This is a genomic window from Methylomicrobium agile (assembly GCF_000733855.1).
Classification (GTDB): Bacteria; Pseudomonadota; Gammaproteobacteria; order Methylococcales; family Methylomonadaceae; genus Methylomicrobium; species Methylomicrobium agile.
Genome location: NZ_JPOJ01000001.1, coordinates 343,130 through 398,763, shown reverse-complemented (window position 1 = coordinate 398,763; position 55,634 = coordinate 343,130). Strand labels below are relative to the sequence as shown.

Genomic DNA, 55,634 nt, shown 5'->3' with positions numbered 1-55,634 from the left:
ATTTCGATCACTATCTACGAGTCGGGCGTACGCGCCCTCGGAATCACCGCGCTGGTCGGTTTTCTGATCGGTATCGTGCTGAGCTATCTGTCCGCCCTGCAGCTCAAGCTGTTCGGCGCGGAAATCTACATTATCGACATCCTGGGGCTCAGTATCATTCGCGAACTGGGTCCATTGCTCGCGGCGATCCTGGTCGCGGGACGCTCCGGTTCCGCGATGACCGCGCAGATCGGCATCATGCGGGTCACCGAAGAACTCGATGCGCTGTCCGCGATGGGCATTTCGCATTCGTTGCGGCTGGTGTTGCCGAAGGTCGCGGCCCTGGCGGTCGTGCTGCCGTTGATCGGCGTGTGGACCAGCGGTTCGGCGCTGCTCGGGGGGATGTTTTCGGCGCAGAACACGCTCGACATCGGCTATATGCAGTTCTTTTTGAAGCTGCCCGATGCGGTGCCGTTGTTGAATGTGTTTATCGGCCTGTTGAAAAGCGCGGTGTTCGGCTTTCTGATCGCGCTGGTCGCCTGCCATTTCGGCTTCAAGATCAAGCCGAATACCGAAAGCCTGGGCAATGAAACCACCAATTCGGTTGTCTCTTCGATCACGATCGTGATCATGGTCGATGCGGTGTTCGCGATCCTGTTCATGGGCATCGGGATGCCGATATGAAGGACTCGGCGATCTGTCTCGAACATATCTGGACCCGCTTCGGCGACAAAATTGTGCACAGGGACATCAATCTGAGCCTTGAGCACGGCGAGATCCTCGGACTGGTCGGTGCTTCCGGCAGCGGCAAGACTACGCTGCTGCGCGAAATCATCGGCCTGCAGGCGCCGAGCGAAGGCGAAATCTTCGTAATGGGACAGTCGCTGCATCAAATCGGCCGGCATCTGCAGAGTAACTGCGGGGTACTGTTTCAGAAAGGCGCGTTGTTCAGCGTGCTCAATGTGTTCGACAATATCGCCTTTCCGTTGCGCGAGCTCGGTTTCGACGATGAGGAGATCATCAGGCGGCTGGTGTTCATGAAACTGTCCCGGGTCGGCTTGTCGGTGCGCGACGCCTGGCTGAAGCCGGCGGATTTGTCGGGCGGCATGACCAAGCGGGTGGCGCTCGCGCGTACTCTGATCCTCGAACCGGATTTGTTGCTGTTGGACGAGCCGACCTCCGGCCTCGATCCGATTTCGAGCGAGGATTTCGTCAGTCTTTTGTCCGAATTGCACCGCGATCTGGAGTTTACGGTGGTGATGGTGACGCACGACCTCGACATTCTGCGCGATCTGTGTACCCGGATCGCGGTATTGGCGGACGGCCAACTGGTTGCCTTCGGTCCCCTCGAATCGGTGTTAAGCTGTCCGCATCCGTTCGTCGAGCGTTTTTTTCACAACAACCGCGCCGAGCGGGTTTTTCAAAATCTGGATACGACGCATGGGCAAAAATAAATATGCGCTGATTACCGGCGTCTTCCTGATCGTCCTGACGGCGGCCACCGCCGTGGTTGTGTACTGGATCGGCCATTTCGAGCGCGAACGCAACGTCTACTATGTTTCGACCCGCCAGTCGGTGACCGGCCTGAATCCCGAGTCGACCGTGTTCTACCGCGGCATTGCGGTCGGCAAAGTTCTCGACATCCATTTCGATCCGAACGATTCCGGGGCGATCCTGGTTCCGATCGAGGTCGACAAGGAGATCGTGCTGAGTAAAGGCGTGTTCGCGACCTTGCAGTTAAAAGGCGTGACCGGTCTGACTCAAATTCAGCTCGAAGATCCCGAACACCCCGGCGGGCCGCTGCCGCCGGGAAGCGATCCGGCCGATCGGATACCGCTGCAGCCGTCTTTGGCCGACCGATTGATGAACACCGGCGAGGATATTCTGAAAAAAGCCGAGCATATCATGGTGCGGCTCAGCGTATTTCTGAGCGATGAAAACGAAAAGAACGTCACCGACATCCTGAACAATCTGAAAAGCCTCTCGAATAAGTTGAATCAACTCGAAAAAGGCGTGGACAAGGCGCTGGCCGAGGTGCCGAAGCTCGGGAATCGGGCCGGAAAAACATTGGACAATATCGATCGGCTGGCGAACGACTTGCAGAGCTTGAGCAAGGATGTCAGAGCGTTGGAGCAAAAGGCCGAGAGACTGGCCGAGACCGGGTTCGAAGTGAGCGACCAGGTCACTCAGACTACGCTTCCGAAAGTCAACGAGCTGATGAGCGAGTTGCAGTCGGCAGCGCAGCAGGTGAACAAAATCGCGAATTTGCTCGAAAATAACCCGCAGTCGCTGATTTTTGGCCTCCCCGATCAGGAACCCGCACCGGGCGAGCCGGGCTATAAGGAGCCTCGATGAAAAAATACCGCTTACTTTATGCCGCCGGCGTTCTGTTGCTGGGTTGTTCGGAAACCGTGCGGGTACCGGCGCTGCACGATTTCGGCGTTGGCCCGCTTCCGCCGGCGGCGGCCGGCCCGCAAAATGCCGCGACCGCGGAAATTCGCGTCATTGCGCCGAAATGGCTGAGCGATAACCGGATCCGTTACCGGCTGCTTTACGACCAGCCGACCCGGGTGCGTTTCTATAATCTGGATCAGTGGATTGCGCCTCCGCCGGATCTGCTCAGGCTGCATTTCAGTTCGGGGCGCTTAGGTCCGAACTATTCTCTGGTGATTCGCCTGGTGAATTTCGAGCAGCAATTCGAGGCGCCGGGAAGTGCTTTTGTACTGATGCACTTTTCGGTCGAAGCGTTTGCGGCCGATAGCAAAAAGAAGCTGGGTGCGCGGGAGTTCGTTTTGCGCAGCGGCAAGATCAGTCCCGATGCACAGGGGGCGGTACAAGGCTTTGCCGAGCTGGCGGAGCGCGCAAGGCAACAGGTATTGGACTGGCTGCCGGAATCGGCGGGTTCGCCGTAACGGGAAAATCAACGGGGGAAATGCAAAAAAATACTCCCGGTGCCTACTACGGGCGCCGGGAGACAAACGCTTCGGATTGTGGAGGTTCCGAATTTTTTCACACTTCGAGGAGGTGTATGAAAAAGGCTGAAAATAGAAGCTATGCCGCGCTGAAACTCTTGGCAGGCGAGAGGCCGGCCTCTCGGGGACACTGGCTGTTCGAAAAACCTGGCATGGAGTTTGCTAAAGCAATGGCATTAGTATATTAGTTTTTGCCGAACTATCAAGCGGAATTGAATTAATTCATTGTTTCTTTTATGTTGATAATCAATCAAAACTTCCGATAACTCGCTAATATTGTATTTACAAATATTGACCCCCTTGCTGAGGAAAATTCCTATGATCCGTTTATTATTCGCGTTGTTTGCCGCTGCTGTCGCTGTATCGGGCTTTACATCGACGGCGCTAGCCGACACTTATACTGTCGATCCGCGTCATACCTTTCCGAGCTTTGAAATCGATCACCTCGGTTTTTCGATACAGCGGGGTCGTTTCAATCAGACCGAAGGCAAAATAGCGCTCGCGCCCGCATCGCCTGCCGGCGGCTCGATCGATGTCGCGATCGATGCGGCTTCGATCAGCACAGGCCTCCCGGAACTGGAAAAGCATCTGCGGGGAGAGGATTTCCTCGATGTCGCGCGTTTTCCGAAAATCCTGTTCAAATCGAAACAGTTGATCTTCGACAAGCAGGGACAATTAACCGGCGCAAAGGGAGAACTTACGCTGCACGGCGTGACCAAGCCGGTGCATTTGACCGTGGACCGCTTCCACTGCGGAATGAATCTGATCTCGATGAAAAATGTCTGCGGGGCGAACGCGACCGCGACGATCGAACGCTCCGATTTTGGCGTGGACAAATATGCGCCGGCGTTGGCCGACGAGGTCAAAGTGATCATTCAGATCGAAGCGGTCAGGGATTGAAGCCGTTCGATGCGCAAGAAAATCTCGCAATGAGCCGGTAGTTTAAAAATAGTAAATAGTCTTGTAACAATTGAACTAAAATTATTACAGTTTTAAAGCGTTATCGGAGTTTTTGTGACGGCATTGCTTTGGCTGCAAACCGGCTCTTGCGGGGGGGACACCATGTCGATGCTCTGCGCGGACAGTCCCTCTCTGGAAGACCTTGTCGACGAGTATGGCATCGAAGTACTCTGGCAGCCATCTTTATCCATGGAGCCGATGAAAAAACTGGATGTCTTGATCGAGGCCATTCTGGCGGATCGGCAAGCACTGGATGTTTTATGCATCGAAGGCAGCATCATAACCGGGCCCGACGGCTCAGGCATGTACGATCCCTATCGCGGACGCTCCAAAATGAGCCTGGTCCGGGAGTTGGTCGAGAAAGCCGAATACGTGGTGGCGATGGGCACTTGCGCCGCTTACGGCGGCGTTCATGCCGCGCCGCCCAATCCTACCGATTGCCTCGGCCTGCAATTCGATAAGAAAAATCCCGGTGGACTTTTGCCGATCGAATGGCGGTCGCGCAAGGGACTTCCCGTCATCAATATTTCGGGCTGTCCCGCCCATCCCAATGCAATGACCAAAACGCTGGCCATGCTGGCTTCCGGGCTGCCGGTCGAACTCGACCATTTGAATCGTCCGAAAGCTTTTTTCAATACCATGGTGCACCAGGGCTGCACCCGCATCGAGTATCACGAATACGATGTCGAGGACGCCGAGTTCGGCAATAAGGCCTGCCTGTTTTTCAATTTGGGCTGTCAGGGGCCGATGACGGTGGCGATATGCAATACGGAACTCTGGAACGGCCGCAGCAGCAAGACCCGGGCTGGCGTACCGTGTTTCGGCTGCACTTCCCCCGATTTTCCTCTGGACCACGATTTGTTCCGCACCGAAAAAATCGGCGAGGTACCGGTACACCTGCCGTTGGATGTGGCGCGCTCCAATTATATGGCGTACAAAAGCTTGGCGCACGAAGCGGCGCCTTTGCGGGTATTGAATAAAAAGATGGATCCTTAAGTTATGTCGAGAAAGATCATCCAAATCGACATGAACCGCGTCGAGGGGGACGTGGATTTCCAACTCGAATTGGAGGGTAGCCGGATTGTCGACGCCCGCTGTGTGGGTTCCCTCTACAGAGGATTCGAACAGATCCTCCTGGGCCGTAAACCCATGGATGCTTTGGTCATGACTCCGCGTATCTGCGGTATTTGCGGCACCGCGCAATTGAATGCCGCCGTGCTCGCGCTGGAGCATCTCGCCCGCCTGCCGGTTCCGCCCGCCGCCATGCGCATCCGCAATTTGTGCCTGATGGCCGAGACGGTGCAAAGCGATCTTAGGCAATCCTTTTTGTTTTTCACCGCCGATTTTTGCCATCCTAAATACCGGTCGTTGCCCTTGTATGACAAGGCGCGGGCGGCATTCTTACCGTTTCAGGGAGAGATTTACCGCGGCGCTTTGGAACATTCGAGGCATATCGTCGAGATCATCGCCCTGTTCGGCGGCCAATGGCCGCATTCCTCTTACATGGTGCCGGGCGGCGTGACGACGCCGGCAAGCAGCCGCCACCTCATCGACGGCCTGTCGCTGCTCAACAAGCTGACGCGGTGGTTCGAGAAATCCGTGATCGGGACGCCCCTGGACGATTGGCTGGCGCTGCAATCCGCCGATGAATTTTTCGACTGGCTGGAGGCGGGAGAAGCCCATGCCGACAGCGCCATTGGATTGCTGACCCGGATGAGCCGCGAGATCGGCCTGCACCGGCTGGGTTGCGGAACTCCGCACATGATCAGTTATGGGGCTTACGACGATCCGGAAGATGTGGAAAATTTCTCTCCTTACCGCAAACGCTTGTTTAAAGCCGGTTTCCTGAATGGCGATGCCGGGAGTATCGAACCGTTCGACCAGAACGAAATCACCGAACATGTGCGTTATTCCTGGTTTCTTCCTTATCCGGGCGGGCGCCATCCGTTTCAGGGGCAGACCGTCCCCGATTATCAGCCCCATTCCGATCGTTATACCTGGTGCAAGGCGCCGCGCTATCGGGACAAGGTGGTGCAAACCGGGCCCCTGGCCGATGCGCTGATCGACGGCGAACCCCTGATTCATGCGCTCTATCGGGCCGAAGGCGGCAATGCCTGGCTGCGCCAGTTCGCCCGTCTGCACCGTACGGCGCGGCTGCTCAAGGCAATGTCGCAACTATTGCACGAGTTGGCCGCGCATCCCGGCGAGCCGCATATCCTTCCGCCTGCCGACAAAGAAATTCCCGACGGCGAAGGCTTTGGGTTGGTTACCGCCGCTCGCGGCGCACTGGGGCATTGGCTGCAGGTCAGGGACGGTGTCATTAGCCGCTATCAGGTCATCACGCCGACAGCTTGGAATGCCTCGCCGAAAGACAGCGAAGGACGGCACGGGCATTGGGAAAGCAGTTTGATCGGTTTGACGGTCGAGGATCCGGACGATCCTGTGGAAATCGGCCATATCATTCGCTCCCACGATCCCTGCCTGGTTTGTACCGTGCATCTTCTCGACACCGGCAAGCGCCTCACCGTATGGCCTTAAAATGAACATGTGCCATATTGTTTGCTTCGGTAACGAATTGCACGGGGACGACGGATTCGGCATGCGCGTTTATGAGATGCTTTGCCGTCAGGTATGGCCGAACGATGTGAAGGTGTTCAACGCCGGCGTCGCCGGGCTCAACGCGCTCCGCTTTCTGGAAAATTGCAGCCGGGTGATTTTGGTCGATGCATTGGCCAATTTCGGGAGTCCGGGCCAAATTTATGTATTAAAATCCGAAGATCTGGCTGAAGGAAGGCAGGAGCTGAGCGGTCACGGCCTAGGCATTCCCTACTTACTGGAGGCGCTTAAGGCGATCCGGGAACCTTTGCCGGATATTCGGATTGTGGGGGTTGAAATAGAGGGCGTCAGACCGTTCTTTATCGGTTTATCGGAGAAAACCGAGCGTGCCGTCATTGAAACGGTTCGGTTGATACGGGGCCTCGTTATCGTATGAGTCCTCATAGCCCGAAATTGTCAATTATTCCCGTTCAATCGGCCTCTTTTATCTCTTCGGCCGATCCGCCGCGCTGGACAGGGCGAATCCAGTTGCCGGGCAACCGGCATGTCGTCGATATTCTTATTTTCGAGATTCTCGGGGAGTTCAAGGCCTTTCCCGCTTTCTGCCCCCATCAGGGCATCAATCTGACGCATTGCCCATTGGTCGGCGAAAAAATGCTGGTTTGCCCCGGGCACCAACTGTGCATTGAAGCACTGAATGACACGCACAGCTATCACGTGGAAAAAGTCGAGGGCCGGTTCGTGGTGATCCTGATCGAGGAAGGCCCTGTCGATCAAAACGCCCAGATTTTCGGCGACCAGCATTCCTTGGCGCTGGAACGGATGCGTGAAGAGATCGAACAACTGCGGATGGCCAATTTGAAGCAAGAGAGGCAAATCCTTGTCATCACCCGCAGCATGGATGCCATGCTCAGCGAATCGGAGCTGCAAAAGCTGAACTTCAAGGAAAGGGCCGAGCAGGAGAAAGCGTTTGCACGCTTCGTCAACCGCATTCTGGATACCATGGACGATCTGATGTTCTTTTTTGATAAAAAAGGCCGAATTCGCCGGGTCAATACGGCCGTGGAGCGCGAGTTGGGGTTTACCGAGGCCGATTTAGTGACGAGCTGCATCGATGATTTGCTGCCTGTCGCCGATCGCCAATATCTTGCCGATCGTCTTCCCATACTGCCATGGCCGGTGCATTCGGTCGTGATGGAAACCATTCGGTTGAATGGCTGTTACAGCGGCGAACATGAACTGTTGAGCAAACATCTCGATAATGCCCAAGCCGTCTATTGGCTAAAAAGCAGCGTATTGCACTCGGAACAAGGAAAATTGGAAGGCGCTGTCATCACCGCGCTGAATATCACCGAGCTGAAAGTGCGGGAAATGCGGCTGCGGCTGAGCAGCAAAGTTTTCGACAATTGCAGCGAGGCGATTTTTATCACCGATCCCCAGGGTACTATCCAGGAAGTTAATGACTCATTCTGCGAAATTACCGGCTATGAGCGGGGAGAAGTCCTGGGTAAGAATACTCGCTTGCTGAAATCGAACATGCATGATCAGGCATTTTACAAACAGCTGTGGCACTCTTTATTGAATCACGGATCCTGGAGGGGAGAAATCTGGGATCGCCGAAAAAACGGTGAATTATGTCCGATGCTTGCGAGCATCAATGCCGTTTATGACGATCAGGATCAGCTCATGCATTATGTGGCGGTTTGCTCCGACATCAGCCAGCAAAAACAGACAGAGCAACAGCTTCAGCAACTCGCCTATTACGATGCCCTGACTCAGCTTCCCAACCGGGCCTTATTCAAGGACAGGCTGGAGCATGAAATTCGGGTAGCCCAGCGTAGCCATACCCGTTTGGCGGTTTTTTTTCTCGATCTTGACCATTTCAAAAATGTTAACGATACGCTTGGGCATTGGGTAGGCGATTATCTGCTGAAAATTGTCGCCAGCCGGATACAACGCTGCCTGAGGGAGTCGGATACGATCTCGCGTTTGGGGGGGGATGAGTTCACCATCATTCTTCCCGGCTTGATAGGAATCGCCGATTCGACAGAATTGGCCCAGCGTTTGAACGACGAGGTGCAAAAGCCGATAGAGATTGCCGAACACGCCATACATGTCACAACCAGTATCGGCATTGCCGTTTTTCCCGATGACGGCAATGATTTTCATACTTTAACCAAGCATGCGGATACCGCCATGTACGCTTCCAAAGCCAAAGGCCGCGGACAATTTCAATATTTCGAAGCGGGCATGAATGAAGCGGCTCACCAAAGGCTGCTATTGGAAAATGCGTTGAGGCTGGCGATCGAACAGGAAGATTTTCAACTGCATTACCAGCTTAAAGTGGGAGGCTCCCTTGAACGTATTGCCGGTGCGGAAGCATTAATTCGCTGGAAACGGCCCGGTTTCGGGATGATGCCTCCGGATCGTTTTATTTCTATTGCAGAGGAAACGGGACTGATTATTCCGCTGGGAGCCTGGATACTCAGAATGGCCTGTCTTCAAGCCAAAGCATGGAAAGACAAAATTGCGGAGTTCAGGATCGCTGTCAATCTCTCTCCGCGGCAATTGCTGGATGATGACTTTGTTTCGATTCTGGACCGCATACTGGCGGAAACCGGCACGAGTCCCGAATGGATCGAGCTGGAAGTCACCGAAAGCCTGGTCATGCACGACATCGATAAGGCGTGCGAACGATTATGCCAAATTCGCAGCCGCGGCATTCGTATTGCGATGGACGATTTCGGGACGGGTTATTCGTCTTTGTCCTATTTGCAAAAATTGCCTCTCCAAGTACTCAAAATAGACCGCTCGTTCGTTCAGGCCTATACCGGCGACCCGACTTCGAGCGAGGCGATATTTATCAAGACCATCATCGCTTTAGGGCATAGCCTGAATATGACGGTGGTTGCCGAAGGGGTGGAAAACGAATCCCAATTGGCTGTGCTTAAAGCACACGGCTGCGACGAGTTTCAAGGTTACTATTTCTCGCCCCCGCTTTCGGCGGATGAGTTCGAAAGGCTCTGGCTTGACCCGAATAAACACGCGGTGGATTTCACCGCGTCTTTAAATAACGATTAGGTCTTTGATTTTCATGCCAATCCCTTGGACAAGTTCAACATGCAGGCTGCCGCAATGCGTGCAGGGGATGTAGAGTGATTCCATCTCCGAGCGTTCGCCGCACTGCCGGCAAATCCCCACTCCCTTGATTTCCAAAATCACCAGCTCGGCATTTTCCGCCAGCGAATCTTTCATGACGGTATCGAAACAGAAACGAAGGGCGGCCGTTTCCACGCAGGCTAACCGGCCTATTTCCAAGGTGACTTGGACGACCTTGCTGAATTTGTGTTCCAGCGCTTGTTCTTCGAGCGTTTCCCGTACGCTCCATAGGAGGGACAGTTCGTGCATAACGGGTGCTGTGGCATGCTTCGGCGATTTTAATCGAGCGGGTCAAGGCATGGCGTAAAAACCGGCATGCCTGGCCCAGGCGTTTCGATGTGCCGCTCGGCCGGGATTTCTGCGTATGATTCGGAAAAACGGATGTCAGGCTTTTGGTTTCTGTTTCAGTTCGAACGTCGCCAACTGTTCAGGAGTCGCCTCTTTCTGGTATTTTTCGCGCCATTCCGGATAAGGCATGCCGTAGACGATTCGGCGCGCTTGCTCGTAATCGACCGATTCGCCGCGCTCCCGGGCGGCTGCCGCATACCATTTGGCCAGGCAGTTTCGGCAAAAGTCCGCCAGAATCATCAGCTCGATATTCTGCACTTCGGTGTGTTGTTGAAAATGGTCGAGCAAGCGCCTGAAAACGGCGGCTTCGATTTCTGTCTGAATTTGTTTGTCCATGGTGGTTCCCGCAAAATCCGCTTCCCATTTTATCAGAAGCAAAAGCCGAATGATGTACATTTGACGGAGTCATCATTATAATACCGGCACAATTCCTGATGGACTGAACAGTCCACTTCAACGGAACCTGCAAGTTCCTGCTTCAACAGCACAGGTTGCCGCGGCGGCTTACGCTGTTTTAACAATTTTCCGGCAGCGGATACGACGACTACAAAAAGCCGAAAGCTGAGGGAACCGTTTTACACCGGCGAGAATCCATCCCGAGACCGGGCTTGAATTTTTCGGCAGCGCCCCCATTACAAAGCCATTGGAGGCTTGTCCGGAGATGGACGAATCATCAGAGATTACCCACAATAACAACTATTATATTGCGCCCTCCATCGCATCAGACGCATGAATCCGATACTCGAATTTTTTCCGATCGTTTTATTTTTCATTGCCTATAAATTTTACGATATCTATGTCGCGACCGGCGTCGTGATTGTCGCGACGATTCTCCAGGTTGCCTACAGCTGGTTCAAGACCCGCAAGGTCAGCACGATGCAGTTGATAACCTTAGGCTTAATCCTAGTGATGGGCGGCGCGACGATCATCCTGCAAAACGAGCAATTCATCAAATGGAAACTGTCGATCGTCGAGTGGCTGTTCGGCCTGGTGTTTCTCGGCAGTCAGTTTATCGGCAAAAAGCCGGTGATCGAACGGATGCTGTCGGCCAATTTGACCTTGCCCGATGCGGTCTGGCGGCGCCTGAACACATTGTGGGGGGGCTTCTTTCTCGGCGTCGGTTTCGTCAATGTGTATGTGATGTACCATTACAGCACCGACGATTGGGTCACTTTCAAGACCTTCGTGGTGCCCGGACTGATGGTCGTCTTTCTGCTCGGCCAGGTCGCACTGATTTATAAACATTTGCCGGAAACCGAGGAATAAACCGTGCTGTACGCGATCATCAGCGAAGACGTGGAAAACAGCCTGGCCAAAAGAGCCGTTGCCCGTCCGAAACACTTGCAGAGGCTGCAGGTGCTTCAGGACGCGGGACGGCTCGTGCTGGCCGGTCCGCATCCTGCCGTCGATACCGAAAATCCGGGCGACGCCGGCTTCACTGGCAGCCTCGTTGTCGCCGAATTCCCCGGTCTTGAAGAGGCCCGGCAGTGGGCCGATAGCGATCCCTATATCGAAGCCGGCGTTTACGCCAGGGTTACCGTCAAACCGTTCAAGAAGGTTTTTCCTCAATGACAGCGCAATTGATCAAACGACTGCTCACCGAAGCTCTCCATCCCGAAAAGCTCGAAATCATCGATAACAGCGCCGCCCATGCCGGACACGCGGGCAATCAAGGCGGCGGTCATTATCATGTCACCATCGTTTCGCCGCTGTTCGAAGGCAAGTCGCTGGTGCAGCGGCACCAGCTGGTTTATAAGGCGCTCGGCGATCTGATGAAGCAACAAATTCATGCCTTGGGCATCAATGCTCTTACCCCCTCAGAAGAAACCAAAGGAAATTAATCGATGAATAAAAAAATCATCCCATTGCTCGTTGCAGGCGCCGGACTGGTCGCCGGCTGTCAACCTCAATCCGGCGGCAGCACCGATGCTTCATCGGCGCCGGTTACGGCGATCGTCAAAAAAGAAGACGCGGTCGCTTCCGTCAATGGCAAATACATCGGCAAGGAGCAGCTGGAAAACCTGGAAAAAGAAATTGCGGCGCGCGCGCACGGCGCCACTTTCCCGAAGGAAAAGCTGGTCGAGGAACTGATTCAGCGTGAATTGCTCGTGCAGGATGCGCTGCAAAAACAATTGGACAAATCGCCGGAATATCTGGAACAGCTCGAAGAAGCCAAAAAATCGATCCTGACGCAGACGTCCCTGAAAAACTTCTTCAAGACCAACCCAGTTACCGATGCGGAAATCAAGGCCGAGTACGACAGCAAGATCGTCGCCGAAACCGGCACCGAATACAAGGCGCGCCATATTCTGGTGAAGACCGAAGAAGAAGCGAAAAAGATCATCGCCGAACTCGACAAAGGTGGCGATTTCGCGAAGCTGGCCAATAAGTATTCCATTGACGCGAAAGAGTCGCAAAACGGCGGCGATCTGGGCTGGTTTGTGGCCGATCAAATGGTGAAGCCTTTCTCCGAGGCGGTCGCCAAACTCGAAAAAGGCAAATACACCAAGGCGCCGGTGCAAACCCAGTTCGGCTGGCACGTGATTCTGCGCGAAGACTCGCGTGCGCAGACCCCGCCTCCGCTGGAAGCCGTCAAAGATCAGTTGACGCCTTATCTGCAGCGTCAAAAATTCCAAAAAATGATCGAGGGGATGCGCCAGCAGGCGAAGGTCGAGATTCTGGTGCCGCTGACCGAAGAAAAACCGAAGGCTGAAGCAACTGCACCGGCTCCGGAACAAAAACCGGCGGCTGAAGGTGCTGCAGCGAAAGAAGCGGCGCCTGCGGAAGAAAAAGCGCCGGCAGCCGAAGCCGCTCCTGCACCCGCCGAACCTGTCAAGGAAGAAGCGGCAAAACCTGCAGCCGAACCGGCAAAGGAAGAAGCCAAGCCGGCTGGATCCGTAGTACCGGCTCCAGCGCCCGAAAAGAAATAAGCGGGATTATTTTCCCGATCCGCTCGAAGGACGGGGCTAATGCCCCGTCTTCTTTCCTACTCAGAAAAAGCCCGGTTTTGGCTCCGCCGTGTACCCGGATTTATCCTTCCAGATATTTTTTCAGCTCCGCAGCAACCAAGCTCTCTCTCATGGTCTCATAATGGCGGCGCAGCATCGAATCGGTCGGCCGCGGAGGTAGCGACAGATGCGACTCGATTTTCGACTGCAATGTCGTTATAAAATGCCGTTTGAGCATCGAGTCTTCGGGAGTTTTTGTCTGTTGGCTTTCCTTGGATGACGACTTTGCCGTCTCGGGAGCGGGCGTTTTCTCCGGTTGGGAGGAAATTGCCGACGCCAGGGCCGCCACTGTCGCATCGTAATGGCGCCGAAGCATCGAGTCGGTGGGCCGAACGGGTTCATAGGATTTGACCGTCGCGGCCAAATGCGTCATAAAATGCCGGCGCAGCATCGAATCCTGAGGAAATACATGCGTCGGGTCGGGTTTCGGATAGGGTGAAGGCTTGGTTTCCGTGTTGGCTGCCGGCTCCGGTTCCGCAGGCGGTTCAGGCGGGAGGATCGGCGCCGGTTCATGGATGGGCGGCTCGTCGGCAACGGAGACTGTTTCTTTAACCGCAGGTGCCGGCGCCGGGGGCGCTGCTTCTTCAGGGGCCTTTTGGCGAAGTGCGGGTTCCTGGCTGTGCTGTTCGGCTTGTTTAATGGCTGCGGCCGTCTCCTTGCGGGTTTTCCAGACGACGCTCCAGACGACAAACGGCATGATCGCCGCGATAAAGGCCGAAACGCCTGCGACCCCGGCCAGGACCGGCATTTCTCTGTCGATCAGATACCTCATCCAGAAAACGAACAGCGCAAAAGCGGAGAAGCCGAAAATGAACTGTAAAATCAGGCTGAAAGGCGAGATCAGCCGTTTGTTCCGGGCCGGCTCCGCGTTATGGGCGATTGCGTGTAAAGACTTGCGGTGCTGCCTGCGCGCACGCCGCAAATCGATGATTTCCAGTAACGTAATGATTAGCAGGATCAGCACCCCGGCAACCGTGGCCTGAATTTCTATCGCGATCGAATCTAATACAGCCATAACTCCTCCTCTTTTTATTATTAAAAATCGTCACCTTATTCGGCAATTTCTTGCCAAAAGCCCAGGATAATTCAGTTAGGCGAAATATTTTGCAACGAGAATGAGGTCGCAGGGTTTAATGGCTGAAATTTATCAGAAACCCAAACGATTTTCTAATAAATTCTTTCCGGTTGGCGAATGGTTCGTTCGGTTCCTGAAGCCAGTCCGGATGCGAAATTGGGCCGCCATTCGGCGCATTTTCCCCTTCATGGCCGGGTGGCGGGTGGGCTGGCATCGGATTAAAGCAATTGCCGAGGAGGCGGCAGAAAAATCGCGGACAAAAAAAATGCGGCTCATCGGGCCGCATTAGAGAAGGATATCTAACTCCCGATTCCGCTTGGGAATCATGCATCTCAAGGAGTTGAATATATTCTAACCGGATTTGTCAAGGTGGGAATGTGGCATATTGTCGCATCATTTCCGAGCCTATTCCTTTTCGGCAGGGCCTGAGTTTTCGCCCAGCAGATGGCTCAATTTGGCGAAGTCCTGCAGTGTCAGATTTTCGGCTCTCAGCTTCGGATCGATCGACAGCGCATCCAGATCGCTGTCCGAAAGCAGATTTTTCAACGAATTGCGCAGGGTCTTCCGGCGCTGTGAAAAGGCTTGCGTGACGATCCGGTTCAGCTTGTCGGTGCTGCCGATCCGAACCGGCGGCCGGCGATGCGGCGTCAGACGAACGATCGAGGACATCACCTTAGGCACCGGATCGAAACTTTCCGGCGGCACGTCGAACAGGTGTTCGGTTTCGCAGTAATATCGCATCATCACGCTGAGCCGGCCGTATTGTTTGTTTCCCGGTTCCGCGCACAAGCGGTCGACGACTTCCTTTTGCAGCATGAAATGCATGTCTTCGATGCAGTCTGCGCTGTTCAATAAATGGAACATCAACGGCGTCGAAATATTGTAGGGAAGATTGCCGACGATGCGCAGCCGTTCGCCCTGTTCGGCCAGCGACGAAAAATCGAATTTCAACGCATCGGCGCTATGAATGCCGAGATGCGGTCGGCCTGCGAATTTTTTCTTCAATAAGGCGACGAGATTGCGGTCCAGTTCGATCACATCGAGGCGTGCGCCGGCCTGGAGGAGCGGTTCGGTCAATGCTCCCTGGCCGGGGCCGATCTCGACCCAGTGCTGGCCGGAACGGATGTCGAGACAAGCGATGATATGCCGGATGACCGACGAGTCGTGCAGAAAATTCTGCCCGAAGCGTTTGCGTGCAATATGTGCCATTTATGGTAGATTTCCTTGCGCCATTTGCGCCGCGATGGCCAGCGCGTAAAGCAGGCTGCCGGTCTCGGCCTTGCCGGTGCCGGCCAAATCGAGCGCCGTGCCGTGGTCGACCGAGGTTCGGATGATCGGCAAGCCGAGCGTGATATTGACCGCCTGGCCGAAACCCATGTGCTTCAGGACCGGCAGTCCCTGGTCGTGATACATCGCCAGCACCGCGTCCGCATCGGCAAGGTATTTCGGGGTGAACAGCGTATCGGCGGGCAGAGGGCCTTGCAGATTCATGCCCTGTAGCCTCAGGTTGACCAAGACCGGCTCGATCACTTCGATCTCTTCGGTGCCGAGGTGGCCGTTTTCGCCCGCATGCGGATTCAGTCCGCAGACCAGAATTCTGGGTCTGTCGATGCCGAACCGGGTGCGTAAATCGTGGTCCAGTACGGAAAGAATCTGGCGCAGGCGGCTGCGGGTGATCGCCCGGCTGACTTCGCTCAGCGGTAGATGCGTGGTGACCAGCGCCACGCGCAAGCCGGGCGTCGCCAGCATCATTACCGGTGTGCCGCCGGTAATAGCCGCAATGTATTCGGTATGGCCGGTAAAAGGATGGCCCGCATCGTTGATGATGCCTTTGTGTACCGGGCCTGTCACCATCGCATCGAAAACGCCCTCCATACAGCCTTTGACCGCCTTGTTCAAGGTTTTCAGCACATAGCGGCTATTGGCCGGATTGAGCAGTCCGCACTGGGCGGGCGCGTTCAGATTTACCGGCACGATCGATAATTCACCGTGCCGATGCGGCGAAGGCGGCAAAGTGCCGTCGAAACGGTTCAGCTTGATTTCGATGCCCAAACGCTCTGCGCGTTCGAGCAAGAGTTCCTCGCTGGCGATCACGACCGCTTCGCAAGGCAGATCGTGCCGGGCGATTTGTATGCAAAGATCGGGACCGATGCCGGCCGGTTCTCCCGGTGTCAAGGCAATCCGCGGGATGCGAGTCAGTGACGGCATGGGCATTGAGCTAACGGGCGCCGCAGGCTTCTTGTATGAAAAAGACTGCGCTATGGAACCGGATAAGGGAAAAAACCGGCGGCATCCCCTCTGCCGTCGTCGATAAGCCGATGATTTGCGTCATGCGCCGGTTAACCCTTTAGCCCGTCGATGCGGGGGGTCGCCAGAATTGGGGAATAGACATACACGAACAGCGCGAAGGCGGCCAGCCAGAACAGCATCGACAAATAAACCAGCGTGCCGTACCAGTCGGGCAGAGCGATCGGCAGCAGTACGCGGATCAGGGCCGCAATATTCAGCAAAATGAAGCCGATCGCCATTGCGTTGGAAGCGCGCAGCGCCCGGCCGGTATGGCCCAGGGAAACCCGCGCCATCATGCCGAGCGTCAGCACGCCGATGCCGCCGACCGTAAAGGCATGTAATGACAGAGACGGCTGCACCAAGCCGTACGCCGACAGCGCGGTCAGCCCGAAACCCAGAATGATCCAGCCGTAACCCGCGTACAAGACCCACAGTAAGGGCACATACCAGACGCGCTGCACATACCAGCCCCAGACCCGCACCAAATTGCACAGCGCCGCGAGGCCCGACGCCACCGCCAGCGGCAGGCCGTTGACGCCGGCCAGCAGCAGGCCGTATGCCAGCACCGCGCTGCCGACCGCGCCGTATTCATAAGCGGGGCTGCTGTGAACTTTGACGCCGGGCAGGCCGCGCTCGGTAAAAAACGGAAATACGCGGCCGGCGATCACCAGGATTAACAGTACGATCGTGGCGACCGCCAGTTGAAGGCCCAGCCAGGCCAGGTGCGGAAGCGACGCCAGAATGCCGGCGTGGATCAGACCGTTGGCGCACGCCAATATCAGCAGGATGCCGATAAAGATCAGGTTTCGATATTGTCGGACGGCTACGATGGGCTTGGCGACCTGATAGGCCAGCATGGGCAAGAACGCAAAATCGATGGCTGCGATTACCGCATCGGGCAGCAATCCGGCATAAAACGGCGCAATTCGCCCGTACACCCAGACCAGGCACAAGGTGGCCAGTTGATCTCCTGTCAGGGTCTGTTTGCCGGTCCAGTTTTTGACCGCCGTCAACAGAAAACCGGCAATCACCGCGACCGAATAACCGAGCAGCATTTCGTGCGCATGCCAATTGACATTCCCGAAATAATTGGCTCCGCTCAGTTTGCCGTTATAGATCGCATTCCAAAGCACGATCAACAGCAGCGCCGAAAGGCCTGCCAGGACAAAGAAGGCTCTAAATCCCAAGGCGAAAAGCGGATAATCGAAAAGTTTGGGTGAGGTCATAAATTAAGTGCTCCATCCGGTCCGGTTCGGCTCCATAAACCTTGCTATTATACGCAATTCTGTTTAAAAGGGTTCAGGGATTGACTTCCCGGCGGCGCTTCCGCGGCGGCAAACGGCGGTTTCCCGGCACGGCGGATTCTTTTATAATCGGAAGAATCCAACAACGTTCAAAGGAGGATTTACCCATGGCGGAAACTTTATCCCAAATGATGCCGCTCGGCACCACCGCACCGGATTTTTCATTGCCCGATACGGTGACCGGTGCGGCATTCAGCCTGCAGGACCTGAAAGGTGAAAAAGGCACGATCGTGATGTTCATCTGCAACCATTGCCCTTATGTGCTGCATGTGAAGGCGCAATTGATCGCGATTGCGAAAGAATACAAAGACAAAGGCATCGCGACGATCGCGATCAGTTCGAACGACGTGAAAAATTATCCGGAGGATGAGCCGGACAAGATGAAGGCGATGATGGAAGCATGGGACCGGCCTTTTGCGGCCTATCTATACGACGAAAGCCAGGAAACCGCGAGAGCCTACCAGGCCGCCTGCACCCCCGATATTTATTTGTTCGATGCCGGCTTGGCCTGCGTCTACCGCGGCCGGCTCGACGGCGCCATGCCGAAGAACGAGGTGCCGGTGACCGGGTCGGATTTGCGTGCCGCGCTCGACAATCTGCTGGCGGGCCGGCCGATCGATCCGCAGCAGATTCCGAGCATGGGCTGCAATATCAAATGGAAGACGTAGGGTACGCTGCGTGTACCTTGCCGACTCAACGAAAGGAAAGATCCGAAATCATCAGAAACGGTACGCGCAGCGTACCCTACGCAGTTGAATAAGATGCGCGGCGCGCCTTCTTTTAGAGGAAAGGTCCGGCCTTAATCGATAAAACGCCGGGTCAGGTCGCCGAATGCTTCGATCCGGCGGTCGCGCAGGAACGGCCAGATCTGGCGGATGCGCTTGCTGCGCGCCGGATCGAGCGCGGCGGTCAGGACTTTGACTTCGCTCTCGTCCGCATTGTCCAGAATCTCGCCTTGCGGACCCGCGATGAAACTGTTGCCCCAGAAATTGATCCCGACGCCGGCCTCCTGATCGGGCGCCTGTTCGAAGCCGATCCGGTTGCAGGAAATTACCGGGATGCCATTGGCGACCGCATGCGCGCGCTGGACCGTGATCCAGGCGTTCAGCTGGCGCTGGTGTTCTTCCGGCGTGTCGTTAGGGTCCCAGCCGATCGCGGTCGGGTAAATCAGAATGTCCGCACCGGCCAGCGCCATCAACCGGGCGCCTTCCGGATACCATTGGTCCCAGCAGACCTGGACGCCCAGTTTGCCGATCGAGGTTTCGATCGGCGTGAAACCGAGGTCGCCGGGCGTGAAGTAATACTTTTCGTAAAACCCCGGATCGTCCGGAATATGCATTTTCCGGTATTTGCCGGCGATCCGTCCATCCTTGTCGAACACGACGGCGGTGTTGTGGTACAGGCCGGGCGCTCTTTCTTCGAAAATCGTCGAGACGATCACGATGCCCAGTTTTTTTGCAACCGCGGACAGCGTTTCGGTCGCAGGACCGGGAATCGGCTGGGCCAGCGCGAAATGGTTGTAGTCTTCGTTCTGGCAGAAATAAGGTCCCAGATGCAGCTCGGGCAGGACCACCAGATCGGCCTTGGCTGCGGCGGCTTGGTGAATTTTTTCGATCGAGAAGTCGAGATTGCTTTGCCTGTCCAGATGGCAGGGCTGTTGTACGGCAGTAGCGATGATCGGAGATTTCATAACGGTAAAAGTGGATTCAATCCGGGTATTTTATAACGGATTACATGAAGGTGTGCAGTAGAGGGCTGGAGCCGGATTTTGGTTCCGGCCCTGTTAGGAGACCTTCGACGATAGGCTCCGGGAAGGAGTATTCCTACTTCCCACGCGCAACAGGCGGCAAGGGCTGGGTCAAACATTGCTTATCGAAAAGACCTGCCAGGTTTTTAAAACCTGGCAGGTCTGACATTATCCAATCAGCGCATTTTATCCAAATGTTTGAACAGCAGCACGATGATGGCAGCCGGGATAATTGCGGCGGTGATTTCCCAGTAACCCATCGCGACCAGCACGAGCTGATTAGCGATCAGCAGGACCGTGTAAAACAGGGCCGCCCAACGCTTCAGCAGCCACAGGCCGGCGATGCAGATCAGGCTTAATATGACCGAAAACGAAAAATAGACCGGGTAGATCGCGCCGACCTGTTTGGACATCGGCGAGAAGACCAGGTTGATCATTTGTATCGCATTGATGAGTCCGACCACGCAGATGGCGGTGATGACGGCCGGTTTTTCCGGATTCCAGCGTATCTCGTTCATAAGTATCCTCAAGCGAATTGAAGAGGACTTCATTACTGCGGAGGTATGCTCGCCGCGGTTGCCGAAGCCCCTGTTTGCAAATTGAGCGGGACGATCAGGACGTGCCGCGTAGATCGAGGGCCGCCCGGGCTTCGATAGGGCCCGGCGTGAAATATTTTTTGAACACCGGCATGAAACTGCCGGTGATCGGGATCGAGTAAAAGCAATAAATCGCGGCCGCTTCGCCGGTCGAAACGCCGAAGAGCCATTGCGGCACGAACAGGGTCAGCAGCGCCATCACGCCGTGATAGAGGCCGATCCGCCAATTGTTGGGCCAGACGAAGGCGCTGAGAGCGAGCGCGAACAACGATCCCCAAGTCACCAACAGGCCAAGCGCGCTCTGAATCGCATAGGCGATATGGTAGGTGCCCATGTACAGGCAGGAAATCATGTTGCCGATGAAGTTCGGCTCGACGTTGAACAGCTGGATCTCTTTCGGCAGAAAGCTGAACAGGATGAACGAACCGCTCATCGCCGCGCCTGCGATCGTGGCGCGTTTCAGCGCGCCGGGATCGGTCGAATAGGTGGCCAGCGCCGGCATGATCGCGAAAGACTGCAGGGCGATATGGTAAGTCGACAATTCGCTGAGCAGCTGATTGGTTCCGTAACCGCATTGCCCCGCGACCGGATAGGCGAAATACTGGATCAGCTCCATCAGCGAAAAATGGAAAATCGCGAAGGCCCGCGCGGCGCGCACCGGCAATGTTTCGCTCTTGTCCATGAACGTGATGCCCGACGCGGCGAAGCCGACGATGCCCAACCCCAATGACATATTTGCACTAAAACACATAACGATCCCAATTAATTAGATAGTGAAAAAAAACACACGGGCGAAAGGGCGGACGGGAACGGCGTCCGCTCGCGTGATATTGCCGTTTTGTTGCGCCCAATAAAAAAGGCGTGGCGGACTTCTCCGTCACGCCTTTTTATTTCCCCGGGCGCGGGGTGAAAAATTAGGCTTTTACCGAATTTACGATCGCATTGAAGGCTTCGACCTTGGCTTTGCCGATTTTGACCAGATCCACGCCGGTTTCGATAATCATCGGGCACAGGCCGGGCGTCCGATAGACGATCAATCCCAGATAAGCCACGGCCGGAATCGCAATCGCCGCGCCGATGAAGCCATGCAGGCCGACCAGACCGAACAGTTTGACCAGCAGGGTCACCGCATCCAGAGGCAGTAAAATCATCGCCCCGAAATAGGTGATGACCACGAAGATGAATACGACGAACACCACGAACTGGAGCAACCTGACCAGGGCAACATTAATTTTTTTCATATAATTTCGTAATTTCCTGATTCCAACTTAAATGAGCTTTAGTCAAAAAGAACCCGCACCCGAAACTGATGCTCTTTTCTTTTTTTAACCGCGGATTATATCTTAAAGCTGCCGGAATCTTCCATTTTTATTCCGTGCGGCGGTTTTTTAAGAAAAAACCGGTATATCAGAAAGCCGGCGATAAAACCGCCCAGATGTGCCCACCAGGCCATTTTGGCGGCGCCGCCCTCGAATAGGATCGACGTCGTCGCTTCGTTCAATTGATAGATGACCCAGAGGCCTAAGAAAGCGATCGCCGGCACATGCACGACGACCGGCAGAAAAAATATCGGCACCCAGAGGATGATGCGCGCCATGGGATAAAGAAAAAAATACGCGGCCAAAACGCCCGCAATCGGCCCGGAGGCGCCGACGACCGGGATCGCCAGGTAAGGATCGAAATACCATTGCAAGGCCGTCGCGACCAGGCCGCACAGCAGATAAAACGCCAAAAACGACAGATGCCCCATTCTATCCTCGACGTTGTCGCCGAAAATCCACAGGAACCACATATTGATGATCAGATGGAACCAGCTTCCGTGCAGGAACAGGTTGGTCAGAAACGAAAGATAAGCATCGAACGGCAGCCCCGCACGACTCGCCCATTCCGGGTTCGAATAACGCAGCGGCACCATCCCGAAACGGGCGATCAGGGGATTGCTGACTTCGTAAGGCAAAAACTGCATCCCGACAAAAATGCTTGTGCAGACTGCGATCAGTCCCCAGGTGATGACGGGACGGGTATTGCAAGGCGCGGTATCTCGGATGGGAATCATGGTGCTTGCTCCGTGTTTGCTGATGAATCATATAGTAATTCAAATGGCTCTTGGCGAGGCGAGAAAGTTCCTGTTTTGACGGGGAACAGATGAAGCGGACGGGCCATGCCTTTGAAAACGCGGCTTTCCCGGATGTACTGCGGCCGTGGGCGTAGCGTAGGGTTATTTGCGGAAGAACAGATTGGCCAGCAGCGTGAAGAGCAGGCTGATTATGATCATCGATGTGATCGGAATGAAAATGGATTTTTTGTCGTCCTGGATATGAATGTCGCCCGGCAATTTGCCGAACCAGCCGAAAAGGCCGGGCAGATAGGTCAGGACAAGTCCGATAATGGCGATCGCGATACCGAGCATCGTCAATAATTTTCCAACCGACATCGAAACCTCCAGATAAATCGGGTGCGGAATAAATGGCCCGGCAAAGAAAACAGCCAGCGGAAAAAAGCCGGCTGTTTTTGTAGAAAAGTAAGCGTTACCTTACTTCAACACCTGCCTGAGTCGAATCTCGATCATCCTGTCATGCCGCTTCCGGGCAGGCGGCAGCTTTTTCCGTTAGCCTTTGTCGGCCACGGTCACGCACAGGTTGGTCGGTTTTTGCTGGGCGTCCAGTACCGGTTTCAACGTAAACGAAACGATCGTATCGACGCCCGCATCCCCTAAATCCTTGACCGGCACGTTTTCGACCGAAATCTTGCTGCCTTTGACCTTCCACGGGTAATCGGCGTCGAAGGCGGCATTTTTGGCCGAATTTTCCAAGTCCACTTCGAAGTTGGCGCCCGCGCAGGCGGCGGTTGGCTCTTTCAGATCGAGGACATGGGTATGAAAGCCGTTGGTAGCATCTTCGTGCGAACTGTCGTCGATCTGCAAATGGGTTACCAACACCAGCAGATTATTGGCGTTGTCGGTCAGCGCCGCATAGCCGAAGGCGCCGGATTTGCCGTCGACCGGAATCGGTTTTGCGGTCTGGATGTCCATCGCCAGTGTTTTTTTGTCGCCTTTTCCGGTGACTTTAACCGTAGAACTCCAGATCGATAGGTAACCTTCGGTTTCGGCTATCGTCGCGCCGCTTGCCAAAGATAAACCGGCTGCCGCCGACAGCAGGGTGAGGATTTTGCGCAATTTCATAAAAGGCCTCCGTCAGTAATTTAAGTATCGAATCGATATTATAGTCGGCGCCGTCCAGAATTCAACCTTTTTACCTTGCCGATTAGACAAGTCTTTGACGATCGGTTCTTCGATTTCCCGCATTACACCGCGGAGATAAGGCTTCAAGCAGGCGTCTGGCGCCGGGTATAGCGGTGCTTGACGCCGACGGGAAAATATTCCGGATCGCCGAACGGCCTGAGCTCGATCCGGGGCATCTGCCGGGGCGGCGGCACATAGTTGGCGAACTCGCTGTTCAGCCTGAGTAACTGCGTATGCACAGCGGACGCCGCGGCCGCTTCTATGCCGGCGTCGGCCATGACGCCGGGCAGGAGTTCGACCGCGATGCACAGGAATTCGGAGCCGTTCCGGTCGTTTTTGACCTCCATGACGAATTTGCCGCTGACCCGGTTCGCCAATTCCGGCTGCTCCAGGCCCACCACTACGTTTTCCGGGTAGATATTGGCGCCGTAAAAGGACACGGTGAAATCGGCGCGGCCGAATATCCAAACGAAGGGCAGGGGGAAGGCTTCGCCTTGGAAGCCGTAATTCTCGAGCGCAGCCAGACCCCGCGCCTGAAGAAAAGCGATCAGCTCGTCATGGCCGATCAGTCCGCCCCGGTCGGCGATGTGGTAGCGGATCAGCGGCACGCCGTTATCGCCGGTTACCGCCAGCGTATTCTCGTCGATCAACTCGAAGTAGCGGCTGACCGGATCGTATTGAACCAGAGTCGGCAGGCGCGATTCGCCGAACAGTTCGCGGGCGACGTCCGGGTGCTCGGATAGAAAGCGCCGGATCGCGATGCTGAGCGGGGTCTCGTTGCCGAGCACGCCGCCGTCCGCGGTGCCGTAGAGCGACGCGGAGCCGTGGCAGGGCGCGGCCGATCCGACCCGCTGCAGCATCAGGCTGCGCCATTCTTCGCTGAACACTTCGCCGGCGAAGACAAACTTGATGTGGAGCGTGGACCAGTCGAGCCCTTGGGCCGCGCCGGTATCGATGACGTCCTTCACGAAAGGCGGATAGCCGAGCAGCACCGTCTGTTCGAAAAAGGGGCCCAGTTCGCGCACCACGCGCAGGATTTCGTCCGGCTTGTTGCCCGGGGTGGCGACGGTTAGCGGATAGCCTTTCTGCGCCAGATGCCAGCAGCATGAAGCCGTAAACACGCCGCCGACCCAATTGCCGAGCGGGAAACAGACGACGGCCAGCGTAGCGCGCCGGTCGGCGCGGAAGCTGTGGCGAAACACATGCTCGAAGTGCGAGGCGATGTCCAGTTCGTCCGTCATTGCGCGCGGCCAGAAAGTCGGGATTCCGGTCGATCCCGAAGATACCGCGAGCCGGTCGCAGGCGGCGAGCAGGCCGTCTTTGCAGCGCGCCGGCAACGGGTATTTATGCATGTAGTTGGCTTTGTCCATGAGCGGGAGCGAAGCAAATCCGCCGCCAGCGACGATCGAGTCCGGATCGATGCCGCGCTCCTGCAGAAATAGCCGGTAAGCCGGTACCTCGGCGGCGGCCGTTTTGAACAGTTGCAGCGCATGGCGAGATGGATCGGCGGCTATGCGGCGGCGCAAAATCGTTTCCAGCGGCGTGGTGAGAAAAGCCGACAATTTTTCGACGACAAGAGGGGGACGGTCGGTATTCATGGAATTCTCCTGATGAGAAACGGGAAAAATGTCAGCGAAGAGCATTTCCGGTTTGGCTTCCGGATCCGCTGCGTTCGATAAAAGTCGAAATTTTTCAACGAAACCGGCCAAAATGGAAGCCGGTTCGTTTTTTGATGGACAACAGCATTCAGGATTGGCCGAGTTTGCTTGCGATCGTGGACGCCCGCTCGCGACTGCGTCTACAATAAGCTTACTTTTAAAGCGTTTATTCCTTGCCGGGACCCATTTTCTTCTCCATGGATCAATCAATCATTTTCGACCTGAACCTGATCAACCGCTACGATAAGGCCGGGCCGCGTTATACCTCCTACCCGACCGCACTCGAACTGCACGAGGGGTTCACCGATACCGATTACCGCTGGCATATCGCCAAATCGAACCGGGCGGGCGGCCCGTTGTCCTTGTATTTTCATCTGCCGTTTTGCGATACGGTCTGCTTTTATTGCGCCTGCAACAAGATCGTGACCAAAAATCGCGGGCATGCGGTGCCGTATCTGGATAATCTCTGCAAGGAGATCGCCATGCAGGGCGCGTTGTTCGATAAAAGCCGGGTTGTCGATCAACTGCACTGGGGCGGGGGAACCCCAACTTTTTTGAGCGACGACCAGATGCAGCGGCTGATGGCGGTCACGCGCGCCCATTTTTCGCTGCGGGACGACGACCGCGGCGAATATTCGATCGAGATCGACCCCCGGGAAACGCATGAAGGTACCATCGAACAGCTGCGCGGGCTGGGCTTCAACCGGATCAGCCTGGGCGTGCAGGATTTCGATCCGAAAGTGCAGCGGGCGGTGAACCGGCTGCAAAGTGAGGAACAGACCTTCAGCGTGATGGAAGCTGCGCGCAGGCACGGCTTTCGCTCGACCAATATCGATCTGATCTACGGCCTGCCGCTGCAAACGGTCGAAACTTTTTCCAAAACGCTCGACAGGATTCTGGCCGCGCGGCCGGACCGGCTGTCGGTGTTCAATTATGCGCACTTGCCGACGCGGTTCAAGACCCAACGTCAAATCCATGAAGCCGACTTGCCGGCCCCGGACGTGAAGCTGGCCATCCTGCAAATGGTCGGCTTGCGGCTGACCGAGGCCGGCTATGCGTATATCGGCATGGACCATTTTGCAAGGCCCGACGACGAGCTCGCGATCGCGCAGCGCGAAGGCAAGCTGTACCGTAATTTCCAGGGTTATTCCACGCATTCGGATTGCGACCTGGTCGGGTTCGGGATTACGTCGATCGGCCGGGTGGGGGATGCGTATATCCAGAACGTGAAAGACCTCGAAACCTACGACAAATTGATCCGCCACCATAAACTGCCGGTGTTCAAAGGCGTCGATCTCGATCAGGACGACAAACTGCGCCGGGCGGTGATTACCCAATTGATCTGCCATTTCGAATTGAGTTTCGCGGTAATCGAAAAAAAATTTGCGATCGATTTCGCCGACTATTTCGCTCGCGAAATCGAAGTTTTGAAGCCGATGCAGGCCGACGGCTTATTGGCATTGTCGGCCGAAGGAATTGCGGTCTCTCCGGCGGGCCGTTTGCTGATCCGCAATATCTGCATGGTATTCGACCGCTATCTGGCGCAAAAAAACCGGCAGCAGTTTTCGAAAGTTATTTAAGAAGCAAGCAATGAACGAAGAAAGGATCATAGAACTCGAAATCAAGGCCGCCTATCAGGAAGATTTACTGCAGGCCTTGAATCGGGTCGTCAGTCAGCAGCAACAGCAAATAGACCGGCTCGAAGGCATCTGCCGCCTTTTGAACGAGCGGATGCAGAATCTGTTGGCCGAAACCGGCAATACCGGCGAAACGGTTCACGAGATTCCTCCCCATTACTGATTCGAGGAGTCGCCTCCAGTCTTGCGGCAGTTTGTAACCGATGCGCAAGCAGTGCCTCCCGCGTGCGTTTCCAATCCGGAATCCATCGCCGTTTTTGCGGCTCCGTTTCGGTTTAAAACATGTAATTGATTAATATTGATTGACTTTTTTGGTGGTGCTTGTTATCAATGCGCTGGTCCGGTCAACCATAAACTATAACAATAACATCATCAAAAGGGGGAATGCATGGAATCGAATAGCGACACGGTCCAAAGCGATTTGTTGATCAAGCTGAATCGGCTGGAAGATCAGGTTTCGACATTAACGATGCAGTTGGAGTTGAACAAAGAGACCATTGCGTTTTTGAAAACGACCTTGGCCGAGCGCGATACCTATATCGGCGATTTGGAAACGAAACTGGCGGCAGCACAGAAAGAGCTCGAGAAATCGACGCTGGACAAGATTTACGAGTTGCGCTACCAGATCAAAAATGGAATCGACGAGAGAATGGTCAGGCCGGTATTAGGCGAGATTCGGCGCAACATCGGCTTGTTGCAGGGCTTCGTCGACCACAGCCGGGAGGTCATCAAACAAAAACAACGGCTGCTGCGGGAAAATACCCAGGCGACGGTCAGCCTGATTCAACGCAGCCCCGACAAGGCGATGCACTATTTCGAACAGGCGATCCTTGAGCCCACGCGTTTCGCGATGCATCACATCTCCCAGCAGACGGCGATCCGCTACGCCGCCGTCATTCAGCAGCTGCAGGAAGAGGTGTTAAAGCCGGGCGCGCGAAACTACGACCGCCTCGCGCATTTTGCGAAAGAGTTGCCGTCGGATATTTCCGTGCTGTTTCAGATGCGGGTGGTCGATCCTTTGCGGTCCTTCATCAACGCGATTCCCCGCGCCACGGAGGATCTCGGCGGCGCCTCCAAGACCCGGATAAAACAATTGATCGGCTACAACCGCAAGCTGATCCGGAAATTTATCGGGTTTTTGTCGAACGAAATCAAGAAATCGCCGTTCTGGGACGGGAAAAATCGGGCGGCGTCGGCCTGATCATTCTGGCCGTTCTTGTTCACTGTATACTCGCGGGAGAGAGCAGCCATTTTCTCTGAGTTTCCCTCTCTCCGCTACGCATACGCGCCGGGGAACGGTAAATACCGCCAGGATGTCACGCTAGCTCGGGCTGGGCTATTCTTCGTGTTCGACGATTTGGTCCAGACGGGTCACGATTTCGCTGGAAGAGAGCTCCAGCGCGGATTTATAGCTCTCGCAAGCCTTGTCCTTTTCGTTCTGACCAAAGTACAAATCGCCCAGCAGTTGATAGGCGTCTACGCTCGGGTCGAGCGTAATGCTTCGGTTCAGATAGCTTTCGGCTTTTTCGCCATCGCCCAACTGCAGGGAGAGCTTGCCGAGAGTCGATAACAGCACCGCGTTGCCGGGACCTGCGGTCAGCCATTGTTCGGCGGTCGCCAATTGTCCGGCCGCGTCGTTCGATTGTATGCTGCCGTACAGAACCAGCAAAGTGTCGTCCAGATTGACCGACAGCGTATGCGCAAGCTCTTCTTCGATCTGGGCGCCGGCGCCGGCTTCGATCATCGCGGCAAAATAGATCGCCGACATGCCGTGCATTTTTTTAATGTGCGCCGGCGTTTCGCTCCAGAGCAGAGCGATCTGGCTCGCATCGCCGAGTTCGGCGGCCTGTTTCAGCAGCCGGCTGAAGGTTTCGGTTTCGAGCAGTTTGACCTCGGCTTCCATCAATACCTTGTTGTGATGAAGCGAAGGCAGCAGTTTCCGTATCGCTTCCCAATCGCCGACCTGTTGATAGGTTTGATGCAGCAATTTCAATACGCTCGCATGCGTCGGATTGATCGAGTGCAGTTTGGCCAGCGTTTCGAGCGCCTGGTCGAACTGGTTGCCGGACAGATGCAGTTCGGCCTGGGTCAGACCGATTGCGATATTCGAACCGGGCGCCTGATCGGCGGCTTTCTGCAGATATTCGTCGCGTTTATCGAACGCACCGCGCGACTGAGCCGCGCGGGCGGCGGTCAAGTAATGGATCAACGGCGCGCCGCTATGGGAGGCATGCTTGATCAGAATTTTTTCCGCCTGTTCCCAGTTGCCTTCCGCCGAATCGACCAGCCCCGCGATCAACGCTTCCTGCGAACGGTTGAATTTGATGTGGCTGCCGCGTTTCTTAAGCTGGCCCGGCAGCCGGAACAGCCAGCCGAGCAAGCGGAAGAAGATATAAAGCAAAAAAAACGCGAGGATCAAAGCGACCACGAAAGCGGCCAGCGTCGTCTCGATCGACCAGTGGCCGATTCCTACCAGGACATAGCCGGGCGTTTCCAGACTCTTGAATCCGTAATAGGCCCCCAGTGCCGCGGCAATCGTGATAAATACCGGCCCCAGGAAATAAAGAATCTTTTTCATTTTTTATTCGGTTCCGGTTGGATGGGGGCAATCTGAACAGGTTGTTGCGGCTGAGCGGCAGGCGGAGGGACCTGTGCCGGTGCCGGTTCCGATGGCAGCGGTTTTTGTTCGGGTGCCGGTTTTGCGGCCGGCGCAGCCTGCAGAGCCTTATCGGTTTCGACCCGTAATTTGGTAATGTTTCTGAGCAGTTTCAACGATTCGCTGATGTCGGGGAAATGGCTCCGGATATTGATGGCCTTGAACCGGTCGATTTCAGTGATGAATTTGCGCGTTTCCGGGTTCGGCGTGAAGTTCTCTTCGGTCCATTTTTTCGCATCGTCCAGGGCGGCTTTGTATAGCGCTTCGTTCTGCTGCACCAGCGCGACTTTGACCGTTTCCAGTTTCGCGCGCAGTTGTTCGCGGATGAATTGAGCTTCTTCCGGAGTCAGGGTTTCCTTGACTGGTTGATCGGTATGGCGGATTGTCACGATGCCGTGCAGCCTTTCAATTGCCGAGTCCAGCAGTTCATGAGAAGGCTCATTGCTGTCGGCATGGCTGTGGATTTCGGTCGTAGGGCTCAGCGCCTTGCCTGCGTAGGGCAACAGCAGGGTAAGATTCCCGGAGGTTTCCTGAAGGCTTTGCAACGAAGCGTAGAGTCCGACGATGTCGGCTGCCTCCACGTTTTTCAACGAGGCGATTTCTTTGGCGATTTCCTCGCGCACCTTGAATACGGCCGCGTCGCCGCTTTCGTGAAGGCGCTCGTCGGCGGCTTCGAGCGCTTCCCGCGCCGTATTCACGTCGCCGACCAGCTGCAGTCTTTCATTGGCGGTGCCGAGCAGGTATTCGGCGTCCGCAATCAGCAAGTCGCCGCGTGTCTTGCCGAGCTGGCGCTGCAGGCGGGTAATTTCCTCGTTCAGTTCTTTACGTGCCGTATCCAACTTTTCGCTGTGTAACCGGGAGACTTCGTCGAGCCTTTTGGTAAAGTGATCGTCCCGGTTCGTGACCGTTGTTTCGAGCGTGGACAATTGTTCCTGAATCGCGGTCAACTGGGCCTGGTAATCGGAAATTTTCTTGGCCATCTCTTGCTGGACTTCGCCGCCCAGACTGGTTTGCCGCTCCCTGAGTTGCGACAGTAAATAGTAACCGGCGCCAGCGATGGCGAGAATGGTCAGAATGATAACGATGCCGAACCAGAATCCGCTGCGGGATCGCCGTGTTTTCACCAGATTTTCCGCATTCCCTTCTATTTGTTCATTCAGTTCGGCCACTTTTTTCACCTGTTGCCCAAGTTATTATTTTTTCGAGAATTGCTGTATCCGAAGGGCTATCCGTTACATAAATTCGTTCAAACCCGCTGTCTTCGGCCAGTTGGCGGATGCGGCCGCTGACGACTATCAGAGAAGTGGCCAACGCCAGGTTTCGCCCTTTTTCGCCCAGTATGATCAATAGGTTTTTTAAGGCTTCGCCGCTGGTCGCTACGATCAGCCCGAGCCGCTTTTGCTCCAGCAAGTCCAGTACCGGCGCCGGATCCGCAAGCGGGCGCGTTCTTCGATAAACATCCAGATAATCGACCGCCGCGCCGCGATTGACGAGTCCCTCGCGCAACGTGTCGAGGCCGCCTGCGCCGCGCACGATCAGGATGTGCTGGCCCGAAACCTGCTGCATTGCCGGCATCGCGAGCAGTGTCCGGCTGTCCGAGCCGCCTGCGGGTTCAAGATCGGCCGTTAGACCGGCGGCGGCAAGTGCCTTGGCTGTCGCTGCCCCGATCGCGGCAATCCGCACGCTGCTAAATTGTTCTATTTTGCCATCATTCGCGAGCAGTGCAAAATTTACTGCATTTGCGCTAATGAAAACAACCCATTGGAAGCGATGCAGGTTTGCCAGCACTTCGGCGATCCGGTCGCGGCCGTTCGCGGCAACGATTTCGATGGTCGGAAAGGCGACCGCGATGCCTTGCTGACGTTCGATCAGGCGGCATAGATTGTTGGCCTGATGTTGCGGGCGAGTCACCAGGACGTGCGCCCCGTTCAGTGAACTCATCCCGGATACAATGCGGCGAGGATTCGATCGGCGCCTTGCGCCAGAAGATCTTCGGCGATGTGCCTGCCCAAGTCTTCCGCCCGGTCCAGGTCATCCCGGCTCTCGCTGTGGTAAATCACCGAGCCGTCCGGCGCGCCGACCAGTCCGCGCATGAACAGGCGTTCGCCGTGTTTCTCGGCGAATCCCGCGATCGGCACCTGGCAGCCACCTTGCAGCCGGGCATTCATCGCGCGTTCCGCGCGTACGCAAACGGCGGTATCGCTGTCGTGCAAGGCGCCGAGCAGGGCATTGATTTCCGCGTCGTCGCGGCGGCATTCGATGCCGATCGCGCCCTGGCCGATCGCGGGCAGGCTGATCGCCGGATCGAGGCGCTCCCGGATCCTGTCTGCCATCCCCAGGCGTATCAGGCCGGCCGAGGCCAGGATCACCGCATCGAAGTCGCCGGCGTCGAGTTTGGCGAGCCGAGTGTTCACGTTGCCCCGGAGCTGAAGGATTTCGGCATTCGGGAAACGCTGTTTGATCTGGCATTGCCGGCGCAGGCTCGAAGTGCCGATCCGGGCGTTGGCAGGCAATTCGTCGAGGCCTGCGAAGCGGTTCGACACCAGCGCGTCGGTAGGATCCTCGCGCTTGAGTATCGCCGCCAGATGCAGCCCATCCGGAAATTCGACCGGTACGTCCTTCATCGAGTGCACCGCGATGTCGGCCTCGCCTTCGAGCATGCCCTGTTCGAGTTCCTTTACGAACAGGCCCTTGCCACCGACTTTGGCGAGCGGCGCGTCGAGCATCTTGTCGCCCCGCGTCGTCATTTGCACCAGTTCGGTCCGGATACCCGGAAAATGTCGTTCCAGCAGGGCGGCGACATGGTTTGCCTGCCACAGTGCGAGCGGGCTTTTGCGCGTTGCGATGCGGATCGGTTTCATGGTTGGGATCGGACTATAAAATTAGGGTTGAAAAAATGTGTAGGGCGGAACGCGATAGCGGTTCCGCCAACTGGGAGTTGCCTATGGCGGAACCGCTACCGTGTTCCGCCCCTTACAATGTTATTAGCGTAATTCTGCCAATAATCCGGCATAAATGCCGCCAAAACTGCCGTTGCTCATCAACACGAAATGGCCGCCGTAGCGCGCTTCCAGTTTTAGCCGGGCGATGATCTGGTCGAGGCTTTCGCAAATCTCGATGTTCGAGGCATGGCGTTTCAGCTGGCTCAGGTCCCAGTTTAATTCTTTGGGCTGATAGATCAGCGCCCGATCGGCCTGGTTCAATGATTTTGCCAAAGTTTCGGTATGAACGCCGAGGCGCATCGTGTTCGAACGCGGTTCGACGACCGCGATGATGCGTTCCGGGCCGACCTGTTTGCGCAGGCCGTCCAGCGTGGTCGCGATCGCGGTCGGGTGATGCGCGAAATCGTCATAGACAGTCACGTTGTCGAGTTTCGCAATCACTTCCATCCGCCGTTTCACGTTCCGGAACCGGGCCAGAGCGTCGATCGCGTCCGTGGAGCGGATGCCGGCATGATGCGCGGCGGCGATTGCAGCCAGTGCGTTCGACACGTTGTGCTCGCCGGTCAGCGGCCAATCGACCTCGCCTTGCCCGATTCCCTCATGATAAACCGTAAAGCGGCTGCCGTCGGCTTTGACGAGCTGGGCATTCCATCCGGCCGCGCCGTTGATCGAGGTCCGCTCGACCGGCGTCCAGCAGCCCATGTTGAGCACGTCTCGAATATTCGGTTCGTTTTCCGGGGCGATGATCAGACCTTCGCCCGGAATCGTCCGGACCAGGTGGTGAAACTGTTTCTTGATCGCGTCGAGATCCGGAAAAATGTCCGCATGGTCGTATTCGAGATTGTTCAAGATCACGGTTCGGGGCCGGTAGTGCACGAATTTCGAGCGTTTGTCGAAAAACGCCGAGTCGTATTCGTCCGCCTCGACGACAAAGAAAGACGATTCCCCAAGCCGTGCCGATACGCCGAAATTAAGCGGAATGCCGCCGATCAGAAAGCCGGGCTTGAAACCCTGATGTTCGAGTATCCAGCTCAGCATGCTCGTTGTAGTCGTCTTGCCGTGCGTGCCCGCCACGCCGAGCACCCAGCGGTCCCGCAGCACATGCCTGGCGAGCCATTCGGGTCCGGAGACATAATCCAGGCCCCGGTTCAGCACGGCCTCGACCTCCGGATTGCCGCGCGACAGCGCATTGCCGATGACCACCAGATCCGGCTTCGGATCGAGATTTTCGGCCCGGTAGCCTTCCATTAAAAGAATCCCCTGAGATTCCAGTTGCGTGCTCATCGGCGGATAGACGTTCCGGTCGGAGCCGGTGACATGGTGCCCCATTTGCCTGGCGATCACCGCCAGGCCGCCCATGAAGGTGCCGCAGATGCCGAGTATGTGAATATGCAAAGTCTTTTTCCGAATGAGAGTGGAACGGAGCCGCCTGGCGCATTAAGCCGCTGCGAATCCTCTTATGATACTGTAGGGAAGCCGGATTGGTAAAACCCGCTGATCTCTTTAATCCCGTACCGCTTGCGCCGGCGGTCAAGTTAGGATGAAATAACCCTGCTCCGATCGTAGCCGCTTGCCGGCGATGTTTACAAAGATTTGTTTATTGAATGATGAGTGAAAAAAATAAAATTCTGATTGAAACGGCTCCGCATTATGTCGAAGCGCAGTCCGTGCCGGAGGAAGGCCGGTATGTGTTTTCCTATACGATCACGATCACCAACCTGGGGGCGGCGGGAGCGAGGCTCTTGTCCCGGCACTGGCTGATCACCGATGCGAACGGCAAGATCCAGGAAGTCCGCGGCGACGGAGTGGTCGGCGAACAACCATATCTGAAGCCGGGCGACTTTTTCCGTTATACCAGCGGCGCGATGATCGAGACGCCGGTCGGCACGATGCAGGGCGAGTACACGATGCGCACCGACGACGGCAGTCACTTCAACGCGGCAATCCCGCGTTTTACGCTGTCGATTCCCCGGACTCTGCATTAAGCCGATGGCGATTTATGCAATCGGCGACGTGCAGGGGTGCTATGACGACCTGCTGAAACTGCTCGACACGATCGCCTTCGATCCCGATTCCGACCGGCTCTGGTTTGCCGGCGATCTGGTCAACCGGGGGCCGAAATCGCTGGAAGTGCTGCGCTTCGTCAAGTCTTTGGGCGATACGGCGGTCGTCGTGCTCGGCAACCACGACCTGCATCTTTTGGCGGCCTATGACTCCGGCATCGTGCATAAAAAGGATACCCTCCGCCCGGTTCTGGAGGCCGAGGATGCGGACGATCTGATCGACTGGCTCCGGTTCCGCCCGCTGCTCCACGCCGACGGCGAATTCTGCCTGCTGCATGCGGGACTGCCGCCGCAATGGGGCCTGGAAAAAGCGCAGGAAATGGCGAGGCTGGCCGAAAGCGTCCTGCGAAGCGGCGATTACCGGCGGTTTTTGGGCCAGATGTACGGCAACCAGCCCGATCTCTGGTCGGAAGATCTGGAAGGCGTGCAACTGTTGCGTTTCATCGTCAATTGCTTCACGCGGATGCGCTACGTGGACGCGGAAGGCCGGCTCGACTTCGAGAACGACGGCCCGCCCGGCTCGCAGCCGGGCCATTTGGCGCCCTGGTTCGCCGCGCCGAACCGGCGGAATGCCGATTTGCGGATCGTCTTCGGGCATTGGTCGCAGCTCGGCTATTACGAGGGGCACAATTGCTATGCGATCGATACGGGTTGTTTGTGGGGCGGGCAGTTGACGGCGTTGCGCCTTGGCGAGCCCGTCGAAAGGGTCAGTATCGACTGTCCCGGTTACCGGCGTCCCGGCAAAGCTTATACCGATGCGCGAGGCCTTCTTTGACTTCCAACACGGGCGTTTGCCCTCGTTCGCGCTTTGAGCCTAATCTCCGAAAGATCGTTAGGGCATAGCGTGTAGATGGGTGCGACTATAAGGACGTAGATACTGTTATCCACGTCAAGCGTTATGAAGAGCAGCGTTGTAGGGCGTTTTCGCGATAGCAAAACGCCAATCCTCTTCAAAGCGCGGCGGATTGCCTGGCGGCGAATCCGCCCTACGTGTTTTCGCTTCTCTGGGGCAATCTCTCTGTCCATGGCCTCTCTCGTGGCCGCATCGATCCAGCCGTGACGGCATCCGCCTTGCGCATGATAGAATAGCTATTTTGTGCTTCAACGGCCCTATCTCGTTTATTTTGGCTTATTCGAAAAATTATGAAATTAGAAAAATCTTCCCGCTTTGCTCCTTGTCCCGGTCCCATCGTTACGATCGTGCTCGATGGCGTGGGTATTTCTCCGCGCGAGGACGGTGATGCGGTCAAAACCGCGCGCACGCCCATGCTGGATAAGCTGATGGCGAATTTCCCCATGACCGCTCTGCGCGCGCACGGCACCGCGGTCGGAATGCCCAGCGATGAAGACATGGGTAACAGCGAAGTCGGCCATAATGCGATTGGTGCGGGCCGTGTGTTCGCCCAGGGCGCCAAGCTGGTTGCGGAATCGATCGCCAGCGGCAATTTGTGGCAAGGTCGGGCATGGCACGAAATCGTCGCTGCCGCCAAACAAGGCGGCACGCTGCATTTCATCGGCCTGTTTTCCGACGGTAACGTGCACTCGCATATCGACCATCTGCGCGCGATGCTGGAGCAAGCCCGGAAAGAAGGCGTATCGAAGGTGCGCATCCACATTCTGCTGGACGGCCGCGATGTAGGCGAAACTTCGGCGCTGGATTACGTCGATCCGTTCGAAGCCTTTCTGGACGGCTTGCGCAGCCCCGCGTTCGACGTGGCGATCGCCTCCGGCGGCGGCCGCATGACCATCACGATGGACCGTTACGAGGCGCACTGGGCGATGGTGCAGCGCGGTTGGGACATCCACGTGCGCGGCGAGGGCCGGCAGTTCGCCAGCGCCCATGAAGCCATCGTCACCTACCGCAACGAGTTGAAGGTGATCGACCAGGATCTGCCCGGTTTCGTGATCGCCAAAGACGGCAAGCCGCTGGGACCGATCGTCGACGGCGACGCGGTGGTGTTCTTCAATTTCCGCGGCGACCGTGCGATCGAGATTTCCCGCGCTTTTACCGAAGAGAACTTTACCGCCTTTCCGCGCGGCCCCTTGTCGAAAGTTACCTATGCCGGCATGATGCAGTACGACGGCGATACCAAACTGCCGCCGCGCTTTCTGGTCCAGCCGCCGGCGATCGACAGAACGATGGGCGAATACTTGGCCAAAAACGGCATTGCGCAATACGCGATCAGCGAGACGCAGAAATACGGCCACGTCACCTATTTCTGGAACGGCAACCGCACCGGCAAGTTCGACGACACGCTGGAAACCTATGTTGAAATCCCGAGCGATGTGGTGCCGTTCGAGCAGCGTCCGTGGATGAAATGCGCCGAAATCACCGATACCTTGATCGACGCGGTTCGAAGCGGCAAATACCGCTATTTGCGCGTCAACTACGCCAACGGCGACATGGTCGGGCATACCGGCAATTTCGAGGCGGCAGTGACCGCGATGCAGGGGCTCGATCTGCAATTGGCCCGTTTGATTCCGGTGATTCTGGAAGCGAAAGGCACCGCGATCATCACCGCCGACCACGGTAATGCCGACGAAATGTACGAACTGGATAAAAAGGGCAACGTGAGCCGGGATGCGGAAGGGCGAGCCAAGGCCAAGACCTCTCATACGCTGAATCCGGTGCCGTTCGTGCTGATTTCCGGGGAGCCGGAGCCGGCGTTCAAATTGCGCGAGGATTTAGCGACGCCGGGCTTGTCGAATATGGCGGCGACCGTGCTGAATCTGCTCGGCTTCGAAGCCCCGGCCGATTACGATCCGAGCCTGATCGAACCGGCTTAGTCCGTAAGGCGGAACCGGTTTACCGGGTTCCGCCATTCGGAACGGGGCAGGATATCGAACGGGTTTCCGGAACCTCGGATTGGCGGATCGCCTATCGCGGCATCCGCCCGACAAATCAACCGGCGGCCGTCAATTCGCCGATCGGCCAGCGCGGCCTGGCCTTGATCGCAAGCGGTTCCTGCTGGCCGGCCAATAAGCGCTGGCAGCCTGCATAGGCGATCATCGCGCCGTTGTCGGTGCAGAAGGCGGGCCGGGGAAAATAAATCGCGGCATTTTCCTTTTCCGCCATTGCGCGGAGCGAGGCGCGGATTTGGATATTGGCGCTGACGCCGCCTGCGACCACCAGCGTTTTAAGCCCGGTCTGCCGGAGCGCGCGCCGGGATTTGATCGTCAGCGTGTCGGCGACCGCGCCCTGAAAGGCGAGGGCGATGTCGGCCTTGTCCTGCTCGCTTCGGGCGGTTGCCTGCAAAGTATTCAGCGTGAAAGTTTTCAGTCCGCTGAAGCTGAAATCCAGGCCGGGACGGTCGGTCATCGGGCGCGGAAAGGCGAATCGCGGCTTTCCGGTCCCGGCCAGGGCCGACAGTTTGGGGCCGCCCGGATAGCTCAGGCCGAGCATCTTGGCGGTCTTGTCGAAGGCTTCGCCGGCGGCGTCGTCGAGCGATTCGCCGAGGATCCGGTAGCGGCCGATGCCTTCGACTTCGACCAGTTGCGTATGGCCGCCGGAAATCAAGAGGGCGACGAACGGGAATTTCGGCGGCTCCGGCTCCAGCATCGGCGCCAGCAGATGGCCTTCCATGTGATGCACGGCGACCGCCGGCACTTGCCAGGCCCAGGCCAGGCTGCGCGCGGTCGCGGCGCCGACCAGTAGGGCGCCGATCAGGCCGGGGCCTGCGGTATAGGCGATGCCGCCGATATCGTGGTGTGCCAGTCCGCTGTCCCGAAGCGCCTGCCGGATCATCGGCGCCAGTTTGCGGATATGATCGCGCGATGCCAGTTCCGGTACGACGCCGCCGTACTCGCGGTGCAGGTCGATCTGGCTGTAGAGGAGATCGGACAACAGTCCCTGTTCGGAATGGTAAAGCGCGACGCCGGTCTCGTCGCAAGAGGTTTCTATGCCTAAAACGATCATCAGGTTTTGAAAATGAGCCAAAAGAAAGGTATAATTAGGAGTTTACTAGAGTGGGTGCAGTAATGCCCTTGTTTTTTAAATCTTAACACAACCGGAAATTTGGAACCCTAATAATGCCGTCAGTCAAAATTAAAGAAAACGAACCTTTCGATATCGCCATTCGCCGCTTTAAACGCGCCTGTGAAAAAGCCGGCGTCTTGGCCGAAGTCCGTCGCCGCGAGTTTTACGAAAAACCGACCACGGAACGCAAGCGTAAAGGGGCTGCGGCGGTCAAACGGCATTTGAAGAAACTGGCACGCGAGCGTTATGCGTTGAAAAATCTGCGCCGCGGCCGGCCTACGACTTAATTTCCGGTTCGGGCGATGGAATTATTGACGGATCGTATCAAGGACGAAATGAAAGCCGCCATGAAAGGCGGAGACAAATTCAAACTGGGCGTGATCCGTTTGATTCTGGCGGCTTTCAAACAGGTCGAAGTCGACGAGCGCATTACGCTCGATAACGACCGGGCCATCCAGGTGCTGGACAAAATGCTGAAACAGCGGCGCGAATCGATCAAGCAGTACGGCGATGCGGGCCGCAACGATTTGGCCGAGGCGGAAGAGGCCGAAGTCAGAATCATTCAGGAGTTTCTGCCGGCGGCGCTGAGCGATGCCGAAATCGAGGCGATGGTGAGGGAAGCGATCGCCGAATCCGGCGCCGCGTCGATCAAAGACATGGGTAAAGTCATGGGTCTCTTGAAGCCGAAAATGCAGGGACGTGCCGATATGGCGTTAGTCAGCCAAAAAATCAAGGCCGCTTTGGGAGGATAAACCTCCCTGCGAATCGCTTTAACCTATGTCCGAGGGACGCATACCTCGTCAGTTTATCGATGACCTTCTGGTGCGGGTCGATATCGTCGATCTTATCGATGCGCATCTTCCTCTCAAAAAAACGGGGGCGAATTTTATCGCCCGCTGTCCTTTTCATACCGAAAAGACGCCGAGCTTTTCGGTCAACCGCAACAAGCAGTTCTATTACTGCTTCGGCTGCGGAGCGAGCGGCAATGCGATCACATTTTTAATGGAATTCAATCGGCTCGACTTTGTCGAAGCGGTTGAGGATTTGGCGGCGTTCGTTGGGGTCGACGTTCCAAAGGAATCCGTTTCCGCCCGAGGTTCGCCGCAGAAAAAAGACGATCTCGGTAATCTGTATCAATTGATGGAGCAGGCGACGGCTTTCTATACGGATCAATTGTACGCGAAAGCGGGTGCCGCGGCGCTCGATTATTTGCGGGGCCGGGGTGTAGACGATCAGCTGATGAGGGAATACCGGCTCGGTTACGCGCCCGATGCGTGGCAGTCTTTATCGGGGCGGTTTAATTCGCAAGCTTTGCTGGATACCGGTCTGGCGGTCAGAAATGACGCGGGCCATGCGTACGACCGGTTTCGCGGCCGCGTGATGTTTCCGATTCGCGACAAGCGCGGCCGGATCATCGGCTTCGGCGGCCGAGTACTGGACGATTCTACCCCAAAATATTTGAATTCTCCAGAAACATCCCTATTTCATAAAGGCAGGGAGGTTTACGGCCTCTACGAATTGCTGAAAAAAAATGCCAAGCCGGAACGGATTTTGCTGGTCGAGGGTTACATGGATGTGATCGCGCTGGCGGGATCCGGTATCGATAATGCCGTAGCCGCTTTGGGTACCGCCGCATCGCAGGCTCATGCCGAACTGTTGTTCCGTTTTTCGGCGGAACTGGTGTTTTGTTTTGACGGCGATCGCGCGGGAAGGGAAGCGGCATGGCGCGCGATGGAGGCGGTGTTTCCCTGCCTTAAGGACGGGCGTCAGGTGCGCATTATGTTATTGCCCGAGGCCGAGGATCCCGATTCGCTGGTGCGCAAGGAGGGCGTCGAGCGGTTTCAGGCCCGGGTGCGGGAGTCCGAGGTGTTATCCGATTATTTTTTTGCCCAGATCGCCAGAGGTTTGCAGTTGTCCAGTCTCGAAGGGCGTGCGCAACTGGTCGGCAAGGCCCGCCCTTACCTTGAAAAATTGCCGGCAGGTGTTTTTAGGGAAATGATGTTTACTAGACTCAAGACTTTGTCCGAGTTTAATACACTGGATGTTTCGAAGAATGAGTCTACACTTAATCGAAACGCCCGTCTTCAAAGCCAGCGAGATAAAACCCGAATGACTGCCGCGCGGATGGCGGCTGCCTTGTTGGTGCAGAATCCCTGTTTGGCCGAGCGTTCCGAATTGCGGGAAATCGATTGGAGCACGCTGATATTTTCCGGCGTCGAACTGTTCAAGAATATTGTAGAAGTGATTTGGGCGCAGAAACCTGCAACTACTGCCGTGCTGCTCGAGTCATACCGCGGTTCGGACGATGAAAAGCCGGTCAAGGCGCTCGCGTTTCTGGAACTGTTGATCGCGCCGGAAAATATCGAAAACGTTTTTCTCGATGCGCTCGCCGGTTTGCTCAAACAGTCCGCGGAAAATGAATTGGAGCGGCTTTTGTCTAAAAAAGTACTGACTCTCGAAGAAAAAGAGTCCCTGCGCAAGTTGTTGGCGCTCAAAAAGTAAGTGCCAAATCATAAGTTTATATAGTAGAATTGCCTGTTACGTGTAATTCTGCTGAATTGCATATCCGGTGAGTGAATGATGAATCAAGAACAGCAACAGTCTCAGATTAAACAATTGATTGCCAGAGGCAAAATTCAGGGCTTCCTGACTTATGCCGAAATTAATGACCACTTGCCGAGTGACATTGTCGATCCCGAGCAAATTGATGATTTCATCGGCATGATCAATGACATGGGGATCCAGGTCTACGAAGTTGCACCCGATGAAGACTCATTGATTACCGACGCGGCCGCGGTCACGACCGATGACGAAGACGCGGAAGAAGTTGCCGCGCTGGCCTCGGTCGACAGCGAATTCGGACGGACTACCGATCCGGTCCGAATGTACATGCGCGAAATGGGTTCGGTCGAGCTGTTGACTCGGGCGGACGAATTGAAAATCGCGAAAAGGATTGAAGAAGGGCAGCAGCAGCTGGTCAAGGCTCTGGCACGCTCCTGCGTGGTGGTGGACGACTTTCTGCAATCCTACAATTCGATTTCGGCCGACGAGGGCGGCATCCGCCTGAACGATCTGATCACCGGTTTCGCCGATTACAGCGAAACCGACGACTTGAGCGTGGCGCAGACCGGCGCGGAAGATGTCGAGGACACCGCTCCGGCCGACGAAGAGCTGAAAGGGCTGAATCTCGAAGAGGTCAGCGAAAAAGTCGAGCGGTTAAGGGTGCAATTGCAGGTCGCGACCAATGCCTGCAAGAAATACGGCTATGCGAGTGCGGAAACCGAGCAGGCGTTCGATGTGCTGGCCGATTTGTTCATGGAATTCAAATGGACGCCCCAGTATCTGAAAAAAATGTCCGGAATCATTCCCGAAGGCGTTGCAAGCGTTCGCGAGCAGGAAAGAATCATTCTGGACATCTGCACCAAGCATGCAAAAATGCCGCGTCCGGAATTCATCGCGATGTTTACCGAGGACGAGAGCAATCCGGTCTGGCTGGACCGCTGCCTGGAGGAGGGCAGCAAGTACGCGGAAGCGTTGAAGCCGCATGAAAAGGAACTCCGTAAGGCGATCAAGGCCCTGGGCGAGATCGAAGCGAAATTCGGTCTGACGATCAACGGCCTGAAAGACATCAACCGGCGCATGTCGATCGGCGAGGCCAAATCGCGGCGTGCGAAAAAGGAAATGATCGAAGCGAACTTGCGTCTGGTCATCTCGATCGCGAAAAAATACACGAATCGCGGCCTGCAGTTCCTCGACCTGATTCAGGAGGGCAACATTGGCCTGATGAAAGCGGTCGATAAATTCGAATACCGGCGCGGTTACAAATTCTCGACCTACGCGACCTGGTGGATTCGCCAGGCGATTACCCGCTCGATCGCGGATCAGGCGCGTACGATCCGGATTCCGGTGCACATGATCGAAACGATCAACAAGCTGAACCGGATTTCCCGGCAGATCCTGCAGGAACTGGGCCGCGAGGCGACGCCGGAAGAACTGGCCGTGCGGATGGAAATGCCCGAAGACAAGGTGCGCAAGGTGCTGAAGATCGCGAAAGAGCCGATTTCGATGGAAACGCCGATCGGCGATGACGAAGATTCGCATCTGGGCGATTTTATCGAAGATTCGAGAGTGCTATCGCCGGTCGAATCTGCTACAATTGCCGGCTTGCGCGAATCGACGCAAAACGTGCTGGCGGGACTGACCGCGCGTGAAGCGAAGGTGCTCAGGATGCGTTTCGGCATCAATATGAATACCGACCATACGCTCGAAGAAGTCGGCAAGCAGTTTGACGTGACCCGCGAAAGAATACGCCAGATCGAAGCCAAGGCGCTCAGAAAGCTGCGGCATCCATCGAGATCGGAACAGCTGCGCTGTTTTCTTGACGGCGACTAAAAAACGAACACGGGCCCTTAGCTCAGTTGGTTAGAGCGTCCGACTCATAATCGGCAGGTCGTAGGTTCAAGTCCTACAGGGCCCACCAACGCATAAAAAAGGCTGCCGTTGCAGCCTTTTTGCGTATCAGGCTTTCTATCACTTTTAAAAGGCACTTCTATGAGCAACAATTTCATTTTTACCTCGGAATCGGTTTCGGAAGGGCATCCCGACAAGGTCGCGGACCAGATTTCCGATGCGGTACTGGACGCGCTGCTGGCGCAGGACCCCAAATCGCGCGTCGCGTGCGAAACGATGGTAAAAACCGGCATGGTCATCATCGCCGGCGAAATTACGACCAATGCCTGGGTCGATCTGGAAGAGCTGGTCCGCAAGACCGTCTGCGCTATCGGCTACGATCACGGCGACATCGGCTTCGACGGCCAGAGCTGCGCGGTGTTGAACGCGATCGGCAAACAGTCGTCCGACATTGCGATGGGCGTCGACGAAGCCGAAAACCACGAACAGGGCGCGGGCGACCAGGGCCTGATGTTCGGCTATGCGACCAACGAAACCGACGTGTTGATGCCGGCCCCGATCCAGTATTCGCACCTGCTGGTCAAACGCCAGGCCGAAGTGCGCAAGAATAAAACCTTGCCTTGGCTGCGTCCGGACGCGAAGAGCCAAATCACGTTCCGCTACGAAAATCACAAACCGGTCGCGATCGACACGGTGGTGCTGTCGACCCAGCATGCGCCGGACATCAGCAACCAGGCGATCCATGAAGCGGTGATGGACGAAATCATCCTGCCGGTATTGCCGAGAGAATGGGTACACAAGGACACCCGGTTTTTCATCAATCCGACCGGGCAGTTCGTGATCGGCGGCCCGGTCGGCGACTGCGGCCTGACCGGACGCAAGATCATCGTCGACAGCTACGGCGGCATGGCGCGCCACGGCGGCGGCGCGTTTTCGGGCAAGGACCCGTCCAAGGTCGACCGTTCGGCGGCCTATATGGCGCGCTACGTGGCGAAGAACATCGTTGCGGCGGGCCTTGCCGAGCGCTGCGAAATTCAGGTGTCCTACGCGATCGGCGTGGCGGAGCCGACGTCGATCACGATCGAAACTTTCGGCACCGGCAAGCTTGGCGAAGATCGTCTGGTCGAGATCGTCCGTTCGATTTTCGATCTCCGGCCGAAAGGCCTGATCGCGATGCTGGACCTGTTGAAGCCGATCTATCAGCCCACCGCCGCCTACGGCCACTTCGGACGGACCGAAGACACCTTTACTTGGGAAAGAACCGACAAGGTCGAAGCCTTGCGCGATGCGGCCGGCATTTAATTCAGTAAGGAAATATAGAGGAGCGGGAAATGAGCCAAGATTATAAAGTCGCCGACATGGCGCTGGCGGAGTGGGGGCGCAAGGAGATCGCCATCGCCGAAACCGAAATGCCGGGCCTGATGGCGCTGCGTGCCGAATACGGCGCCGGGCAGCCGCTGAAGGGCGCGCGGATCGCCGGTTGCCTGCACATGACGATTCAGACCGCGGTGCTGATCGAGACGCTGACCGCGCTGGGCGCGGAAGTGCGCTGGTCGTCCTGCAACATCTTTTCCACCCAGGACCATGCCGCGTCCGCGATCGCCGCGGACGGGATCCCGGTGTTCGCCTGGAAGGGCGAGACCGAAGCCGAATTCGCCTGGTGCATCGAACAGACCATCGAAGGCCCGAACGGCTGGCGGCCGAACATGATTCTCGACGACGGCGGCGACCTGACGCTGATGATGCACGAGAAATATCCCGAGCTGATGGCAAACGTCCGGGGCCTGTCCGAGGAAACCACGACCGGTGTGTTGCGCCTGCACGAACGGGTCGCCAAAGGCACTCTGATGGTGCCGGCTTTCAACGTGAACGATTCGGTCACCAAGTCCAAATTCGACAACTTGTACGGCTGCCGCGAGTCCCTGGTCGACGGCATCAAGCGCGCGACCGACGTGATGGTGGCGGGCAAGATCGCGGTGGTCTGCGGCTACGGCGACGTCGGCAAGGGCTGCGCGCAGTCGCTGCGCGGCTTGGGGGCGACGGTCTGGATCACCGAAATCGATCCGATCTGCGCCTTGCAGGCGGCGATGGAAGGCTACCGGGTCGTCACGCTGGAAGAAGCCGCGCCGCTCGCGAACATTTTCGTGACCGCGACCGGCAACGTGAATGTAATCACGCATCAGCACATGCAGGCGATGAAAAACCAGGCGATCGTCTGCAACATCGGCCATTTCGACTCGGAAATCGACATCGCTTCGCTCCGCCGGTATACCTGGGAAAACATCAAGCCGCAGGTCGACCATGTGATCTTCCCGGACGGCAAGCGCCTGATCGTGCTGGCCGAAGGCCGGCTGGTCAACCTCGGCTGCGCGACCGGCCATCCGAGCTTCGTGATGTCCAATTCCTTCTGCAACCAAGTGCTGGCGCAGATCGAACTGTGGAACGATGCCGAACAGTACGAAAACAAGGTTTACGTGCTACCCAAAAAGCTGGACGAAAAAGTCGCCAGCCTGCATCTGGCGCAAATCGGCGTCAAGTTGACCCGGCTGACCGAGGAGCAGGCGCGTTACATCAACGTGCCGGTCGAAGGTCCTTACAAAGGCGAATATTACCGTTATTGATCTTCTCCCGATCCGGGCTGCCTTGCTGGGCAGTCCAACCTATCGTCTGCCCGGCTCAGGCTCAACCCATGAAATCACGTTACACGCACCCGAAAGTGCTCAGTTTCGAGTTTTATCCTCCGAAAACCGAAGAAGGCGCGGCCGGTCTTAAAATCGTTCACGAGAAGCTTGCCCGGCTGAATCCCGGTTTTTTTTCGGTGACTTTCGGCGCGGGCGGTTCGACGCGCGAAAAAACTTTCGAAACGGTCGTCGAAATCCAGTCCAAGGGCATCGCGGCCGCGCCGCACCTGTCCTGCGTCGCTTCGACCCGGAATGGCATCCGGACGATATTGAACGACTATCGGGACAAGGGCATCCGCAAGATCGTCGCGTTGCGCGGTGACCTGCCGTCCGGCATGCTGTCGGCCGGCGAATTCCGCTATGCGAATGAACTGGTCGAGTTCATCCGCAAGGAAACCGGCGATGCATTCGAAATTCATGTCGCGGCTTATCCTGAAGTGCATCCCCAGGCGCCGAATGCCGACGTCGATTTCAATAATTTCAAGCGCAAGGTCGAAGCGGGAGCGGACGCCGCGATCACCCAGTATTTTTATAATGCCGAGGCCTATTTTTATTTCCGCGACCGCTGCGAACGAAACGGGATAACGATCCCGATCGTGCCGGGCATCATGCCGATCACGCAGTACTCACAGTTGTTCCGTTTCTCCGAGATGTGCGGCGCGGACATTCCGCGCTGGCTGCGCAAGCGTCTCGAATGCCTGGGCGACGATCGCGCGGCGATCCAGGCCTTCGGTCGGGATGTGGTGACCGAATTGTGCCGGAAACTGCTCGAACAAGAGGCCCCCGGCCTGCATTTCTATACGATGAATCAGTCGGGTCCGACGCTCGCGATACTCGAAAATCTCGAATTCTGTCCGCAGGCGGCATGAATACGCCGTCTTTCGGGGGGCTGCTTAATATAAACCTGCCAGGTTTTAAAAACCTGGCAGGTCTTGTTGCCTTCTCAGACTGAATCTTCGGCGCTGTCCCCCGTCGAATTTCATATTGCCAAACTTCCCTTCATCGCGATGCGAATTTCCCGACTCTATGTTTCCCAACCGTTGAACTGTGGTCAGCACATCGAGCTTGACGATGACAGCGCGCACTATGTCAGGACCGTGCTGCGGCTGGCCAAAGACGACAAAATCGTATTGTTCGACGGCTCGGGAGCGGATTATCCGTCGGTATTGCTCGAAGTCAGCCGGAACCGGGTGGCCGTCGCGATCGAACAGCGGCAGAGCCGAGATGTCGAGTCTCCGCTGGCGGTGTGCCTCGGGCTCGGCATGGCGCGCGGCGATCGGATGGATTTGTCCGTGCAAAAAGCCGTCGAGCTCGGCGTGAACCGGATTACCCCGATCGAAACCGAGCGCTGCCTGGTACAGTTGAAAGGCGACAAGCGCGTCCAGCGCTTTACCCATTGGCAGCGTATCGTGCGGCATGCGGCCGAACAATGCGGACGGAGCATCCTGCCGGAACTGGCGCCGATCACTCCGCTCCATCAATGGGTATCCGAACAGCAAGGTTTGAAACTGTTTCTCGACCCTTATGCCGAGATTACCCTGGCCGATTTGCAGCCGGAAGATGATCGAGTGACGCTGCTGACCGGCCCTGAAGGCGGCTTTGCCGATCACGAGCGGGAAGCCGCGAAAGCAGCCGGTTTCGTGCCGGTTCGGCTCGGCGGGCGGATTTTGCGCACCGAAACCGCCTCGCTGGCAGCCTTGTCCGCGGTGCAGATGCTGTGGGGCGATTTTCGGAGCGGCCCGAAAGCATGCTGAAGCGCATTTATTATGCGCTGGTTCCGCTGGCGGTCTTGCTGGCCGTTTCGCTGCTGGCCTGCCTGCTCGGTTATTTCCTGGTTCAGGCCGTCGGCGACCGTTTTACCCTGTCCAAAGTCATTTCGAAAACCACGCTGGTTTTCCTGGTGCTGAGCATCTTTCCGGCGATGGCCCGGCTGAAGATCGGTCGGAGCGACCTGGGCTTCGCCTCCGGGAACCTGTGGCTCAAGCAGATTCCGCAGGGCTTCGCGCTCGGCCTCCTGATACTGCTGCCGGTGCTGTCGGCCGAGTATCTTCTGGGCATCCAGAGCCTCGACCGGGCGAAAGAGTGGACTGCCCTGCTGATCGCCCGGAAGATGGGTTTGATCCTGTTATTGTCGCTGCTGATTTCGTTGATCGAAGAGTCGCTGTTCCGCGGTTTGCTGATCGCGTCGCTGGGCAGGAAAATGCCGCTGTTCGCGGCGATCGCGGTCAGCGCGCTCTATTATGCCTCGCTGCACTTTCTGCACAGCCATTCGACGATTCCAGGGGAACAGGCGGATTGGTCGAGCGGTTTCCGGCTGCTCGCCGAAGCGTTCGGGAATCTGTTTAACGCGTACAATTTTCCGGACTGGCTGGCTTTGTTTGCGGTCGGCATTTTTTTGGGCATCCTGCGAACGCGTTCGTCCGCGAATCTGGGGCTTTGCATCGGCTGCCATTCGGCCTGGGTCTGGCAGATCAAGATGGGCAAGACCCTGTTCGATACGCATCACAATGCCGAATACGGCTTTCTGGTCGGCTATTACGACGGCGTGATCGGCTGGCTGGTGGCCGGCTGGCTGGCGCTGTTCCTGCTCGCTTACGGCGTTTACCTTCGCGTTCGCGGTATTTGAAAAATATGGACAAAATTCCGATCGGCATCAGCAGCTGTCTGCTCGGCCAGGAAGTCCGTTTCGACGGCGGCCACAAGCACGATTTTTATATTACCGGTACGCTCGGCCAATATTTCGAATTCCATCCGTTTTGCCCGGAGGTCGAGATCGGCCTGGGCGTCCCGCGGCCGACGCTGCACCTGGTCAATGTCGACGGACAGGTACGCTGCGTCGGCGTCAAAGACTCCGAACGCGACGTGACCGAGCGCCTGCGGGCGTATGCGGAAGGGCTCAAGGACCGGCATGCCGGCCTGTGCGGCTACATTTTGAAAAAGGACTCGCCGAGCTGCGGAATGGAGCGCGTCAAGGTCTATCGCGGCGGGCAGCCGCGCAAGGAAGGGGTCGGGATCTATGCGGAGGCGATGATGAAGGCGAATCCGCTGCTGCCGGTCGAGGAGGAGGGCAGGCTCGGCGATCCGGGGCTGCGCGAGAATTTCGTCCAGCGCGTTTATGTCTATTACCGCTGGAAGCAACTGGTCGCCGAAGGCATTACCGCCCAAAGCCTGACCCGCTTCCATGCCCGCCACAAACTGATCGTCATGAGTCACGGCGATTACCGCGAACTCGGGCGGATGCTGGCCGGTTTGACCGAAGAGAATCTGGCCGAAACGGCCGGGCGGTATATCGCCGGGCTGATGAAATTGCTGAGACCCGTGCCGACCCGCGGCCGGCACGTGAATGTGCTGCAGCATATCCAGGGCTATTTGAAAACGGAGCTCGACTCAGACGACAAGGCCGAAATGGCGGAGGTGATCGAACGCTACCGGCGCGGCGAAATTCCGCTGATCGTGCCCTTGACCTTGCTCAAGCATCATTTCCGGAAGGCGCCGGATCCCTATATCGACGATTCTTACTACATGTCGCCTTATCCGCAGGAACTGCGGCTGATCAACGGACTGTAACGATGGCCAACATTTTGATCGTCGGCTGCGGCGATGTCGGTACTCGGCTGGGAAAGCGGTTGATCGCCGAGGGGCATCGGGTGACCGGTTTAAAACGGCAGCCGCCCGGTGTCGGGGAGGGGATTCGTTATCTGAAGGCGGACATTTCCGATGCGGATTCGCTCGCCGGCCTGGAAACCGATTTCGATCAACTGTTCTACAGCGTCTCGGCCGACGGCCGGAACGAATCCAGTTACCGCGCGGTATATGAAAGCGGCTTGCGGAATGTGTTGGAAAAATTTCCCGGCATTCCCTGGATCTTCGTGTCCTCGACCAGTGTTTACGGGCAGTCGCATGGCGAATGGGTCGATGAAATGTCCCCGGCCGAACCGGGCAATCCGAACGCCCGGCTGATCCGGGAAGCGGAAAAACGGGTGCTGGCGGCGCATCCCGGCAACATCGTCGCGCGCTTTTCCGGCATTTACGGGCCGGGACGCGAATATCTGGTCAGGCTGGCGGCGAGCCGGCCGGCGATTCAGCGAACGCCGCTTTACTATACGAACCGGATTCACCGGGACGACTGTGCCGGCGTGCTGGCCTTTCTCTTCGAACAGCGTCTGGCGGGCAGGACATTGGATGCCTGTTATCTGGCCAGCGACGACGATCCGGCGCCGCTGTGGGAGGTCGTCTCCTGGCTGGCCGAACGCCAGCAGTGTCCTCTTCCGGCCGTCAAAGAGACCGGCGCCGATGCGCCGATGAACAAGCGCTGCAATAACGCCCGCTTGAAGGCGCTGGGGTACCGTTTTTTATATCCCGGTTATCGGGAGGGATATGGGTGGGTAAAACCGGCGCCGGATTGAAGACGCAGGGAGTCAGAAATCGCCGCTTTCGGTAACGGTGAATTCGATCCCGCCGGTTCGTTTGGCGATCCGGTTATATAAAAAGCAACCGATCACTGTGAAAAGATAGCCGAACAAACCGCTGATCAGCGGGATCATCAAGGTGGCGATCAGCAAGCGAAGCCATATTGCATTAAAGCGGCCGAGGATTTCCGGATGCGAAATCACCCCCACGAGCAACAGTGCGATAAAAAAGAGGATACTGACGGCGGCGGATACAAGCGCGACGATTTTGCCCGTCCGATGCAAAGAGATATGGATGATTTGTTTTTTCATGGGGGTCGAATATTACATTTTGCGGTAGCTGGAAAAATGCACTGCATCCTATCGTATTTCCGGCCCGTCTGAAAACTCCCGCATGGCGGATTAAAAACGGGCAGGGCATCGGGCGCTGTTTTCGCCGGACAACTCACCGGAGCATCGACAGCATGATCGAAATTTTTTGGGGCCGCGGCAGCCCGTATTCCTGGCGGGTCCAACTGGCGCTCGAAATCACAGGAATCCCTTACCGGAGCCGGCAATTGCATTTTGCCGGTGAGGATCTCAAGTCGGACGAGTTCCTGGCCATCAATCCCCGGGGACAGGTTCCCGCGCTGAGAGACGGCGGATTCACGCTGTACGAATCGATCGCGATTCTCGCTTATCTGGATGCGATACGGCCGGAGCCGGCCCTGTTCGGGAACGCTCCCGAGGAACGCGGGCTGATCTGGCGGCTGATCATGGAATGCGTTTATTATCTGGAACCGCATATGACCGCGTTCGCGGGCACGATCATTTCCGGAGAGTTGCCGGAAAAAACGGACGAAGCAATCGCGTCCCGCCGACAGGTCGAGCAGGAGCTGGACCGGCTCGAAGTGCTGCTGGAGCGAAACGATTATCTGGCCGGCAACCGGCTTTCCGCGGCGGACGTGGCGGTTTATCCGGTCGTTCAGCTCCTGCTGATCGCCGCCCGGCGCGAAAACACCGAGGCGGTCAGCGGCAGGCTGTGCCGGGCCGATGCGCATTTTCCGGCGCTGAAGGCGTGGTGTCGGCGGATCGAGGCATTGCCCGGATTCGAAAGGACCAATCCGCCGCACTGGCGGGTTTGAGGGCCTCAGAGCCGATCCGTAGCCAGGAAACGGCCCAGGTCGTTTAAACCGGCACTCGGCAGATAGGGGAGCGTCCCCAGCAGAGGCGCAGCCAGTGTCTCCCTGAGGGTGGCGATATTGGCTTCCGCGCAGCGCATGTCGGGATCGTTGCACACCGCGATCCAGCCGGCCAGCCTGAGTCCTTTCAGCGCGATCGCTTCGGCGGTCAGTTTCGCGTGATTGATGCAGCCGAGTTTGATTCCGGCTGACAGGATCACCGGAAGGCCCAAGGTCAGGGCAAGGTCGCTGATGTCCTGGTGCGCATTGACCGGCGCATACCAGCCGCCGGCGCCTTCGACCAGAACGACGTCGGCTCGCGCCTGCAATTGTTCGAGGCGGGATTTTACCACAGCGAAATCGACCGGGTTGTTCTTGCCGGCCAGATGCGGTGAAATCGGCAGTTCGTAGGCGTAGGGATTGATCAGGTCGTAGTCGAGGGAGACGCTGGCATGGGCCTGCAGCAGCAGCGCGTCTTCGTTTGTCAATTTTCCGCCCCGAAATCGGCAGCCCGAGGCGACCGGTTTCATGCCCGCGACCCTTTTTCCCCGGTGTTTGAAGGCCTGCATGAGCGCCAGCGTCGTCCAGGTTTTGCCGGCGTTGGTGTCGGTGCCGGTAATGAAATAGCCTTGCCGGAGCATGTCAGGCACGCGCGGAAACTTGCAGGATTTCGAAAGTAGCCGGAAGCGAGCCTTCGACCCGGTGACGCTCGTAAGCGCCATACATCGCCTGCATCCGCGCTTTGCCGGTTAGGTTTTTCGGCCTGGCGAGATGGGCATTATGGGCGCCGATCGCTTTGAGTTCGCGCATCAGGTCGGCCACGTTCGCATAGCGGGGCGTATGAACGAATTGCCGTATCCGGCATGCGCTGAAACCCGTTGTTTGCAGGAGACCGAGCAATTCCTGTCGGGTATGAAAGTCGTTCACATGCGGCAAATCGTCGACTTTAGCCCAGGCGCGCTTGAGTTCCTTCAGGGTTTGCGGGCCGAACGTCGAGAAGATCAACGGGCTGCCGGGTTTCATGATCCGTTTCAGGTCGGTCAGCACCCGGTCCAACCGGTCGCACCACTGTAGCGCCAGATTCGAATAGACGCCGTCCAGACACGCGTCCGCGAACGGCAGGCGTTCGGCGTCGGCGCAGATGTAAGTAACCGTCGAATCCGCGTTAAGAGGCCGGCCTAGCTTGGCGCGCGCGGCATCGAGCATGGCCGGGGCGATGTCCAGTGCAATCACGGTCTTGGGCGGAATGGGAACGGCTAACAACAGCCCGGTCAGATTGCCGGTACCGCAGCCGAGATCGAGCACGGTGCCGCGGATGCCCGCTTCCTCGATCGGCCGCATCAGGTCGGACGCGCTCCGGCGCTGCAATGCGGCAGCCCGGTCGTAAGTCCGGGAAGCGGCGCCGAACGATTGCCGGATGCGGGGCTTGTCGAGCAGGGCCGCGTTCATTGGGACTCCATAAAGCCGGCAATGATCGCCAGCAGCTGTTGCTGATGAGTCAGGAAGGGCACATGCCCGGCCTTCTCCAGCCGATGTAATTGCAACTTCGGCTGCAGGCGCTGGAGATGCGCGCCGACCGCGTGCGGCACCAGGGTGTCCCGCCCGCCCAGAATCGCCGCGACGGGGCGGTCGAAGGCGGCCACGGCCAGGCGCAAGTCGGCCTCTTTCAGCACTTGCAATCCCTGCAGCAGCGAGGCATTGTCGGGCGGAGCGCATTCGAAAACGGCCGCTTTCAAGATCTTCAACAACGCTTTCGTTTCGGGCAATCCATGCACCTGCAGGGCCAGAAAGCGCAGCAGGGTTTGCTGGGCATCGGCGGTCAACTGGCCGGAAAAAGCCTCGAGCACGCGAAGTGAGACACCGGGCCAATGGTCGGGATCGTCGGTGCCATCATGAGTGCGGACGAAGCGGGGATTGCCGGCCAGCAGAAGCAGACGGTCGGTGCGGTCCGGGAAGCGGGAGGCGATATCGAGCGCGACCGTTGCGCCGAGCGACCAGCCCAGCCAGCAGGCCGGCTCATCGCCGACCGCGGCCAGCAGGGCTGGAGCGAGATGCTCCAGATCGAATGCGGAAATCCTGCCGCTGCGTCCGTGTCCCGGCAGATCGACGCAGGTGACGCGGTAATGCCCGGCCAGCGCCTTGGCGAAGGGCCGCCAGATGCCCGAATGCATGCCCCAGCCGTGCACCATCACGATCGGTTTGCCGTGGCCGTAGGTTTCTGTATGGATGTGTGTCATTTAGGAAGTTCAATGCCGTTCACGGCGCCGTATCCGTATCGTTTTTAGCCTTGAGTCGGTCCAGTGCATCCAGCAGCCTGTCGACCTGCGCTTCCTCATGGGCCGCGGAAAGCGTGACTCTGAGCCGCGCGCTGCCTTGCGGTACGGTCGGCGGCCGGATCGCGCCGATCAAAAAACCCGTTGCGAGCAGTGCTTCGCTGAGCGCAGCGGCTTTCCGGCTGTCGCCGATCAGGATCGGCTGGATCGGCGAGGGAGACGGCATCGGTTCGAGGCCGATCTGTGCGGCGCCGTGCCGGAAGCGCTCGGTCAGGATTTTCAGCTTGTCGCGCCGCCAGGTTTCGGCATGGGCAAGCCGCAGGCTCGCGCGTGTCGCTTCCGCGACCGCGGGCGGCAGCGCGGTGGTATAGATGTAGGTGCGCGCTTTCTGGATCAACAGTTCGATGAGGGCGTCGGAGCCGGCCACGAAGGCGCCGAAGGTGCCGAACGCCTTGCCCAGCGTGCCGACCAGCACCGGTACGTCGGTTTGATTCAGTCCGAAATGTTCGAGCACGCCGCCGCCCCGTTCGCCGAGCACCCCGAGGCCGTGCGCATCGTCGACCAGCAGCCAGGCGCCGGTTTCTTGCGCGAGTTCGGCGAGGGCCGGCAGCGGCGCCAGGTCGCCGTCCATGCTGAAGACGCCGTCGGTCACGATCAGTTTTTTGCCGCCGGCGCCAGACATTGCGCTTTTCAGGTGTTCGGGGCCGGCATGGCGGTAGCGCTTGAAGCGCGCGCCCGACAACAGGCCGCCGTCGATCAGCGAAGCATGGTTCAGGCGGTCTTCGAACACCGTATCGCCGCGGCCGGTCAGCGCGGCAATCGCGCCGAGGTTTGCCATGTAACCGGTCGAGAACAGCAAGGCCCGTTCGCGGCCGGTAAACTCGGCCAGTTCCTCTTCGAGCGCGTGATGGGCCATGCTATGGCCGCAGACCAGATGCGCCGAGCCGCTGCCGACGCCGTAGCGGTCGGCGGCGTTTTTGAAGGCGCCGGTCACCTCGGGATGATTCGCGAGGCCCAGATAATCGTTGCTGCAAAAATTGACCAGTTCGCGGCCGTCGGCCGTCAGATGCACGCCTTGCGGTGAGGCAACGATATGCCGTCTGCGGAATAAGCTTTGTGCGGCTATCGCTGCGAGCGTATGTTCGACATCGGTCTCGAAGGCGTTCATTCGGAAATATTGTTGGCAAGCGTAGGGCGGATGCCGTCAGGCGATCCGCCAACTGGCAATTATCACCGGCGGAACCGCTATCGCGTTCCGCCTTACTCGGGTTGTCGTTAACCCTGCATGAGTCCTCAAATGTGTTGGGTTGTAACCCAACTTACCTTTGAACCCTCGGGGCGATGGCCGTTATTGATGCGCGTAGTTGGAACCGCCCATATGCACGCCGAGCCGTTCGAACAATGCCTTGTCGCGGTTCGTCATCGGGTTGTCGGTGGTCAGGAGCTTGTCGCCGTAGAAGATCGAATTGGCGCCGGCCAGAAAGCACAACGCTTGCATTTCGTCATTCATTTCGGTGCGGCCCGCCGACAGGCGCACGCGCGATTTCGGTATCATGATCCGCGCGACCGCGATCGTCCGGATGAAGACGAACGGATCCAGCGCTTCGGTGCCCATCAGCGGCGTGCCTTCGACCTGCACCAGCATGTTGATCGGCACGCTTTCAGGGTGCGACGGCATGTTCGCCAGCTCGATCAGCAGTTTGGCGCGGTCGTCGTCGCTTTCGCCCATCCCGACGATGCCGCCGCAGCAGACATTAATGCCGGCGTCGCGGACACGCGCGAGCGTGTCGAGGCGGTCTTGGTAGGTGCGGGTGGTGATCACCTCGGAATAATACTCTTCGGACGTATCCAGGTTGTGATTGTAGTAATCGAGGCCGCCTTCCTTCAGGCGCGCGGTCTGTTCGTCGGTCAGCATGCCCAGCGTAACACAGGTCTCCATGCCCAGCGCTTTGACGCCCTGCACCATTTCGACTACTCTCTCGATATCCTTGTCCTTCGGCCTGCGCCAGGCGGCGCCCATGCAGAAGCGGCTCGCGCCTTCCGCCTTGGCCCGTTCCGCGGCTTTCAGGACCGCATCGACCGGCATCAACGCCTCCGGCTTCAGGCCGGTATCGTAACGGGCGCTTTGCGGGCAGTAGCCGCAATCTTCGGAGCACGAGCCGGTCTTGATGCTCAACAGGCTGCTGACCTGCACTTCGTTCGGGTCGAAGTAGGCCCGGTGCGCGCATTGCGCCTTGAAGATCAGATCGTTGAAGGGCAATGCGAACAGCGCGCGTACTTCGTCGAGTTGCCAGTCATGGCGGACCGGTGCGGCGGCTTCGAGGGCACTGGAGGCAGGAAGGGCGGTCATGCGAAAAATCTCCGGGTAGGGCTGAATTGAAAACCGATCCACTCAATTCTCTAAAAAGGGTGAACAACTGGCTCGATATTATACAGCAACTGCTGTTTCCGCCAACCTGTGTCCTGTGCGGGAGTGCGGGGCAGACGGGGCGTGATCTTTGCTTGCCGTGCCGGGAGCAATTGCCGGTCAATGCC

Annotated in this window: 60 protein-coding genes and 1 tRNA gene (2 of these 61 running past the window's edge); 35 read left to right on the top strand and 26 right to left on the bottom strand. The window is 57.2% G+C overall.

What is annotated here, in order from left to right:
- The 9 genes from CC94_RS0101900 to CC94_RS0101855 form a co-directional block, all read left to right on the top strand.
- A protein-coding gene (locus tag CC94_RS0101900; RefSeq protein ID WP_005373447.1) for an MlaE family ABC transporter permease crosses the window boundary here: on the top strand, nt 1-663 show its 3' portion. It extends 477 nt beyond the left edge of the window; the window shows 663 of its 1,140 coding nt (coding positions 478-1,140); its start codon lies off the left edge, out of view; it ends in the stop codon at nt 661-663.
- Nucleotides 660-1,433 carry an ABC transporter ATP-binding protein gene (locus CC94_RS0101895; RefSeq protein ID WP_005373445.1) on the top strand — a complete coding sequence of 258 codons (774 nt, stop codon included), beginning with the start codon at nt 660-662 and terminating at the stop codon, nt 1,431-1,433. The genes CC94_RS0101900 and CC94_RS0101895 overlap by 4 nt, the downstream gene beginning before the upstream one ends.
- Complete coding sequence (locus CC94_RS0101890; RefSeq protein WP_005373443.1) at nt 1,420-2,334, top strand: MlaD family protein; 915 nt, start codon at nt 1,420-1,422, stop codon at nt 2,332-2,334. Before CC94_RS0101895 ends, CC94_RS0101890 begins: the two co-directional genes overlap by 14 nt.
- On the top strand, nt 2,331-2,891 hold the full coding sequence (locus CC94_RS0101885; RefSeq protein ID WP_005373441.1) for an ABC-type transport auxiliary lipoprotein family protein: 561 nt from the start codon (nt 2,331-2,333) through the stop codon (nt 2,889-2,891). The genes CC94_RS0101890 and CC94_RS0101885 overlap by 4 nt, the downstream gene beginning before the upstream one ends.
- Nucleotides 2,892-3,269: 378 nt before the next feature.
- Nucleotides 3,270-3,851 carry a YceI family protein gene (locus CC94_RS0101875; protein ID WP_005373438.1) on the top strand — a complete coding sequence of 194 codons (582 nt, stop codon included), beginning with the start codon at nt 3,270-3,272 and terminating at the stop codon, nt 3,849-3,851.
- Between the two features lie 114 nt (nt 3,852-3,965).
- Nucleotides 3,966-4,907, top strand: a complete 942-nt coding sequence (locus tag CC94_RS0101870) for an NADH-quinone oxidoreductase subunit B family protein (protein WP_005373436.1) — start codon at nt 3,966-3,968, stop codon at nt 4,905-4,907.
- A 3-nt stretch (nt 4,908-4,910) separates the two neighbouring features.
- The gene (locus CC94_RS0101865; protein ID WP_005373434.1) at nt 4,911-6,449 is read left to right on the top strand and encodes a nickel-dependent hydrogenase large subunit; all 1,539 of its coding nucleotides are present in this window, start codon (nt 4,911-4,913) and stop codon (nt 6,447-6,449) included.
- A gap of 7 nt (nt 6,450-6,456) precedes the next feature.
- Entirely contained in the window at nt 6,457-6,903 is a 447-nt protein-coding gene (locus CC94_RS0101860) for a hydrogenase maturation protease (protein WP_245549388.1), read from the top strand.
- A 17-nt stretch (nt 6,904-6,920) separates the two neighbouring features.
- Nucleotides 6,921-9,548, top strand: coding sequence for an EAL domain-containing protein (locus tag CC94_RS0101855; RefSeq protein WP_245549387.1), 2,628 nt, complete (start codon nt 6,921-6,923; stop codon nt 9,546-9,548).
- On the opposite strand, the gene CC94_RS0101850 is transcribed toward CC94_RS0101855, so the two are convergent.
- Both CC94_RS0101850 and CC94_RS0101840 read right to left on the bottom strand, forming a co-directional pair.
- A complete protein-coding gene (locus tag CC94_RS0101850) occupies nt 9,534-9,821 on the bottom strand; it encodes a hydrogenase maturation nickel metallochaperone HypA/HybF (protein WP_425357673.1) in 288 nt (95 codons plus the stop codon). The two genes, CC94_RS0101855 and CC94_RS0101850, sit on opposite strands and share 15 nt — an antisense overlap.
- A 189-nt stretch (nt 9,822-10,010) precedes the next feature.
- Entirely contained in the window at nt 10,011-10,310 is a 300-nt protein-coding gene (locus CC94_RS0101840; RefSeq protein WP_031429625.1) for a DUF1244 domain-containing protein, read from the bottom strand.
- Nucleotides 10,311-10,703: 393 nt separating this feature from the next.
- On the opposite strand from CC94_RS0101840, the gene CC94_RS0101835 reads away from it, so the two are divergent.
- Genes CC94_RS0101835 through CC94_RS21100 form a run of 4 tightly spaced genes read left to right on the top strand, consistent with a single transcriptional unit; the run spans nt 10,704 to nt 12,904 of the window.
- Nucleotides 10,704-11,240 carry a septation protein A gene (locus tag CC94_RS0101835; RefSeq protein ID WP_005373426.1) on the top strand — a complete coding sequence of 179 codons (537 nt, stop codon included), beginning with the start codon at nt 10,704-10,706 and terminating at the stop codon, nt 11,238-11,240.
- Between the two features lie 3 nt (nt 11,241-11,243).
- A complete protein-coding gene (locus tag CC94_RS0101830; protein WP_005373424.1) occupies nt 11,244-11,546 on the top strand; it encodes a YciI family protein in 303 nt (100 codons plus the stop codon).
- Nucleotides 11,543-11,815, top strand: coding sequence for a BolA family protein (locus tag CC94_RS0101825; protein WP_005373422.1), 273 nt, complete (start codon nt 11,543-11,545; stop codon nt 11,813-11,815). Before CC94_RS0101830 ends, CC94_RS0101825 begins: the two co-directional genes overlap by 4 nt.
- A 3-nt stretch (nt 11,816-11,818) precedes the next feature.
- Nucleotides 11,819-12,904 (top strand): peptidylprolyl isomerase, encoded by a 1,086-nt coding sequence (locus tag CC94_RS21100; protein WP_005373421.1) that lies wholly within the window; start codon nt 11,819-11,821, stop codon nt 12,902-12,904.
- 100 nt (nt 12,905-13,004) lie between these two features.
- On the opposite strand, the gene CC94_RS21095 is transcribed toward CC94_RS21100, so the two are convergent.
- A complete protein-coding gene (locus CC94_RS21095; protein ID WP_005373419.1) occupies nt 13,005-13,997 on the bottom strand; it encodes a hypothetical protein in 993 nt (330 codons plus the stop codon).
- Between the two features lie 118 nt (nt 13,998-14,115).
- Here CC94_RS21095 and CC94_RS0101810 point away from each other — a divergent pair, with 118 nt between their 5' ends.
- On the top strand, nt 14,116-14,346 hold the full coding sequence (locus tag CC94_RS0101810; RefSeq protein WP_157203351.1) for a hypothetical protein: 231 nt from the start codon (nt 14,116-14,118) through the stop codon (nt 14,344-14,346).
- Nucleotides 14,347-14,462: 116 nt separating this feature from the next.
- Here the strand turns inward: CC94_RS0101810 and rsmA are convergent, their stop codons facing one another.
- The 3 genes from rsmA to CC94_RS0101795 all read right to left on the bottom strand — a co-directional run bounded on the left by rsmA (nt 14,463) and on the right by CC94_RS0101795 (nt 17,572).
- On the bottom strand, nt 14,463-15,266 hold the full coding sequence (gene rsmA / locus CC94_RS0101805; RefSeq protein ID WP_005373416.1) for a 16S rRNA (adenine(1518)-N(6)/adenine(1519)-N(6))-dimethyltransferase RsmA: 804 nt from the start codon (nt 15,264-15,266) through the stop codon (nt 14,463-14,465).
- Nucleotides 15,267-16,271, bottom strand: coding sequence for a 4-hydroxythreonine-4-phosphate dehydrogenase PdxA (pdxA, locus tag CC94_RS0101800; RefSeq protein ID WP_005373414.1), 1,005 nt, complete (start codon nt 16,269-16,271; stop codon nt 15,267-15,269).
- A gap of 125 nt (nt 16,272-16,396) precedes the next feature.
- Entirely contained in the window at nt 16,397-17,572 is a 1,176-nt protein-coding gene (locus tag CC94_RS0101795; protein ID WP_005373413.1) for an NnrS family protein, read from the bottom strand.
- Between the two features lie 185 nt (nt 17,573-17,757).
- On the opposite strand from CC94_RS0101795, the gene CC94_RS0101785 reads away from it, so the two are divergent.
- The gene (locus tag CC94_RS0101785; protein WP_005373411.1) at nt 17,758-18,318 is read left to right on the top strand and encodes a thioredoxin family protein; all 561 of its coding nucleotides are present in this window, start codon (nt 17,758-17,760) and stop codon (nt 18,316-18,318) included.
- A 131-nt stretch (nt 18,319-18,449) separates the two neighbouring features.
- Here the strand turns inward: CC94_RS0101785 and CC94_RS0101780 are convergent, their stop codons facing one another.
- From CC94_RS0101780 to CC94_RS0101745, 8 genes are all read right to left on the bottom strand, one after another.
- On the bottom strand, nt 18,450-19,340 hold the full coding sequence (locus CC94_RS0101780) for a carbon-nitrogen hydrolase (RefSeq protein WP_005373410.1): 891 nt from the start codon (nt 19,338-19,340) through the stop codon (nt 18,450-18,452).
- 233 nt (nt 19,341-19,573) lie between these two features.
- Nucleotides 19,574-19,915, bottom strand: a complete 342-nt coding sequence (locus CC94_RS0101775; RefSeq protein WP_005373408.1) for a hypothetical protein — start codon at nt 19,913-19,915, stop codon at nt 19,574-19,576.
- Nucleotides 19,916-20,009: 94 nt separating this feature from the next.
- Nucleotides 20,010-20,744 (bottom strand): DUF5765 domain-containing protein, encoded by a 735-nt coding sequence (locus CC94_RS0101770; RefSeq protein WP_005373406.1) that lies wholly within the window; start codon nt 20,742-20,744, stop codon nt 20,010-20,012.
- A gap of 163 nt (nt 20,745-20,907) precedes the next feature.
- A complete protein-coding gene (locus CC94_RS0101765; protein WP_005373405.1) occupies nt 20,908-21,234 on the bottom strand; it encodes a hypothetical protein in 327 nt (108 codons plus the stop codon).
- Nucleotides 21,235-21,329: 95 nt separating this feature from the next.
- On the bottom strand, nt 21,330-22,049 hold the full coding sequence (locus CC94_RS0101760; protein ID WP_005373404.1) for a rhomboid family intramembrane serine protease: 720 nt from the start codon (nt 22,047-22,049) through the stop codon (nt 21,330-21,332).
- A 162-nt stretch (nt 22,050-22,211) separates the two neighbouring features.
- Nucleotides 22,212-22,427 (bottom strand): DUF2905 domain-containing protein, encoded by a 216-nt coding sequence (locus CC94_RS0101755; RefSeq protein WP_005373403.1) that lies wholly within the window; start codon nt 22,425-22,427, stop codon nt 22,212-22,214.
- A gap of 174 nt (nt 22,428-22,601) precedes the next feature.
- Nucleotides 22,602-23,174, bottom strand: coding sequence for a hypothetical protein (locus CC94_RS0101750; protein ID WP_005373402.1), 573 nt, complete (start codon nt 23,172-23,174; stop codon nt 22,602-22,604).
- A 143-nt stretch (nt 23,175-23,317) separates the two neighbouring features.
- On the bottom strand, nt 23,318-24,832 hold the full coding sequence (locus CC94_RS0101745; RefSeq protein WP_005373401.1) for a phenylacetate--CoA ligase family protein: 1,515 nt from the start codon (nt 24,830-24,832) through the stop codon (nt 23,318-23,320).
- Nucleotides 24,833-25,089: 257 nt separating this feature from the next.
- On the opposite strand from CC94_RS0101745, the gene hemN reads away from it, so the two are divergent.
- The 3 genes from hemN (at nt 25,090) to CC94_RS0101730 (ending at nt 27,730) form a co-directional block, all read left to right on the top strand.
- Nucleotides 25,090-26,472, top strand: a complete 1,383-nt coding sequence (gene hemN, locus CC94_RS0101740) for an oxygen-independent coproporphyrinogen III oxidase (RefSeq protein ID WP_005373400.1) — start codon at nt 25,090-25,092, stop codon at nt 26,470-26,472.
- A gap of 10 nt (nt 26,473-26,482) precedes the next feature.
- Entirely contained in the window at nt 26,483-26,692 is a 210-nt protein-coding gene (locus tag CC94_RS0101735) for a SlyX family protein (protein WP_005373399.1), read from the top strand.
- 225 nt (nt 26,693-26,917) lie between these two features.
- On the top strand, nt 26,918-27,730 hold the full coding sequence (locus tag CC94_RS0101730) for a hypothetical protein (protein ID WP_005373397.1): 813 nt from the start codon (nt 26,918-26,920) through the stop codon (nt 27,728-27,730).
- Between the two features lie 135 nt (nt 27,731-27,865).
- Here the strand turns inward: CC94_RS0101730 and CC94_RS0101725 are convergent, their stop codons facing one another.
- The 5 genes from CC94_RS0101725 to mpl all read right to left on the bottom strand — a co-directional run bounded on the left by CC94_RS0101725 (nt 27,866) and on the right by mpl (nt 33,522).
- Nucleotides 27,866-29,107: a heme biosynthesis HemY N-terminal domain-containing protein gene (locus tag CC94_RS0101725; RefSeq protein ID WP_031429616.1), complete on the bottom strand. Its 1,242-nt coding sequence runs from the start codon at nt 29,105-29,107 to the stop codon at nt 27,866-27,868.
- Entirely contained in the window at nt 29,104-30,354 is a 1,251-nt protein-coding gene (locus CC94_RS0101720; protein WP_031429614.1) for a uroporphyrinogen-III C-methyltransferase, read from the bottom strand. Before CC94_RS0101720 ends, CC94_RS0101725 begins: the two co-directional genes overlap by 4 nt.
- Nucleotides 30,338-31,126 (bottom strand): uroporphyrinogen-III synthase, encoded by a 789-nt coding sequence (locus CC94_RS0101715; protein ID WP_031429612.1) that lies wholly within the window; start codon nt 31,124-31,126, stop codon nt 30,338-30,340. The genes CC94_RS0101720 and CC94_RS0101715 overlap by 17 nt, the downstream gene beginning before the upstream one ends.
- Nucleotides 31,123-32,046 (bottom strand): hydroxymethylbilane synthase, encoded by a 924-nt coding sequence (hemC, locus tag CC94_RS0101710; RefSeq protein WP_031429610.1) that lies wholly within the window; start codon nt 32,044-32,046, stop codon nt 31,123-31,125. The genes CC94_RS0101715 and hemC overlap by 4 nt, the downstream gene beginning before the upstream one ends.
- A 123-nt stretch (nt 32,047-32,169) precedes the next feature.
- Entirely contained in the window at nt 32,170-33,522 is a 1,353-nt protein-coding gene (gene mpl, locus CC94_RS0101705; RefSeq protein ID WP_005373392.1) for a UDP-N-acetylmuramate:L-alanyl-gamma-D-glutamyl-meso-diaminopimelate ligase, read from the bottom strand.
- A 209-nt stretch (nt 33,523-33,731) separates the two neighbouring features.
- Here mpl and apaG point away from each other — a divergent pair, with 209 nt between their 5' ends.
- From apaG to gpmI, 3 genes are all read left to right on the top strand, one after another.
- Nucleotides 33,732-34,112: a Co2+/Mg2+ efflux protein ApaG gene (apaG, locus tag CC94_RS0101700; RefSeq protein ID WP_425357659.1), complete on the top strand. Its 381-nt coding sequence runs from the start codon at nt 33,732-33,734 to the stop codon at nt 34,110-34,112.
- A gap of 4 nt (nt 34,113-34,116) precedes the next feature.
- The gene (locus tag CC94_RS0101695) at nt 34,117-34,965 is read left to right on the top strand and encodes a symmetrical bis(5'-nucleosyl)-tetraphosphatase (protein ID WP_005373390.1); all 849 of its coding nucleotides are present in this window, start codon (nt 34,117-34,119) and stop codon (nt 34,963-34,965) included.
- 368 nt (nt 34,966-35,333) lie between these two features.
- A complete protein-coding gene (gene gpmI, locus CC94_RS0101690; protein ID WP_005373389.1) occupies nt 35,334-36,977 on the top strand; it encodes a 2,3-bisphosphoglycerate-independent phosphoglycerate mutase in 1,644 nt (547 codons plus the stop codon).
- A 115-nt stretch (nt 36,978-37,092) separates the two neighbouring features.
- Here the strand turns inward: gpmI and tsaD are convergent, their stop codons facing one another.
- Nucleotides 37,093-38,106 carry a tRNA (adenosine(37)-N6)-threonylcarbamoyltransferase complex transferase subunit TsaD gene (gene tsaD, locus CC94_RS0101685; RefSeq protein ID WP_005373387.1) on the bottom strand — a complete coding sequence of 338 codons (1,014 nt, stop codon included), beginning with the start codon at nt 38,104-38,106 and terminating at the stop codon, nt 37,093-37,095.
- 113 nt (nt 38,107-38,219) lie between these two features.
- Between tsaD and rpsU the strand changes: the two genes are divergently transcribed.
- The 12 genes from rpsU to CC94_RS0101625 all read left to right on the top strand — a co-directional run bounded on the left by rpsU (nt 38,220) and on the right by CC94_RS0101625 (nt 49,663).
- A complete protein-coding gene (gene rpsU, locus CC94_RS0101680; RefSeq protein ID WP_005373386.1) occupies nt 38,220-38,453 on the top strand; it encodes a 30S ribosomal protein S21 in 234 nt (77 codons plus the stop codon).
- Nucleotides 38,454-38,468: 15 nt separating this feature from the next.
- On the top strand, nt 38,469-38,918 hold the full coding sequence (locus CC94_RS0101675) for a GatB/YqeY domain-containing protein (RefSeq protein ID WP_005373384.1): 450 nt from the start codon (nt 38,469-38,471) through the stop codon (nt 38,916-38,918).
- A gap of 25 nt (nt 38,919-38,943) precedes the next feature.
- Nucleotides 38,944-40,668 carry a DNA primase gene (dnaG, locus tag CC94_RS0101670; protein ID WP_031429607.1) on the top strand — a complete coding sequence of 575 codons (1,725 nt, stop codon included), beginning with the start codon at nt 38,944-38,946 and terminating at the stop codon, nt 40,666-40,668.
- Nucleotides 40,669-40,746: 78 nt separating this feature from the next.
- On the top strand, nt 40,747-42,558 hold the full coding sequence (gene rpoD / locus CC94_RS0101665; RefSeq protein WP_005373380.1) for an RNA polymerase sigma factor RpoD: 1,812 nt from the start codon (nt 40,747-40,749) through the stop codon (nt 42,556-42,558).
- A gap of 11 nt (nt 42,559-42,569) precedes the next feature.
- A tRNA-Ile gene (locus CC94_RS0101660) sits at nt 42,570-42,646 on the top strand.
- Between the two features lie 71 nt (nt 42,647-42,717).
- Entirely contained in the window at nt 42,718-43,878 is a 1,161-nt protein-coding gene (gene metK / locus CC94_RS0101655) for a methionine adenosyltransferase (RefSeq protein WP_031429605.1), read from the top strand.
- Nucleotides 43,879-43,907: 29 nt separating this feature from the next.
- Nucleotides 43,908-45,197, top strand: a complete 1,290-nt coding sequence (gene ahcY, locus CC94_RS0101650) for an adenosylhomocysteinase (protein ID WP_005372225.1) — start codon at nt 43,908-43,910, stop codon at nt 45,195-45,197.
- Nucleotides 45,198-45,265: 68 nt separating this feature from the next.
- Entirely contained in the window at nt 45,266-46,126 is an 861-nt protein-coding gene (gene metF, locus CC94_RS0101645; RefSeq protein ID WP_031429601.1) for a methylenetetrahydrofolate reductase [NAD(P)H], read from the top strand.
- Between the two features lie 138 nt (nt 46,127-46,264).
- Nucleotides 46,265-47,011, top strand: a complete 747-nt coding sequence (locus tag CC94_RS0101640; protein WP_031429599.1) for a 16S rRNA (uracil(1498)-N(3))-methyltransferase — start codon at nt 46,265-46,267, stop codon at nt 47,009-47,011.
- Entirely contained in the window at nt 47,005-47,883 is an 879-nt protein-coding gene (locus tag CC94_RS0101635; protein WP_031429597.1) for a CPBP family glutamic-type intramembrane protease, read from the top strand. The genes CC94_RS0101640 and CC94_RS0101635 overlap by 7 nt, the downstream gene beginning before the upstream one ends.
- 5 nt (nt 47,884-47,888) lie before the next feature.
- The gene (locus CC94_RS0101630) at nt 47,889-48,824 is read left to right on the top strand and encodes a YbgA family protein (RefSeq protein WP_031429595.1); all 936 of its coding nucleotides are present in this window, start codon (nt 47,889-47,891) and stop codon (nt 48,822-48,824) included.
- A gap of 2 nt (nt 48,825-48,826) precedes the next feature.
- Nucleotides 48,827-49,663: an SDR family oxidoreductase gene (locus tag CC94_RS0101625; protein WP_031429593.1), complete on the top strand. Its 837-nt coding sequence runs from the start codon at nt 48,827-48,829 to the stop codon at nt 49,661-49,663.
- A gap of 12 nt (nt 49,664-49,675) precedes the next feature.
- Here the strand turns inward: CC94_RS0101625 and CC94_RS0101620 are convergent, their stop codons facing one another.
- Nucleotides 49,676-49,978 carry a hypothetical protein gene (locus CC94_RS0101620; RefSeq protein ID WP_031429591.1) on the bottom strand — a complete coding sequence of 101 codons (303 nt, stop codon included), beginning with the start codon at nt 49,976-49,978 and terminating at the stop codon, nt 49,676-49,678.
- 152 nt (nt 49,979-50,130) lie between these two features.
- Here CC94_RS0101620 and CC94_RS0101615 point away from each other — a divergent pair, with 152 nt between their 5' ends.
- Nucleotides 50,131-50,790, top strand: a complete 660-nt coding sequence (locus CC94_RS0101615) for a glutathione S-transferase family protein (protein ID WP_031429589.1) — start codon at nt 50,131-50,133, stop codon at nt 50,788-50,790.
- A 5-nt stretch (nt 50,791-50,795) separates the two neighbouring features.
- Here the strand turns inward: CC94_RS0101615 and bioD are convergent, their stop codons facing one another.
- The 5 genes from bioD to bioB form a co-directional block, all read right to left on the bottom strand.
- The gene (gene bioD, locus CC94_RS0101610; protein WP_031429587.1) at nt 50,796-51,467 is read right to left on the bottom strand and encodes a dethiobiotin synthase; all 672 of its coding nucleotides are present in this window, start codon (nt 51,465-51,467) and stop codon (nt 50,796-50,798) included.
- Between the two features lies 1 nt (nt 51,468).
- The gene (gene bioC / locus CC94_RS0101605) at nt 51,469-52,275 is read right to left on the bottom strand and encodes a malonyl-ACP O-methyltransferase BioC (protein ID WP_005373362.1); all 807 of its coding nucleotides are present in this window, start codon (nt 52,273-52,275) and stop codon (nt 51,469-51,471) included.
- Complete coding sequence (gene bioH / locus CC94_RS0101600) at nt 52,272-53,063, bottom strand: pimeloyl-ACP methyl ester esterase BioH (protein ID WP_031429585.1); 792 nt, start codon at nt 53,061-53,063, stop codon at nt 52,272-52,274. Before bioH ends, bioC begins: the two co-directional genes overlap by 4 nt.
- A 19-nt stretch (nt 53,064-53,082) precedes the next feature.
- The gene (bioF, locus tag CC94_RS0101595; protein ID WP_031429583.1) at nt 53,083-54,267 is read right to left on the bottom strand and encodes an 8-amino-7-oxononanoate synthase; all 1,185 of its coding nucleotides are present in this window, start codon (nt 54,265-54,267) and stop codon (nt 53,083-53,085) included.
- Nucleotides 54,268-54,447: 180 nt separating this feature from the next.
- A complete protein-coding gene (gene bioB / locus CC94_RS0101590; RefSeq protein ID WP_031429581.1) occupies nt 54,448-55,449 on the bottom strand; it encodes a biotin synthase BioB in 1,002 nt (333 codons plus the stop codon).
- Between the two features lie 59 nt (nt 55,450-55,508).
- On the opposite strand from bioB, the gene CC94_RS0101585 reads away from it, so the two are divergent.
- On the top strand, nt 55,509-55,634 hold the beginning of the coding sequence (locus tag CC94_RS0101585; RefSeq protein ID WP_031429579.1) for a ComF family protein. Its footprint extends 570 nt past the window's final position; the window shows 126 of its 696 coding nt (coding positions 1-126); it begins with the start codon at nt 55,509-55,511; its stop codon lies beyond the right edge, outside the window.

Coding starts and splice junctions, on each gene's coding strand:
- CC94_RS0101890 (WP_005373443.1), top strand. CDS start 1,420: ATGGGCAAAAATAAATATGCGCTGATTACCGGCGTCTTCCTGATCGTC.
- CC94_RS0101730 (WP_005373397.1), top strand. CDS start 26,918: ATGGAATCGAATAGCGACACGGTCCAAAGCGATTTGTTGATCAAGCTG.
- CC94_RS0101795 (WP_005373413.1), bottom strand. CDS start 17,572: ATGACCTCACCCAAACTTTTCGATTATCCGCTTTTCGCCTTGGGATTT.
- metF (WP_031429601.1), top strand. CDS start 45,266: ATGAAATCACGTTACACGCACCCGAAAGTGCTCAGTTTCGAGTTTTAT.
- CC94_RS0101875 (WP_005373438.1), top strand. CDS start 3,270: ATGATCCGTTTATTATTCGCGTTGTTTGCCGCTGCTGTCGCTGTATCG.
- CC94_RS0101615 (WP_031429589.1), top strand. CDS start 50,131: ATGATCGAAATTTTTTGGGGCCGCGGCAGCCCGTATTCCTGGCGGGTC.
- CC94_RS0101635 (WP_031429597.1), top strand. CDS start 47,005: ATGCTGAAGCGCATTTATTATGCGCTGGTTCCGCTGGCGGTCTTGCTG.
- CC94_RS0101640 (WP_031429599.1), top strand. CDS start 46,265: ATGCGAATTTCCCGACTCTATGTTTCCCAACCGTTGAACTGTGGTCAG.
- CC94_RS0101825 (WP_005373422.1), top strand. CDS start 11,543: ATGACAGCGCAATTGATCAAACGACTGCTCACCGAAGCTCTCCATCCC.
- bioB (WP_031429581.1), bottom strand. CDS start 55,449: ATGACCGCCCTTCCTGCCTCCAGTGCCCTCGAAGCCGCCGCACCGGTC.
- CC94_RS0101780 (WP_005373410.1), bottom strand. CDS start 19,340: ATGAAATCTCCGATCATCGCTACTGCCGTACAACAGCCCTGCCATCTG.
- CC94_RS0101695 (WP_005373390.1), top strand. CDS start 34,117: ATGGCGATTTATGCAATCGGCGACGTGCAGGGGTGCTATGACGACCTG.
- CC94_RS0101865 (WP_005373434.1), top strand. CDS start 4,911: ATGTCGAGAAAGATCATCCAAATCGACATGAACCGCGTCGAGGGGGAC.
- metK (WP_031429605.1), top strand. CDS start 42,718: ATGAGCAACAATTTCATTTTTACCTCGGAATCGGTTTCGGAAGGGCAT.
- bioF (WP_031429583.1), bottom strand. CDS start 54,267: ATGAACGCCTTCGAGACCGATGTCGAACATACGCTCGCAGCGATAGCC.
- CC94_RS0101895 (WP_005373445.1), top strand. CDS start 660: ATGAAGGACTCGGCGATCTGTCTCGAACATATCTGGACCCGCTTCGGC.
- CC94_RS0101620 (WP_031429591.1), bottom strand. CDS start 49,978: ATGAAAAAACAAATCATCCATATCTCTTTGCATCGGACGGGCAAAATC.
- CC94_RS0101715 (WP_031429612.1), bottom strand. CDS start 31,126: ATGAGTTCACTGAACGGGGCGCACGTCCTGGTGACTCGCCCGCAACAT.
- CC94_RS21100 (WP_005373421.1), top strand. CDS start 11,819: ATGAATAAAAAAATCATCCCATTGCTCGTTGCAGGCGCCGGACTGGTC.
- CC94_RS0101770 (WP_005373406.1), bottom strand. CDS start 20,744: ATGTGTTTTAGTGCAAATATGTCATTGGGGTTGGGCATCGTCGGCTTC.
- pdxA (WP_005373414.1), bottom strand. CDS start 16,271: ATGCCCATGCCGTCACTGACTCGCATCCCGCGGATTGCCTTGACACCG.
- CC94_RS0101675 (WP_005373384.1), top strand. CDS start 38,469: ATGGAATTATTGACGGATCGTATCAAGGACGAAATGAAAGCCGCCATG.
- CC94_RS0101735 (WP_005373399.1), top strand. CDS start 26,483: ATGAACGAAGAAAGGATCATAGAACTCGAAATCAAGGCCGCCTATCAG.
- rpoD (WP_005373380.1), top strand. CDS start 40,747: ATGAATCAAGAACAGCAACAGTCTCAGATTAAACAATTGATTGCCAGA.
- CC94_RS0101745 (WP_005373401.1), bottom strand. CDS start 24,832: ATGAATACCGACCGTCCCCCTCTTGTCGTCGAAAAATTGTCGGCTTTT.
- bioD (WP_031429587.1), bottom strand. CDS start 51,467: ATGCTCCGGCAAGGCTATTTCATTACCGGCACCGACACCAACGCCGGC.
- gpmI (WP_005373389.1), top strand. CDS start 35,334: ATGAAATTAGAAAAATCTTCCCGCTTTGCTCCTTGTCCCGGTCCCATC.
- CC94_RS0101725 (WP_031429616.1), bottom strand. CDS start 29,107: ATGAAAAAGATTCTTTATTTCCTGGGGCCGGTATTTATCACGATTGCC.
- ahcY (WP_005372225.1), top strand. CDS start 43,908: ATGAGCCAAGATTATAAAGTCGCCGACATGGCGCTGGCGGAGTGGGGG.
- CC94_RS0101885 (WP_005373441.1), top strand. CDS start 2,331: ATGAAAAAATACCGCTTACTTTATGCCGCCGGCGTTCTGTTGCTGGGT.
- hemN (WP_005373400.1), top strand. CDS start 25,090: ATGGATCAATCAATCATTTTCGACCTGAACCTGATCAACCGCTACGAT.
- CC94_RS0101810 (WP_157203351.1), top strand. CDS start 14,116: ATGGCTGAAATTTATCAGAAACCCAAACGATTTTCTAATAAATTCTTT.
- CC94_RS0101775 (WP_005373408.1), bottom strand. CDS start 19,915: ATGAACGAGATACGCTGGAATCCGGAAAAACCGGCCGTCATCACCGCC.
- CC94_RS0101760 (WP_005373404.1), bottom strand. CDS start 22,049: ATGATTCCCATCCGAGATACCGCGCCTTGCAATACCCGTCCCGTCATC.
- bioC (WP_005373362.1), bottom strand. CDS start 52,275: ATGAACGCGGCCCTGCTCGACAAGCCCCGCATCCGGCAATCGTTCGGC.
- rsmA (WP_005373416.1), bottom strand. CDS start 15,266: ATGGCACATATTGCACGCAAACGCTTCGGGCAGAATTTTCTGCACGAC.
- CC94_RS0101765 (WP_005373405.1), bottom strand. CDS start 21,234: ATGAAAAAAATTAATGTTGCCCTGGTCAGGTTGCTCCAGTTCGTGGTG.
- apaG (WP_425357659.1), top strand. CDS start 33,732: ATGATGAGTGAAAAAAATAAAATTCTGATTGAAACGGCTCCGCATTAT.
- CC94_RS0101835 (WP_005373426.1), top strand. CDS start 10,704: ATGAATCCGATACTCGAATTTTTTCCGATCGTTTTATTTTTCATTGCC.
- CC94_RS0101630 (WP_031429595.1), top strand. CDS start 47,889: ATGGACAAAATTCCGATCGGCATCAGCAGCTGTCTGCTCGGCCAGGAA.
- CC94_RS0101625 (WP_031429593.1), top strand. CDS start 48,827: ATGGCCAACATTTTGATCGTCGGCTGCGGCGATGTCGGTACTCGGCTG.
- CC94_RS0101785 (WP_005373411.1), top strand. CDS start 17,758: ATGGCGGAAACTTTATCCCAAATGATGCCGCTCGGCACCACCGCACCG.
- CC94_RS0101840 (WP_031429625.1), bottom strand. CDS start 10,310: ATGGACAAACAAATTCAGACAGAAATCGAAGCCGCCGTTTTCAGGCGC.
- rpsU (WP_005373386.1), top strand. CDS start 38,220: ATGCCGTCAGTCAAAATTAAAGAAAACGAACCTTTCGATATCGCCATT.
- CC94_RS21095 (WP_005373419.1), bottom strand. CDS start 13,997: ATGGCTGTATTAGATTCGATCGCGATAGAAATTCAGGCCACGGTTGCC.
- bioH (WP_031429585.1), bottom strand. CDS start 53,063: ATGACACACATCCATACAGAAACCTACGGCCACGGCAAACCGATCGTG.
- CC94_RS0101750 (WP_005373402.1), bottom strand. CDS start 23,174: ATGAAATTGCGCAAAATCCTCACCCTGCTGTCGGCGGCAGCCGGTTTA.
- dnaG (WP_031429607.1), top strand. CDS start 38,944: ATGTCCGAGGGACGCATACCTCGTCAGTTTATCGATGACCTTCTGGTG.
- hemC (WP_031429610.1), bottom strand. CDS start 32,046: ATGAAACCGATCCGCATCGCAACGCGCAAAAGCCCGCTCGCACTGTGG.
- CC94_RS0101755 (WP_005373403.1), bottom strand. CDS start 22,427: ATGTCGGTTGGAAAATTATTGACGATGCTCGGTATCGCGATCGCCATT.
- tsaD (WP_005373387.1), bottom strand. CDS start 38,106: ATGATCGTTTTAGGCATAGAAACCTCTTGCGACGAGACCGGCGTCGCG.
- CC94_RS0101860 (WP_245549388.1), top strand. CDS start 6,457: ATGTGCCATATTGTTTGCTTCGGTAACGAATTGCACGGGGACGACGGA.